The organism is Paenibacillus tuaregi, from assembly GCF_900086655.1.
Taxonomy (GTDB): domain Bacteria; phylum Bacillota; class Bacilli; order Paenibacillales; family Paenibacillaceae; genus Fontibacillus; species Fontibacillus tuaregi.
This window is the reverse complement of sequence record NZ_LT575476.1, coordinates 286,339-329,116: the sequence shown is the minus strand read 5'-3', so window position 1 is coordinate 329,116 and position 42,778 is coordinate 286,339. Positions and strand designations below refer to the sequence as shown.

Here is a 42,778-nt window from a genome sequence, read left to right as displayed (position 1 = left end):
TGCGGGCACGGGGGCAGCCCGCAGCCGCAGCCAGGCGGCGGGGCGGACGCATACCGTCGCCGCCTGGCTGTGCCAAGGTCCAGGCTGCATCGCCTGGACCCGGGTGTCGGCGAGGGATGAGCACCTCGCCGCGAAGCCCTGCCCCCTGTGCGGGAAGCCCATGCACAGGGGCAAGAAGGACGTGCCGGTGTAATTGTCCGGCACGTCCCGGCCCTGCGGGCAGCGGCAATCAGCACGCTGCCCAGGATGTCATGGTTCCGGGCGGGCGACACATCTGCGTACCGCTCCGGAATCGTTCACCGCTGCGCACTACGTGCTATCGCCTGAATCCGCCACGCTACGCACCACATGCCGTACCGCCCGGATCGATACACTGCGCTCCTGGTGCCCTCTCCCGAGCAGCTGGCATGCGGCCAAGCTATCGCTGCGTGGCACAGCTTGCGCTCTACCCTGCCAAGCAGGAAGAACCACAACAAGCCCCATGATGCAGAATGCTCTCCCTTGCATCATGGGGCTTGTTCAATTACTGCAAACTCCCGACTCCTCACAACATGTCCGGAGGTTCCCTTACACAAAATCCCGCAAGACTTACTTTACTTGTATATTCCTGCTAACGCCTGTTAACTTCAATTTCGGCCAACTCTGCTAACTCTAATCTAATTTCCAAAGCTTCTAACTTTAATTTTCTGCTAACCTTCTTACTTAAATAGGCTCTGAACTAGCCGCCGCGCGCACTTAGACTCAGTCCAAGCTTGTTAGAACGTCCGTTCACTGCTCATATTTCCTCAGCACAATCACAGCATTATGACCACCGAATCCGAACGAATTCGATAACCCGATTTGGAGGGATGCGGCACGCGCCGTGTTCGGCACGAAATCCAGATCATAGCCCTCGTCCGGCTGATCGAGGTTAATCGTGGGCGGGATAATACCTTCCCTCAGACTCTGAACAAGAGCAATCGCCTCCGCTCCCCCGGCGGCGCCGAACATGTGACCCAGCATGGATTTATTAGCCGTAACCGGAACCCTCAAAGCGCCTTCGCCAAGCAGCTTCTTAATCGCTACGGCCTCTGCCGCGTCCCCAACTTGAGTGCTTGTGGCATGTGCGCTGATCACGTCAATATCCTCTGTGGTAATTCCGGCCGAGCGAACTGCGCTCTTCATCGCGAGGTAGGCTCCGGTTCCCTCGGGGTGCGAAGCCACCATATGATACGCATCCGAACTGGCTCCATACCCGATGACTTCTCCGTAGATCTGCGCTCCCCTTCTGAGTGCGTGGGACAGGGATTCCAATACCAGGATACCTGCACCCTCACCCATGACAAAGCCGTCGCGGTCTTTGTCATAAGGCCGGCTGGCCTTCTCCGGCTCATCATTTCGCACAGAGAGAGATTTCGCGTTGCCGAATCCGGCTAATGCCAGCGGATTAACCGCAGCTTCCGTCCCTCCGGCAAAAATTATATCCGCCTCCCCGCATGCAATCACGCGGAAAGCCTCACCGATCGCCGTATTTCCAATTGAGCAGGCAGTTACCGGTGACAGGGACGGGCCCATGGAGCCGAGCCGGATACTGATCATGGCAGCGGCCATATTGGAGATCATCATAGGTACCAGAGTCGGGCTGACCCGTCCTGGCCCTCGCTCATTCAGAAGCTCCACATTGTTCACCAGCGTCTCAATTCCCCCGATTCCCGAGCCTACATACACACCGAGACGTTCCCGGTCAATCTCCTCCAGCTTAAGGCCGGAATGCTCCAGCGCCTGCTCCGCAGCCGCAAGTCCCAGCTGGCTGAAGCGATCCATTTTTCTCGCCTCCTTACGTCCCCAGCGTCCTTCCGGATCCAGCCCTCTGACCTGCCCTGCGATCTGTGTCTTATAGGCCGATACATCAAAGGAATCAATCCTGCTGATTCCAGACTGGCCTTCCTTAAGCCCAGACCAAAATGTGTTTAGATCATTGCCTAGCGGGGATAAAATCCCCATTCCTGTGATCACAACTCTTTCCATATACCCTCTCTCCTTTACGTTAAACCGTAACTTCCTACTTTAAAGTCGTCTTAGACCTCCGCGTCCATTGCTCTTCTTCCATGTAGCGGCCTCCTGTGATCTCTGCGTTATAGAGGCATGCAGCTCTTCCAGCTGATTGCCCGCATTCCTGTCTTTCACCGCAGCTCTCGTCACCCGGGCGCCAGCGGCTTCTAATGATCTATATCCACTTGCAGCGTAGTCTGCCGGTAGAGACTTTTCATTGAACTGCATGCCCGTCCTGAGCAGTCGTTCATGTTATTTATTTTATCCTTTGTTTATCCTATTACAAGTTTCTGTTTATCCTAGTATAATTAACACTACAATAATACAGAAAGGACGTCTGCCATGAAACCGGAAGCCCGTCTTGAAGCATTGTCCGAATTTCTCAAAACCCAGCGCTCCAAAATCCATCCCCATACCGTAGGGCTCCCGCCGGGCACACGGCGCAGAACCCCGGGGCTTAGAAGAGAAGAGGTTGCCGCTCTTGCCGGGGTCAGCACTACCTGGTACACGTGGCTGGAACAGGGGCGGGACATCAAAGTTTCCCCGTCTGTGCTGGACGCCATTGCCGGTGCACTTCAGCTCAACACCGATGAGCGGAAGTATCTATATGATCTGGCTTTAGAGTCAAGCATGCATACGAAGCCTGCGGATACCGGGGAAAATCCGGCCATCAGCCCGTCCCTGTCCCGGATTCTTCAGGAGCTGCGGTACTGCCCCACCATCATCTCGGACCGCAGATGTCACATTGTGGGCTGGAATGCGGCGGCCGCCCACGTATTTCTGGATTTCGAGATGATCCCCGAGCAGGAACGAAATATGATCAAGCTGCTCTTCACCAAAAAAGAGCTGCGGAGCCTTGCCGTGAACTGGGAACATTTCGTGCGTGGATTTCTGGCCATCTTCCGGGCCTACTATGGCCAGTATGTTGCGGACCCATGGTACTCGGATTTTGTCCAGGATATGACCCAGAACTATCCGGACTTCCGGGATTTATGGAATGAAAGCGCGGTGAGCACTGCTCCTGAAGTGCTGATCGAATTCCGCCACGCCAAGGTGGGCAAGATGCTGTTTGATCTGACCTCCCTTCAGGTCCAGGGTCATGCGGATCTCCGATGCAGTGTATATACTCCTGTCCAAAGCTCGAAGACGGAAGCCAAGCTGGCGCGGCTGATGGAGGGCACCAGCCAGGGCTGAAACGGGGGTTCCGGATTCAGCCTTTGGGGCGATCATCCTGATCATCGTCCTAATGATCTTCCTAATGATCTAAGGTTACCAAGACGGCAGTATTAAGTCTTAGGGGACTCCAACACGCGGCGAAGCAACATATGCTTATTCTCAACGCACTAGACTTGAAACAGAAACTATTGCTAATCCCTTATTACAAAAGAGCGGACCCGGTCTAATGAAAGCCCATGGTCCGCCCTTTTCTTATTATTTATTTGTAAATGTCACGAAAATACGTCCTACGGAGGATAACAGCTAAGAACTAGGCAGCATTTTTTCGTAAGTATTAAACATGCCATTCCCGCCCACGTAGGTATACCCGCAGCTCGGATAGAAGAGGTTCAAACTCTCATTGTGCGCTATACAGTCTAGACGTATTCTGTCTTTACCATCATAGGCGGCACCCGTCTCCACCCAAGCCAGGATACTTCGACCGAGGCCTGTCCCCGCATAGCTTCGGTTAACCATTAACCGATGGAGATAGATAGAGGTACCAGGATCTCCTTGATGATCAGGATTATTATAATCCTCGGCTGCCTCGGGACCCAGCTCCCACAATTCCCGGTCCCAAGCGCTTGGCTGCTGCTGAAGGAGCACCATTCCTGCCAGTTTCCCGTCCTCCCGGTTCCTGAACAGAATTACTTCTCCGCGGTCGATCGCAGCCGGAACATTGTGATCGTCATGGCCCTTTAGCAGCCCGCCCCATTGTGTGCTTCCCTTGCTATGAAGCCACCTCGCTGTAGCAAGCATTAGGCCCTGCACGGCTTCCGCGTCCCCTATTTCGGCAACGAAGGCCCTGATGTCAGAATTTAGATCGGCTTGCATAATGCGAATAGTCATGACAGCACCTCGTCTGAATAAATTGGTGCACCTATATTAGCAAGATGACGGAGAGGACGTCAAATCTTGTTCAATCAAACACTTGACACCTTTTGGTTAATTTTGTATATTAAATGCAAACATATGTACTTACACGGAAGCACCGGTAAGATTAGGCGAATCGCCTTTCTTGCCGGTGCTTTTTTGTGTATCCAGATGTTTTAGGAAGGAGCGTCATGGTTGTTAGCCGGTAACCAGGTTAAGTAATAGGTTATCTCCAACCTGCCGATCCAGCCCGCAAGCTCGCAGTTTTTAGCGTTTCACAAATCCAAGGAGGATGATGATGTAATGAACATGAACAAGAAAATTGCCGCAGTGGTTCTAACGGCCGTACTCACGGCGGCTGCTCCAGCCGCAGCCCTCGGGGCATCTCTTCAGCTGACCGATACGGTAAAGACAACGGTTGAGAAGACCGCAGCTTCCGCAGATGCGGCCCTAAAGAGCCGGATAACATCGGCGTATACGGAGCTCGGCACCCTGCTTTCCCAAGAAACTGCACTTGATAACACAATTAAAGGCGTGCACTTTGCCAGTGAGCAGGCTCTGGTAGCCGTTCGCAAGGAGATCAAACTTATCGATGCCAACAAGGTTGCGGAGCTGACATCAAAGGTACAGATGACCAAGGACAAATACAAGCCGTTATTTGTGCTCTATAGCTCGGTCAGCGGCACGAAGAAGGCGGGAGAGTTGAAGATTGCTGTGCAGCTTGCCCGGGAAGATATTCGCCTGAAGGAGAAGCAGCTGAAAGCGGCTAAGGACGAGAAGGCCCGCAAGATTAAGGGGGTCCGATCTACACTTTCCGCCATTACCGGCTTGAAGCTGCAGATTAAATCAGCTAAAGGCGCTGCGGATGTCCCTAAGAAGCGTCTGTCAGCGGAGTGGTCTGATTTCAAGCAGCTTGCAAAGAAAGGAGAAGCCAAGCGGGCCGCCGACTCCTTGGACAACCTTGTGTCGCTCACCCGGCGGATTCTAGAGCAGAAGAAGGGGATTCACGCCCTTGAGAACAAGATCAGCGGGGTTATAGCCACGGCCAAGCAGCAAATTTCCGCCGCTAAATAAGCGGAATTTGACCTGATAAAACAAAGAGACCGTCTCCCAAGCCATCCTAGATGGCGTTTAGGGACGGTCCCCATTCTATGGTAAACTTGGCCGGGCCGGGTTACCAAACTCATTTGCACAGCTGAATGGTCCTGCGCCTGTGCCCCTCTCGGGTTCCCTGAATGTATATAGGCTGAGGCTGGAACCCATTCCTAAAGGCGATCGCTGCCGCTTTATTGGGACCACTCATGCTTGCCGGCTTTAGAACGGCTTCATGCCCAGAGTATCCATCTTCTCGCCTATAACATTCAGTCCCATTCTGGCCGTGATGTCCCGGTAATGGCCTGCCCGGCGCTTGATCGGACTACCGTCCACCTCACCCAGGTTCGCTTCAAGTCCGTTAAGCACCATGACACTCACTCCGAATCCTGGAGGAACCAATCCCTTGGCGGTCTGCTCCTTGTCCGGTTTCCATTTGCCGACCATGACATCATGGGCTGATGGCTTCGGCGCTTGCGGGGTCAGCCAGAAGATTAGTGCAGTCATGAATCCGAGCTTGCCGTCCTCGGCAACCGATTCAGGGTTCTTCAACAGCACGTTTTTATCCCCGTAGATAATAGAGCTAATCAGACCATAATTGAAATTCCAGCTCATCATAATTGGACCGCGGCCATAATACCGCTTGCCCGCAACACCCGGATACAGCTTGGCACTTGCCGGGTCCACGAAGGCGGACATATTCGCCCCGGTTCTGCCAGCAATGTTCTGATTCCAGAACAAGCCCCATCTCAGCTCGCCTCCCGGAGAATCGGCGGCGCCCCCGCCAGTCTCATGAGACAGATTCGCCAGCAGGGCAGCCAAATCCCGCTTGCGGTCCCGATCGCTGCCTTCCTGCAGAAATGAGCCGAAATCCACAATTTCGGTTATGACCTTCTTTTTCAAGTTTGCCGATTTATTAAAATCATCGGTCCTTGCGACCAGGGTTTCCTTCTTAGTCTTCTTATCAAGACGGTAGATTTCCTGGACACCCGGGCTTCCCTCGCGATAGCTCACCTTGTATTTAATATTGGCCACCGCCGTAACCGCGCCGATCAAATTCTGATAGGCATAGTAGTCACCCTGGTTCGGATCGTTGTACTCTTTGCCTTCAGCAGCCTTGTGCCACTCGGGCGAGCCGAGCCTGTACGGGAAGAGCGCTTCGTATTCCTTCTCGGGAAGGACCGCCTTGACTGAGGCTATCGCGTTGTCCGGCAGGAATCTCGGATCAATCCCGTTCCACAGCTGTTTGATCTGCTTGTCATTCAGTACACGGCTCTGTCCAACCCCCATATCCCCCTTATTAAGGGGAGCGCTTTCAGATTTGGCTGCGGCAGCTGTCTTTGTGGAAGCAGCCGCTGCTGCAGCGGAATCAGGTGCCGCAAGGACTTCCAGCGGGGTTACCAACAAGGCCGCACCCAATGCAGCCGTTAATGTGCGCCCTACAATTTTTTCTGAAAAAGGAAGCTTCCATTCCCTCATGCACATTCTCCTTTGGCCAAGTTAATGGTAGGTATGAATCCATCTTAGGTGGACTATTCATGTATATCTAGGGATTCATCCATATATTCCATCTCATTATAGGGATTAGAATGGGATATTGTATGGTCGCACCCCACTACATAGGCTTAATTAAAGGACTCTCTAATTTATACTGGGAAAGTTATGGCATATTACAAGCGTTTGTCTTAACAGAAAGCATCTTCAAGAATACAAAAAAGCTGCCGGGATCTCCGGGCAGCTTGCTTCTATTCAGATGACATTCACCTTTTGCTTGTGACGGAACTCGGTAGGCGTCTGCCCATATTTCCTGCGGAACACCTGGGTAAAGTGACGCATGTCCTGATAACCGATGCGCTCTGCAATCTCTGCAAGACGGAGCTGCGGGTTGAGCAGAAGCTTCTTGGCCTGCTCCAGCCGAAGGGAAATGACGTAATCCTTATACCCTTGGCCTGTCTTCAGCTTGAACAGCTGGCTGAAATAGGCCGGGTTGAGATAAACCACAGAGGCCACCTTCTCCAAGGACAGCTCTTCACTGTAATGCTCTTTAATATACTCAAGGGCATCTTCGATCGACTTCTCCCCACTGCCCTTCACCGGCTGGGCGGATTGAGCTGCCGAAGCCTGCCTCATTTGCAGCACCAGCTCAGGGACCGCCTTGAAATCCTGAACAAGCGCGGACATGGCAATATGGAACGGCACCTTCAAGTAATGAGTCAAATGCCCTTTAATCAGACTCTTAAAGTCATCCAGGCGGTTCTCCTCATCCAAGGAGGCTAATCCCAGTAGGCAATCCCGATCATAGCTGATGACCAGCCCTCTGCCATGAGTGTCAATCAGCTCCGAAAGGACATTTTCCACAATAAAATGCTCCAGCGCAGGATTCATCTCCGTCAGCTCAAGCTGTACCATAATCAGATTAAACTCTGGATACTCCTGGATAAACGGACGAATATCCAGACTCCCTGTGTCCAAACCCGAAGCCAGTCTTCGGAAGACGCCTTCATGCAGAAGCTTCAGATTTCTGCGAAGCTTCTCCGCTTCACGGACCCGCTCGCTCTCCTGCCAAATCTCCTGCTTGAGACTCTCAATGAGCTCAATCAGACGCTTCTTGCCGATTGGCTTGAGCAGATAATCCCTTGCTCCCAGCCGGACAGCCTCTTGAGCGAAGGAGAATTCCGAATGTGCGGAGATCACCACCCATTTGACGAGCGGGTAACGGTGCTTGGATATTTTCATGAATTCAAGTCCATTCATGCCTGGCATCAGAATATCGGTCAGCACAATATCAATTCGCTGGCTTCCCATAATCTGTACAGCCTCCATCGTTGAAGCCGCGAGATGAACGTTATCCTCCGGACACATCTGCTCGATCGTCCGCTTAATCCCCTCCCGGATTGCGCGTTCGTCATCAGCGATCAGAATATTCATGCTCTTCTCCTCCTTGGCTGTGTGGCAGTGGGATGACAATGGTCACGGTGGTGCCCTCTCCGGGCATGCTGTAGATCCTCAGGCCGTACTCCTCCCCGAACATATGCTTCAGCCGCAAATGAAGATTCTGCAGCCCGATTCCTCCCGGCCCTTTCCCCGACGGGCGCCGCTCATCCAGAGAAGCAACCAGCTTAGTTAACGTCATCTGCTCCATCCCACAGCCATTATCGGCAATCATAATGCCCAAGTTCTTCCCATCCTGGCGGACCATCACGCGGAGAATCCCCTGCCTGCTCCCCAGAGATTCGAGCCCATGCTTCACCGCATTCTCGATAACCGGTTGAAGGGTCATCTTCGGAATCCGGATGTTCATCCAACGCTCATCTGCGTCCATCTCCACCTTCAGCCTGCCCTCCAGCCGGAACTGAATAATAGTCAAATAATGGCCGATTTGCTCGAATTCCTCCCGGAGCGTAACTTCGGCGCCCTCTTCCCAATGGCTGCTGTAACGGAACATATGGGAGAGGGACAAGACAATTTCGCCCAGCTCTTCATTGCCCTCCCCGTTCTCATCCAGCATCCAGTAGATCATATCCAGGGTGTTGTACAGAAAATGTGGATTCACCTGGGACTGCAGCGCGTGGATCTCCGCATTCTTCTCGCTGACAGAAGAAATCTTCACCCTCTCGATCAGCTCCTCAATCCGTTTCACCATCCGGTTGAACGAAGCGACCAGGATGTTGATTTCCTGATAAGATGTGACATTCAGTTCCCCTCGGAAGTTCCCCATTTCCACCTGTTTCATTTCACGAATCAACCGCTTCAGAGGGGAAGAGAACGTTTTGGACACAATGGAAGCAATGAGAGCGGATACAATAATAAGAATGGAGACCACAATGAACAGATACCGCTTCATCTGCATCAGTTCGACATTTAAATCCTTATCCGGCGTGATGCTGACAACCGACCAATCCGTAAAAGGCAGCCGGGAGGCAATCAACAGATGCCCCTCATCCTGCTGCACCTTCACTTTGCTCTTGTCTCCGAGCTCAGGAATCTTCACCTCAGGAGCCTGCTGCGGAGTGATTGTAGTCGGCACCATCCTTCCGTCCTGGGAAACGACATACACATTCGTGTGCTGTCCCAGCTTAAGATTATCCAGAGCCTCAAGGATCGGCTTTGGATTCGTCTCATACAGCACGATGCCGATACGCTTGTGCTCGTCGAGGTCAAAAATCTGCCGGCCGAAGGCAAATACCGGCCGGCTCTCATTCTGATCGATCAGCGAGTGCGGGAAGACGCCAAGCCAGACCATTTTACCGGAGGATTCCTGAATTTGCTTATACCACGTCTGTTCCTTATAATTCGGGTCTACCACATTAATATAGTTGCCATAGTTATATATCTTGCCTTTATCCGTAATTACATGGATACCCACCAGATCGTCCCGGGAATAAAAAATCGCCCCGATCATATTCGTGATCGACTGCTCTGTAATATATGCCATGGCCGGCTCCGTATAATTCTCATTCAGCTTGCGGACCATGTCGAAGTTGTTGCTCAGCGTCTTCGACAAGCTGTCATACCCCTTATACAGCAAATCGAATAATCCGACGGTCTGTGACACGTTCTTCTGAGCCAGGTCACTGATTTTGTCATGATACTGCTCGGTATTCCGGTTGTAATAGAGCAGGCTCACCACGAGCACAATGCCCGACATACAAAATAAAAACAGCAGGAACAACCTGTGGTTTATGGAATGAAAACCTCTTCGCAAGGATTATCCCCCTCCCCTCCAGATGTCCTGCTGCTCACCTGTCTCTATTATAGTAGGGCTGGGCGCACCCGACAATTCAATAATTTTATCCTTTGACCGCCCCAGCGACCATTCCTTTCGTAATACGCTCGGATAGGACGAAGTAGATCAGGATAACCGGCAGTGCCCCCATGATCAAGAATGCCCCGATATTTCCGTAATTGACAGAATACTGGCTCACGAACGTGTATACCCCGAATGGAAGGGTCTTCAGCTTCTCGGAGGAAATGAACGTCGCCGCCATAATATACTCATTCCAAATCGTAATAAAGGTCAGAATACAGACCGTCATCATCGGCGGAATTGAAATCGGAATAATGATGCTGCGGAAAATCCGGTATACACTGGCCCCATCCACAAAAGCGGACTCCTCGATTTCATGCGGTATGCCTTTCATAAATCCGCTGAGAATGAACACCGCAATCGGGGTGGAGAAGGCTATATATGGCAGAATCAGAGATAAGTGCGTGTTCAGAATGCCCACATTTTTGAAAATAATCATCAGCGGCAGCAGTGTGGCCTGCAGCGGAATCATCAGACCCATCATAAAGACCAGCAGCACCGCGTTGCCATAACGCCAACGGAACCGTGAGATCGCATAGGCTACCATGGCGCTAAGCAGAATCACGAAGAACATGGTTACACCGGTGACAAACACGCTGTTGCCCAGGTACTTCAAATAACTCCCCTGCTCATAGGCCTCTGTGTAGTTATTCCATTGAAGCGCTTTGGGTAAAGCGAAAAAGCTCCCGTTCATAATCTCCTCGTTGGTCTTCAGCGAGTACAGGACCAGCCAGAACAGCGGATACAGCTGGGTGACCACCGGAATCGCGAAAAGAAGATACACGAGGCCTTTTTTGACATATTTCATTTTCGTGCACTCCCTTTCTATCCGACTTTTTTCTCTATACGGCTGAAGATGAGGTTAATAACCAGGGTAAAGGTCAGACACACCAGCACCAGGAAGGTGGCAATTGCACTGCCATACCCGTATTTCATGGACAAGAACGAGCTGTTGTACATATGGGTGGAGATGACGTCTGTCGCATGTGCCGGTCCGCCACCCGTCATGACTACAATCAGGTCAAACGCCTGCAAGGAGCCGATGAACGCGAGAACTACCGATATTTTCAGAATCGGAACGATTAGCGGCAGGGTGATATAGCGGTCTGCCTTGAAGCCATCCGCTCCGTCGATCTTGGCAGCTTCATAAATCTCACTAGGCAGGTTCTGAATTCCCGTAAATTGAATAAGCAGGTGGTAGCCGAAGTACTGCCATAAGGATACAAAATACAGACAGAACATCGCGATATTCGGCTCGGTGAGCCAGTTATGCGTCCAGCTCTCCAGCCCCAGAGAGACCAGAACTCCGTTCAGCATCCCGCCCATCGAGGTTGGGTTATAAATGGTCTTCCACAGCTGCCCGATAATCACGACCGATAGAATAACCGGAGTAAAATAAATAGATACGAGCGTATTCCCCCTGCGGACATAACGGTTCAGCAGAATGGCCATAAGCAGACAGAATGGAATTTCGATAATAGATGCGGCCGCGTAGAGCAGAGTCCGCCGGACCGACGGCCAGAAGACCGGGTCATTGTAGAACATGTTAACAAAGTTCTTGAAGCCGACAAACTTCGCGTCTGCGATGCCGTCCCAGCTTAGGAGTCCCGTGTAGAACGAGACCAGGATTGGCACAAATACAATACACACGTAAAGAAGCAGACAAGGCAGCACGAAGACGGCTATAGTACGTCCGGGCACTTTTAACACATTCACGATTTTCGCCCCCTTTGGTGTAAAAATAATGCGAAGAAGCGCGGGGCCTCTTCGCATCGCTTAGGGATAATCCCTCTTATTTGTTCGCTTCGAATGCGGCCTGGTGCTCCTGTGCTACCTGGGCGGAGTCGGCTTTTTGTACGAACAGATTCTGGATGCTGCTCAAGTGAACCTGTGCAGTTGCCGGGTTCATCGTGTTATCAAAGGCCAGATCGCCGCCTTTGATGTTGTTGAAGAGGGAAGCCACTTCAATAGCAAGTTCGGAATAACCAGCGGCTTTAAGGTCGCCGTCCACCTTTTGACCAAGTCCTACGGCATTCTTAAGTTCAAACTGTTTCTTAGGCAGGTTAAGCGCGAAATAGTTGAGGAAATCCTTGGTCTCTTGCAAATGCTCGCTGTTGGCTGACACGGCAAACGCACTGCCTGGAGCCAGCATGAACTCGTTCAGATCACCCTTGCCATCCACGGTAGGGAACTGGAATGCGCCCACTTTACCAGCTACGGAAGAAGCATCAATGGCACCGGTCTCCCAAGTTCCGATCACCCACATTGCAGCCTTACCGGACTTAAAGATATTACCGCCTGCGTTAGCATCAATAGAAGTCGCGCCATCCGGGAATGCTCCGGCCTGGACAAGATCTTGGAAGCGGTCCACCGCAAGCTTAAACGCCGGATCGTCAAATTTCTTCTTACCGTCAACTACATCTTTCAGGAATCCAGGTCCGCCGTTCGTGCGGAGCAGGATGTTCATGAACAGGAAGGAACCCGTCCAGGAGTCTTTCTCTCCAATCGCAATCGGTGTGATTCCTTTAGCTTTAAGTGCTTTAACATCAGCCAACATTTCGTCAAATGTGGTTGGTACTTTGTCGATTCCCGCTTGCTTGAACAATTCTTTGTTGTAGTACACAACCTCGATGTTATTTCCATCCGGCAGGGCGTACACATTGCCGTCAAAGCTGTAGTAATCCAGCAGTCCGGGTTGATAGGTATCCTTCAGCCCATTCTTGTCGATCACATCATTCAGCGGAGCGAGCAGCTTCGCGTCCACGAACGGCTTCATCTGTGCCGCCGGATTCACGATGGTAATATCCGGAACTTCCTTGGATGCCGCCTGTGTCTTCAGCTTCATCTTCTGCTGGTCCGTATTTAGCGTATCCAGCTCGATTTTCACGTTCGGGTTAGCTTTCTGATATTCTTCTACGATAGCATGTGTCATTTTATAAGATGGGGTCGACGGGTCTGGTTGAATATTTTGGAAAGTGATAGTGACTTTCTTGTCGCTTGGTTTGTCTCCTCCTGAAGAAGCAGTCGTGTTGTCAGTACCAGAGTCAGTTTTAGCTCCGCCTCCACATGCGGCCAGGCTCAAAGTGAGTGCCCCTGCGAGAATCATGGAAAGCGTTCTTTTTAACGGCTTTTGTACCATTTTTTAGCCCCCTGTTTTTTTGAAGTATAAGCTAATTATTAGGGATTAGAGCGCTTCCAACAAGCTGTGAATTTAAGGAGTAAGGTTTGTTTTTTTTAGGTTTGTGAGGGAGCGCCTGGGAAGGTTCTTCCGGGAGCCGCTCCGGGGCGGATTGTCCTTACGATCGCTGTTATTCCCGGATTGTCGTGAATTAGATAGGTTGTTACAATCCGGAATAAAGGCGACCGCTCCGCTTCTCCAGGACCAATTCCACCCATTCGCTGGTGCGAGCTAGCTGACCCCTTTGATACAGAATAAAAAAATAAAACCTTGGGGGGCTGTAAGGGGGATGAGCTGAGGTAGGTTGAGATCCTTAACGGTAGACCGAAACCTTAGGATTATAATCTGAAAGCTAACCACGGTCTTGAGGACGTATATATTTCAGGTCCAAGTTATTACTATTCTGCAGTCTAATGACCTTGTGAGCATGTATTTGCAATTTGGCCTCTAACTGATCCCGGCGGTTATCCTCAAAGTCACGTGTCCATGCATACATCATTTTCAGCATCTTCAAATCCGGCTTATAGTGACACTCCTCAATCCCAAGATTCTGTTTAAGGAATCTTATCAAAATTCTAATTCTGCGCTTCCATAGAGGAGGATCAAGAAAGATAATGGTGTCTGCCATCTCATATAAACATTGATAGGATTTGCGATCCGTGCCTTCGAATATCCAAGCTCCACGTTGATCAATTTCCTGAATAACCTCAACCTGCTGTTCTGGTGTACGTTTGAAACGCTCTGTTGCTGACTGGTGATGAACAATACAATCCAGCTCATACCACGGAATCTTCAGTTCTTCCGATAATCGCTTGGCTAAGGTTGTTTTGCCGCTGGCAACAATCCCAACGATATAAATTTTCTTCATATGTCCTCCTTACTGAGCATGCTGGAGAATTCGGCAGATCAACCAAACAAAGGCCCGATTTCTTCACGAAACCGGGCCTTTGTTTGGTTGTCTATGCTTATTCATTTGTTGCTTTGAACTCTGCTGCGGTGCAGCTATATAAGATGAACTTTAGAATTAACTGATCTGAGCTTCGATCCCGAGTGATTCTGAAGAAGCGAAGCGTCCGCCTTTGTCTCCGAAATGCCCCTACTTGGATATCTAGTTCAAAGGATTTCGGAGACAACAGTGGTCGTAAGAACACTCGGCATCGCAGCACTCCCAAAAGGGTAACCTTCATAAGTTCATTTTATATAGGTGTTTTTAGAAATCCCGGCTTTTCTTCTTCGGGGACAGCATCAGGAAAGCTCCCGCAAGCACCAGCACAAAGGCCATCAGCGGTTGTCCCAATACCGTATGATTCAGCATGGAGCCAATCGAGAATACGGCAAAGAACAGAATTGAAATAACTGTCAGGATGTTAATCGGAATGAGCAGCCACTTGTTCCGGCCACCGAACCAGTAAAGCTCGAACAATCCAACGGCTGGAGCAAGGATAAAGCCCGGCCACATGGTTCCCCAGCTGTCAAACAAGGTAGCGATCTGACATACCAGCCCTACGGTGAACAGAATACCGCCCGGAACAAGCAGGCCCACACCCTTGCGTCCGGTCATAGTAAAGTACAGCCAATGCATCAGCAGGCCTAGCGGAATGATAAATAAGGTTGGCCAGAAATACTCAAAGATAGTCCCCGGCCCCATCGAACCTGACTTATTCAGGAACAAATAAGCTCCCAGAAGGATAAATACAGGTCCAAAAATCGTCTTGGTATTCATACGTTCACTCCTCGATCATTTAATCTCTATTGTCAAGGATAGCACGGCTGGAATTTTTTAACCTCCATCTAAAGGGAAGATTCATCCTGGACCAAGGTCTAGGATAACTTAAGTTACCGGTTCCGGTACTTAAGTTACGCTTGAGGTATTCCTGCAGCTGACCGAACTAGAGCCAAAAAGGTTATCCCGGGAAGCAAGCCCAGGATAACCTTTTTGTAAAGTGACTCCGTGTTTTATTGATTAGGAACCGTGATGCTGCCAGATGGGGCAGATAACGCATTTACCTTGGTGTTCTTGTCGATTGCTTTGGAGAGCACATACACCTTGTAGGTGCCTCCCTTCACACCCGTAACGTTCAAAGTTCCTGTTGTCCCGTTCACATCCTTCGCTTGCGTAACAGCCTTGTCTTCCACATTAGACGCGGTGACCTCGATGTCGCTCGCGACAAGCGCAATCGTATAGCTCGCAATGTTGGCATCTTTTGGATCTGCATAACTTACATCCAGCTCATTTGCACTCTTATATACTGCGGTCACTTTGGTGACTGCCGCCACCGGCTGCGCCGTAGGCTGGTCCTGCACCGTGAATTCCGCCGACGGCTCGGACAGAGCGTTAGGAATATCTGAGGAGTTGGACACGGCCAGCACATAAACTCTGTATTTTCCAGCCGAGATTGGGCTGCCTTGAGTGCTGCTATATGTCAGCGGGATCCTCAATTCTCCATCACTGCTCTTGGTGAAGTACACGTTATTATTAGCCTCATTCAAATTGAAGCCAGATGATGAAGGAACCACAAACACCCGGTACTCCTTAACAATAGACGGTGTCGCGGATGGTCCGAAGCGGACAAGAACCCCTGCTGCCTTGCCGGTACCGTCCAGGTACACCTCGCCAGTCACTCCAGTCGCTGGAGCAACCCTAGAGTTATCGGCCAAAGTAATTGGGGCTGATCCCGGGGACAGCGCGCTGGCTCCTGACCCCACGGACAGGACAAATACCCGGTACTTCATTCCGTTACGGATGGTATTGCCATCTGTATCCTTGGTTCCGGAAGTCAGATCCTTGGTCACGGCTCCCCCCGTTTTGGCCACGGAAGTATAATAACTGCTTGCAACCGCTTCGGATTTCGTAAAATTACCGGCATATTGATCTTTGACTACATAAATCCGGTATTCCGAAATGCCGCTCTCATCGGCTGCTCTATCGAAGGTTACTCTCAGGTCGCGTCCGTCACCGTTATCCTTAATATCGGCTGCGGATACGTTCGATACTGCTCCTACACTGCCTGTGTTGGTCAGAGTAATAACAGATGAGGCCGCCGACAGGGCGTTGCTGCCCGAGTAATATCCACCACCCACGGACAGGACGAAGATCCGGTAAGCTACCCCGTTCTGAATGAGGTTGCCGTTCGTGTCCCGTGTGCTTGCGCTGAGAACCTGACTGAGATTATAACCGGTCTTGCTGACCACGTTATAGTAGCTGTTCGCCACCGCATCCGACAGCCGGAAGCTGCCCGCGTATGCGTTATTCACCACATAGACACGGTAATGGGCGATCGTGGACTCATCGCTGACCCGGTTGAACGTCACCTTCAGATCAGAGCCATTGTTGTTGTTGCCTACATCACTGGCGCTCACACCAGTCACCGCGCTTACGTTGTTCTTGTCAGATAGCGTAATTGCCGGAGAATAACTGGACAGCGCATTGGTGCCGGAATAACTGCCGCTTCCCACCGATAGGACAAACACACGGTAGCTTATTCCGTTGCGAATCGCGTAACCGTCAACATCCCGTGCATCGCTTGGGAGCACCTGATTGATGTTGTAGCCGGTTTTGCTAACATAGGTATAGTTGGCACTGGATACCCGGTTCGCATCGTACAGATCGAAGTTCCCGGCGTTATTGTTTCTGACGACAAGAATACGATAATGGCTGATATTGGACTCATTGCTCGCCCGGGTGAAAGCTACTCTTAAATCACGGCCGTCGTTATAATCATTAACATCATCCACACTGACATTGGTAACCGCATTGATGTTAGAGTTATTCCACAGCGTCAGGGCAGAAGACACGGAAGAAATCGTATTCGAATAACCGTTAGCTCCCACGGCTACCACGAAGAAGCGGTAGGTCGTCCCGGTCGTAATAAGGTAGCCATTCACATCTCTGGAACCCGAGTTCAGTGTCTGGCTGATGTTGTAACCGTTCTTGCTGATAGATGTGTAATTGCTGCTGGACAAAGCGTCCGCAGTGGACAACGTGAAGCTTGAGGCGTTCTGATCCCGGACTGCATAGACCCGGTAACCGCTAATGCGGGATTCATCTGACACCTTGTTGAAGCTGATCTTCACATCACGTCCATCGCCGTAGTCACTAACATCATTTACAGCTGTGATGTATGGCACGGTTACCGTACCGCTGCCCAGCGTAATCGCAGGCGATCCTGCAGACAACTGGCTTGGCGATACACTTGTATTGCTGCTTACTGCAAGCACATAAATCGTGTATGATACCCCATTCCGGATCAGTTCGCCGGAGGTGTCTCTGGCCGATGAGCTCAGAGTCGTTGTCAGCGTGGAAGCACCTGTTTTGTTCACCGTTGTATAGTTCGAGGAAGACATTCCGTTGGCAGTGGACAGGTTGAAACTGCCCGCATTCTGGGTCTTGACCACAAATACGCGGTAATTTGCAATATTGGATTCATTTTGTGCCTTCGTGAAGCTCACCGTTAAATCACGGCCGTCACCATAATCAGCGGTGTCCGTACCTTTGACACCTGAAGCAGAAGTACCTGCTCCCAGAGTCACAGCCGGAGACGCATTCGACAAGGCGAATTGGCCCTGCTTCCCGGCAGCCAAAACATAGACATTATACGACACTCCTGAGCGAAGCAGCTCACCGTCAGTATCCCTTGTCTGTGCGGTCAAATTCACCGACCGGTCCGAGCCCTGAATTCCTACAAAGGTGTAGTTGGATGAGGATGCCTGCTTTGCGGCGTTCTCATCGAACCAGCGTGCCTTGTCAGACTTCACCACGAGGACACGGTAGTGGCTTACCAGCGACTCATTTGAGGGCTTCGAGAAGCTTACATTGAGATCCCGGCCGTCGCCATATTGGCTGACAATCTGAGGTGTTACATAGGTTACCGGACTAATCGTAGATGGGTCATCTACCGGAGGCTGATCCCCGTTCGTAATGTACACGCTGCGCGCGGAGCTCTTCCAATCCACCTTGGCGCCCAGAGCCGTGCTGACAAATCTGACCGGAACCAGAGTGCGGCCTTTGACTGTTTGGGCCGGGACATCCAGTGTCACCTTCTGGTTATTGATCGTTGCTGTCTTAGACCCGATTTTCAATGTGACTGTGGTGTTGCCCTTCTCAGCTCTAACAACTCCCGTCTTACTGTTCCAATCTACCGAAGCGTCAAGCGCTTCAAAAATAGCCCGCAGCGGAAGCAGCACTCGTCCCTGCTTCTCGATCGGAGCCTGGTCTGTGGACAGCCTGATCCCATCCATATAAATACGGATTGGTGAAGCTGCACCTTGGGCCTGCGTCTGCCATGCAAATGAAGAAAGCATAGCCATGATTGACAGCAGGGAAATCACTTTTTTCATAATATCCTCCTCTATCCACCTTAGTATAGAATTAGCTCCATAAGCGTCCTCACCCAGCCAGCCAAAATGGCAAAAACTAGCCAGGAAATCAGCCTAGGAAGACACTCTACGCTGTATAGATTTTCCTGTTCGAATATTTGGACGCAGATGGTGTGGGAAAAGTTTCCTTGACCAGCAAAATATTTTTGCCCCTGGCCATCAACACAAATTTCCGACTCTCTTCTTCCCGTTAATACAATTTTTTCCTGGCAAATTCTAACTGAATTACTGATAATAGCAATGTACATCTGATGGAATTTTGTACATAATTTATTTCAGAATTTGGAGGATATTACAGCAATGAAGATGAGCAAATTCACCCGGTGGCTGATGGCTGCCCCCCTAATCTCGGCTTTGGCCTTCCCTACGATCAGCGCCGCAGCCCCGCAAAAGGCCGTTTCGGACGTATGCACATTTGAAGTGCCAACCTATGACCTGGTTGTTTCCAAGGATGCCAAGAAGAACAGTACCTCGATTGCATATACCTGCCAGACAGGTATTCTATCCATCGATGTATCAAGTAAAGCTGAAGATTCCTCTGTCGTTAAAACGGAGGACGGCTTTGGACATATTGATGTCACCGCTCTTAAACCCGGCAGCACGGACGTCCTGGTATCCGTGTACGGATACGGTGAGCCTGCGCGGATCAAGTTCAATGTAGCCGCTGAGTCAGATCAGGGTACAGAGACTCCGGAAACTCCAGCGGTTCAGGAAGACCCAGCGATTCAGCAGCTCCAAGACTATATTGGTCAGATGAAGAAGCTGGTGAACTATGAGAACACAGCCGTCAACACTTATAACAAGTATCAGTATGTAAGCAGCAAGAACCGGAAAGAGGCTTATTACGCTTTTGCCAACACAATTGTTCCGAATTACACGAAGTTTGTTGCTGGTATCAAAGCAATGAAGACCCCGAATGCAGATCTGAAACGCATCAACGCGCTGTACATCAAGGGATCTTCCTACCAATTAGAGGCGCTGACTTTGATGAAAAAGGCTTTGTATAACACCAAAATAGACAGCAAGCTATACAAACAGGCTAACGCCAAGCTGGCAGAAGGAAGAAAGCTAATCTCCCAATTCAGCTCAGAATTTGAGAAATATACGAACAAGCTCTTGCAATAAGTTTGAAGCAAAAGAAGAAGGAGCAGCCCAAAAGTCATTTGACCCAGGGAGGCTCCTTTGTCTGTTCTAAGAACGCTGCGTTAAAGAAGATTTCCTCGAATCGCTGTTGCTTCCGATGTTAGCGGATATATCCCACCTCCCCCTCAGAAGCATCTCCTACCGGGTAAGGGAAGTAGCAGCCTCCACCTAAAGCAAGCTTAGGCTGCCCGCTTCAAATTCAGCAGAATCACTCCTGCAATAATAAGCAGGATGCCCCCAACCGTGTACCAATTCACGGCTTCTTTCCATATCACGATGCCAATTATAGCTGTAGCTGCTGTCCCAACCCCGGACCAGATGGCGTAAGCGACCCCTAGAGGGATGGATTGTAGAGACAGGGACAACAGATAGAAGGCGGCCCCAAAAAACACTAAAGTCCCCAGAGAGGGAAGCAGCTTCGTAAATCCGGCCGATGCCTTCAGCAGAGAGGTCCCCGCAAGCTCACTGAGTATAGCCCCTGCCAGAAACAGATAGGTTTTCATTCCATGTCCTCCTTACTTTTATCATTAGAACCCGGTGCATGGATTCCGTTCAGCAGCAAATCCACAAGCTCCGCTAAGGTTTCTTGAACGCCCCTTTGTCTGCCGCCCTCGCTGTCCATGATCTGGTACATGCCTCCGACATATGCCTGAATGAACAATTCTGGATTAAACCGGCGGAACTCTCCGCTCTCCATCCCTTCCTGGAACAATCGGCGGATATTATCCCAGCCCTGGTTCAAATATTCATCCAAGGTTGCCCATCCGGCCGGATATTTCCTCCTGAGCTCATCCAATACTCCCACTTGGGTAAAAGAAAAACCCTGCGGAAGCACAATCAGCAGCTCTCTCAGCCGCTTGGATAGCGGCATGTCATGGTTGTCCAGCAGTCTCTGCTCCTCGGACCTCATATCTTCAATGGACTGCTCCACCAGATACCCAATAATAGCTTCCTTCGATTCAAAATGCTGATACAGAGTTTTGCTGCTGATCCCAAGGCTTGCAGTCAGATCCCGGATGGAGAAATGCAGTCCGCGCCGGGCAATCTCCCGTGCAGCCGCTTGGGCAATCTGATTTTTCATATTCTTATTCTCCTCTCCCCGTAAGAATGAACCTCCTTGATCCCCCTGCTGCAGATCAACCCCGGGAGAAACACCAGAGGATAGATCATCAGGAACAGATTTGGCAGCCACCACAGAAGGTCGTAGTCCCCCCGTATTCCCCAGAAAGCGACAGCCTGAAGACCCGAGCAGAATGTTAAGCTTAAAGATATCACCGCAAGCATCCTGCTTGCCGCCTGATTCACACTTCTATTGAGATAATACATACTAAGCAGACCCGTAAGAGATATGAATAAATCCAGAGGCAAAAATGATAGATTCCAAGACACCATCAATTCGTCCTGATAGTCCTTGTACTTGTACTCTTCAGGAATCACCCCAAACAGTACAACCATCCAATAAACGATAAACCCTACATCTGTAAACCACATCAAATACTTTAAATATCTGTTCATCACAACCCCCAGAGCCTGTTAATTGATTATTCGGAAATCAAAGAAAACATTTTGTTTTATTTGTTTTCTACATTATCAAACCTGACCTGAAGAAGTCAAATCTTCGCGTCTTCAGGGGGACGATTCCAATATGGAAATAGAGGGATGTACAAAAGAGAAGCTCAGATCCGTTTAGAATCTGGGCTTCTTTTTTGACTCTTTATTTTCTTCCATAATCGGCCTTAATCTCGCCCCATACCTGGGTCTCCCACTTCAGAAGCTTATTCTCGTAGTTGTTGGACTTAAGCCAGGCTACTGCACGGTCCACCAGCTCCCATATCTCCCGGGTCGACTCGTTCCTTGCCAGCGTCGTTGCCACCTTTTTCTCCCGGACCCACTTCAGAGCCGTTCTGGAATCACTGTACACGGTCATCTTGCTGCCCCTCTGTTTCAAATAGGCGAGCGAATGAACGATGGCCAGGAATTCCCCCAGGTTATTCGTCCCGTTAGGAATCGGTCCCCGCTCAAAGATTACTTCACCTGTCCGGGTGCTAACCCCCCGGTATTCAATAGGTCCCGGATTGCCCTTGGTTCCCACATCTACAGAAATGCTATCATAGTCAATTTCCGCCTTAACCGCACTGGAGCTGCTGCCTGAAGCCTTCGCCTTCTGGCCACCCCCGCTCCGGCCTCCCGCCGCAGACGTGCCCGACTTGCCCCAATGCTTCTTCCAGCCGTCCCGGAAAGCCTGTTCTGCTTCGGATTTGGAAGGGTAAGACTTGTACTTGGCATCCTTATAGGCTTCCACCTGAGCTTTGCACTCCGCCCAAGTCGCGTAAACTCCAGGAGCTGCACCCTCCCATACCACATAATATTTTTGACCCGCCATAATGTCCCCCTCTTGCAATTTGCATCTTTCCGTTATGTCCAAGCCCAGAAGAAACCGTCCCGGTCCCAGGCGACCCGTCCGCCGTGCTGTTTGCGGAACGCCTTCTTCACTTCCTTGGCCAAGGATACGTTCCCATTCTCATTCCTAAATACATACTGCTCGCCAAAATGGCTCCTCACATATTCGATGGCTTCCTCCTGACGCAGAATGCCCCGGTGCCGGATTTCTTGGATCATCCATTCCGCTATTTGCTGCTCTGAAGACTCCATGGTTTATAGCTCCTTACTTTCTCATGTCATTAAGAAATGTGCTGAACATTGAATTCATATATATTGCATGGTATCTGATTTGGGGACATCAATCAATGGCTGGGCTGGTGTCATTTCAGGGCATTTGTGAATAGGCTGAATCATCAATATTATTGGAGGTTCTTACGTATGATGAGAAACTTGAGCACCGATTCGTATGTCCGGCAGCCTTATCCCTACTATCCGTACCCCTATAAATACAATTACCCGCCGTTCTATCCTTACCCATACCCTTACTATCCTTACCCTGTTTATCCGCCTTACTTCGGTTATCCCTACCCTTTCCCTTATTATGGAGGATATTTCGGGAACTACTCTGGACACGGAGACGGACACCACCACGGACATGGAAGATGGCAGGAGCCAAGGGATTTTGAATTGAATTTCCAATCCAAAGCTAAATATGGCGGCAAATACGGCCTGGATGCTCATGCGGATGCCCAAGTAGGTGGAGGCCAAGACCTTACCTTTGACGCCGCTGGCAATCTGGGCGGAGAGCATGGCATCGGCATGCAGACCGCCGGGCACTTGGGCACCCAGGGAGCGGGCTTTCAGGCCGGTGGGCATGTTGGCGGAGACAATTACGGAGCCAAAGGCCACGCCGACGCCAGCCTGAACCTGGCCCAGGGGCTTCAGGTGGATGCCGGGGCCAGTGTAGGCGGCCAGCACGGCGTTGGCGTGCAGGGCGACGGCTATGTCGGCGCCAAAGGCATTGGCGCCCACGCCCAAGGCCAGATTGGCGGCGAGAATTACGGAGCCAAGGCGCACGCCGGGGCTGATCTCAGCCTGAAGCAGGGATTTGGCTTCGATGCCGGAGCCAATGTCGGAGGTAAGAGCGGCTTCGGTGCAGGCGCCAGCGGGCATATCGGCCTCGGCAAGGGCGTGGGATATCAGGTCGGCGGGAAGGTCGGCGGCCAGCACGGGGTCGGTATCCACAGCGATGCCCATCTTGGCGGCGGCAAGGGCGTAGGCTTTGACATTGGGGGCAACCTGGGTACCCACAACGGCCATGTAGGCGTTCAATTCGGCGGCGACAAGGACAAAGAGGACGAATAACTGCCTCACATCATTAAGTTGAGCTATGGATTTACAAATAGCTTCTCCGGAATCATTTCACAACTTGTCCAGGGGTAATTCCCAAGTACAACTTATAAGCGTATTCTCCACATGCAAAAAGGACCGGGTGACTCCCGGTCCTTTCCTTTTCTTTCGGTTATTTCAGGCCTCCAACTTTTCCGTCACCGGCCAGGCCCTTAAGCAGCGGCTCCCAGGTCAGGCCTTCTCCACATATTTTTTTGCGCTGATCAGAGATGTTTTGCAGGGAGGCATTGCGTTGAGCTTCCAGAGCGCGGACTGTTTTCAGGTACAGATCCTGAATTTTGTTCTCCGAAGAACTAGCTGTGTTGGCAATTTGTTGTTTATAGCGCGCAATGTCCTTGGCAATCTTCGCGGTAAGCTCTTTATACAGCTTGCTGATCTGCTGCTGGGCTTTGGTTTTGCTGATCTTCCCGCGTGAGTAAGCATAAATAGGGCTTGTAATATAACTTGTGCTGGAGTTCTTCATCAATGCATACATCGGACTGCTGATATAACTGTCAGATACCGTCTTGTTCAGCGCATAGGCTGGACTGCTTAACAGATTAGGACTGATCGCCCTTTTATAATCCCCCATATAGCTGCTGAGAGAATTCTCATTGATTGCCCGGGCGAAGGTGCCCATCGTACTGCTTAGTGAATTCCGGTTGGCCTCCCGGGTATAGATTCCCATAGGGCTGCTGAGTGAGTTCGGATTGATATTGCGGGCATACTCATTCAGCTCCGATCTGAGATCCCGATTATCACCATAGCGCTTCTGCAAGTCTGCCAAATCGGCTTCCAGCTTTTCATTCCACTTGTTCTGGTCTTCCAGAACAATTCGCTCCAGTTCAGCCAATCTATCGTTCTGGGTCTTCAAATATGTATTGTACGTTTGCGTTTGCTGATCCATATAGTTGTTATAGGCAGCGACCGTCTTTTTATTATACGCCTTATAATTGCTCCAGACCTGGTTGATCCATTTGCTGTCTGCAGCCTGAACCGGGCCTGCTGGCATGAAGATTACCATCATAAGCAGCAAGCATAAGCCTAACAGCATTCCTTTTCGTAAAAAACTCCCCTCGCACTTGTGCATTCCCTTCATACTTCATTGCCCTCCATCCGTCTTTTATGTCAATCAGAGGTATTTTATCCAATGACTTGGTAAGTTCCAATAGTCCGTAAAGTCTACAGTCCCTTCGAACTAATTATTCTTCCTTTTACAACTATTACTGTAATTTAATTTCAGTTCCTCATATTGTTCTATTTGTTTCTTTTACATCCTTCTATCATTATAAATTTACATCCGCTTTACCCTAACTTATTGAAATGTAAGCGTATAGCTTCTTTTCGGCAACTCATAATCAACCTTCGTTCAATAATTTTGCATTTGGCTTAAAAAAGTACACAAAACCCATATCTCTTTTGTAAAATCTCGATTAATATAGGGAGTGCATTAACAGAATTACAGAATCTTACTTACGAGAGGGATGAAGAATTTCGTGAAGAAGGGGTTAAAGAAACAACTCGGTAAAGTCGTTACATCTTCCTTGGCTCTAAGCCTGCTCGTGCTGCCGCTTCACAGCGTGCCCGCATCCGCAGACACGGCGTCCGCAAGCTCCCCGCTGAAACTGAGAATCATGGAGACTACGGACGTTCACACCAACCTGATGTCCTATGACTACTACAAAAGCGCGGATGCGCCTACCGTAGGGTTGGCCCGGGTTGCCACACTGGTGAAGGAAGCCCGCAAGGAGGTTCCTAACACCCTGCTGGTTGATAATGGCGACCTGATTCAGGGAACACCGCTGGGTACATATGAGGCTCTTGTGAGCCCGGTTAAGCCGGATGAGACACATGCCGTATATAAAGCGATGAACCTGATGGGCTACGATGTGGCCACCATGGGAAATCACGAGTTCAACTACGGCCTGGACTTCCTCGATCAAATCGTCAAGAAAGCCAGCTTCCCGTACATTAATGCAAACGTATACAAGGATGACAAAGACAACAATCCTGATAACGATGTAAACCGCTTTAAGCCTTACGAGATTCTGACAAAGACCTATAAGGATGAAGCTGGCCAAACCCAGACGCTGAAGATCGGCGTACTTGGCCTGGTGACTCCACAGATCACAGAATGGGACAAGGCAAACCTTGAAGGCAAGGTAATTACGAAGGATATCGTGGCTACAGCTGAGAAGTTTGTTCCTGAGATGAGAAAAGCGGGCGCGGATATCGTCATCGCCATGGCTCATACCGGCTTTAATGCGAATGCCAAAGCTAACGTTAAGGACGAGGACGTTGTTCTTCCGCTAAGCAAGGTTACCGGAATCGATGCCATCACCTTCTCACACACCCATAAGGTATTCCCGACGGCCACAGACAAGTCGCTGGATGCCCTGTTCAAGGACTCCTCCGGCAAAGTCCTGCCTGCAGTGGACAACGTTAAGGGAACCATTAACGGTGTACCTGCGGTGCAAGCCGGATACGGCGGCAGCAATCTCGGTATTATCGATTTGACGCTGGAGAAGAAAGACGGGGTATGGAAAGTTGCCGCCTCCCAATCTTCAACCAAAGCGATCTACGATGCCGCGAACAAGAAATCCCTGGCCGAGCCGGACCCTGCTGTAGTTGAAGCAGTCAAAGCTGAGCACGAAGCTACGATTGCTTATGCCAACAGTCCGATCGGAACAGCCACTGCACCGATCCACAGCTATTTTGCCCTGGTTCAGGATGATCCTTCTGTACAGATTGTTACCAATGCACAGAGAGATTACGTTGCCGATTATGTGAAAAAGAACCTGCCTGAATATGCGAAGACGCCGATTCTGTCTGTAGGTGCTCCATTTAAAGCGGGACGCAACGGTCCGGAAGAATATACGGATATCGCTAAAGGCCCTCTGGCAATCAAGAGTGCCGGTGACCTGTATCTATATGACAATACGCTGAAAGCGATTCTGGTAAAGGGCTCCGTCGTTAAGGAATGGCTGGAAATGTCCGCAGGCAAGTTCAATCAGATTGATCCTGCCAAGAAAGAGGAACAGCCGCTTCTGAACCCAAGCTTCCAGGTGTACAATTTCGATGTGATTGACGGTGTTACTTATCAGGTGGACGTTACTAAGCCTGCCAAATATAACATTGACGGAACTGTAGCTAATGCGAACAGCAGCCGGATCGTCAACCTGCAATACCAAGGCAAACCGGTTGATCCGAACCAGGACTTCATCGTGGTGACGAACAACTATCGCGCAAGCGGCGGCGGGAACTTCCCTGGCGTTAAAGGCAGCAAGTATGTCATTGACAGCCCGGATGAGAACCGTCAAATTCTGATGGATTACATCACTGCGAACAAAAACATCAATCCAACAGCAGATAACAACTGGTCCATTGCTCCTGTACAAGGAGATTTGAATGTCACATTCACTTCTTCCCCTAAAGCCGAGCAGTATGCCAAGCTGACCAACAATATTCAGTACACAGGCAAGCTGGACGAGAAAGGCTTTGGCGTCTATAAGCTTGACCTGAGCAAAGCCGTTGCCCCAGTAACAACACCTGAGCAGCCTGGTACTTCCACACCTGCTCCTGGCACAGACGTGCCTGCGGCGCCTGGCTTCAAAGACGTTCCTGCAGACCACTGGGCCCACAGCTATATCAGCGACCTGGTTGCGAAGAAGATTGCCACTGGCAAAACGGCGGCTTCCTTCGATCCGAACGCGCCAATCACACGCGCTGAGTTTGCAAGCCTGCTGGTGAAGGCTCTGGACCTGAAAGCCAAAGGCAAATCTGTGTTCAAGGACGTATCCGATAAGAGCTGGTTCGCTGGAGCCGTTATCGCCGCTTATGAGAACGGCATTATCAACGGAACCAGCAAGACCACCTTTGAGCCGAACAAGCCGGTAACACGTGAAGAGATGGCTGTTATGGCCAAGCATGCAATGGATGTTAAGGCTGGCGAGAAGCTGAAGGCCGCTGCTGAAGCGAAATTCGCAGACAGCGCCAAGCTCAGCGCTTGGTCTAAGGCTGAAATTAACCTGATTGTGGATCGCGGAATCATGAACGGGCGCGGCGGCAACAAATTTGAACCTGCAGCCTCCTCCAGCCGTGCGGAAGCAGCCAAAGTTGTGGATATGATCATCACGAACATTTCCGTACAGCTGCTCGGAATCAATGATTTCCATGGACAGCTCGATTACAAGAAAGACCTTAAAGATGCCTCGGGCAAAGTAACTGCCACTGTAGGCGGTGCCGACTATCTGGCTGCTTATCTGAAGCAGTATAAAGCCAAGAACCCGAACACCCTTCTGGTTCATGCAGGCGATGCTGTAGGGGCAAGCTCCCCGATTTCCGCCCTGCTGCAGGACGAACCAACGATTGATTTTCTGAACCGCCTTGGCTTTGCTGTAGGCACCGTGGGCAATCATGAGTTCGACAAAGGACCTGCGGAAGCTCTCCGCCTGATTCACGGGGGCAAGAACCCGAAGGACGGCCATGACTTCGCGGGAGCCAGCTTCCCTTATGTGGTGGCGAACGTACTGGATGAGAACGGCAAGCCGTTCCTGCCTGCTTACACCGTTAAGGAAGTAGGCGGTGTAAAGATCGGATTCATCGGTGTGGTTACCAATATCACACCTTCTATCGTGAGCCCGGCTGGTATTAAAGGCCTTACCTTTACCGATCAGACCACAGCCGTCAACAAAGCTGTAGCTGAGCTTAAGGCTCAAGGCATCCGGTCTATCGTAATTCTGGCCCACGACCCATTCGCAGGGTCCAAGGATGCCCCAACCGGTGAAGTTGTAGACCTCGCGAACACGGTAGACGATGAAGTTGACGTGATTCTGGGCGGCCATGACCATGGCGGTCTGAATGTCGTGGTAGACAACAAGCTAATCGTGGAGTCCTACTCTTACGGGGTGGCCTTCTCCGATTTTGACCTGGAAATTGACCGTGCTACGCACAACATTGTGAGCAAGAAAGCTACCATTGTGGATACCAAACATGAAGGAATCACACCGGATGCGGAAATCACCAAGATGGTTGCTGACTATCAAGCGAAGAACGCTCCGGTCCTGAATGCACCTGTCGGCAAGACAGCTGCAGCTATCACCCGTACTACAAGTACGGCTGGTGAATCCGCACTGGGCAACCTGATTGCCGACAGCATGCGCGAGACCATGAAGGCCGACTTCGGTTTCATGAACTCCGGCGGCATCCGCAACGATCTGCCGCAGGGAACCATCACCTATGGCAACATGTTCGGCATTGAGCCATTCGGCAACGTGCTGGTGAAGCTGACGCTGACGGGGGCCCAAATCAAAGAGCTGCTGAATCAGCAATGGGGAGCGCCTAAGACCCGCATCGGGCAAGTCTCCGGCCTCACTTACAAATACGATGACAGCAAGCCGGATGGCTCCAAGATCGTCGAAGTGAAGAAAGCCGATGGAACACCACTCGAAGACACCAAGAACTATACGATTGTTGTTAATGACTTTATGGCTTCCGGCGGAGACGGATACACTACCCTGACTAAAGGAACCAACCGTGAAGTTGGGCCAGTGGATCTGGATGCGTTTGTTGATTATGTGAAAACTAAATTTGCAGGCAAAGACATTGACGCAAAGATTGAGAATCGGATCGTCAAAGTGAACTAATTCAATTCCTTATAGTGAAGAACCCCCTCCGGGAGACCGGCAGGGGGTTCTTGTCTTGATCATAGGTCAATCTGAAGCACAATAAACAATCAGCCCGAGCATTACAATAATCGCCAAATGAGAAAAATACCTGCACCGCAATCTTAAGGATAGTTTAAGAAGTACGAAAAGGTGTTTACAAGAATGGAGTACGAGAGTATGATAATCATCGGTTTTCAATTTCCATATATTCGCTGAAATCTTACAAGATGCGGGGGAACCGTTCTAACGGATTGAATCGATCCGGGGGGTGAATCCTATTACAAGGTAGGGCTACTCAAGGGCCCGAATCCGACAGCTAACTCCGTAAGCGTTATTTGAGAAGGAAGGTGGATTCAACCATGACCAGAATATTTAAAACCTGAGTATGTATGATTAGACTTGTGGACATTGTATAGTTCGTAAAGCACTTGGGTTTATGTCTTAATTTTTACCATACTGGTGGTGGAGAGAATGTCTTTAAAAAGATTTTTAATCGGGCGTCCCCTGAAATCAACAGAACTGGGCGAGCAAAAACTAAACAAAACCAAAGCTCTGGCCATTCTGTCCTCTGACGCCTTGTCCTCCGTTGCCTATGGGCCGGAGCAAATCCTGCTTGTCCTAATTACAATAAGTGCGGCAGCCTTCTGGTATTCAATACCGATTGCCGTAGGTGTGCTGGTTCTGTTAACCGCACTAATTTTATCTTACCGTCAAATTATTTTTGCTTATCCGCACGGCGGGGGAGCCTATGTGGTATCCAAGGAAAACCTTGGAACGAACTATGGTCTAATAGCCGGCGGTTCACTGCTGGTGGATTACATTCTGACCGTAGCCGTGAGTGTGTCCGCAGGAACAGATGCGATCACCTCCGCTTTTCCCAGCCTGCATCCTTATACGGTAATTATTGCGATTATTTTTGTATTATTCATCACGACCTTGAACTTGAGAGGGGTCACGGAGTCGGCCTCAATTCTGGCCTACCCTGTATACTTGTTTGTTCTAGCTCTGTTCATTCTAATCGGGGTCGGCATATTTAACATCCTGACAGGCCATGTGCCAGCTGAGCTGCACGCTCCAATCGGAACCCCTGTCGCTGGCATCAGCTTATTCTTGCTGCTGCGGGCTTTTGCATCAGGTAGTTCTGCGCTTACGGGGGTTGAGGCGATTTCGAACGCCATCCCGAACTTTAAAGATCCGGCGCCGAACAACGCCTCCAAGACGCTGCTGGCTATGGGAACCCTGCTTGCTGTGCTGTTTTCGGGAATTGTATTCCTGGCTTATTATTACGGGGTAGCCCCTAAAGCTCAAGTCACGGTAGTTTCCCAAATCGCGGAAATGACATTTGGCCGCAATTTCATGTACTTTTTTATCCAAGGAACTACGGCTCTGATTCTTATTCTGGCCGCCAACACGGGGTATTCCGCATTCCCGCTGCTGGCTGTAAACCTGGCCAAAGACAAATTCATTCCAAGAATGTTCACGGTACGAGGAGACAGGCTGGGGTATTCCAACGGAATTATCATGCTGGGAGTCTGCTCCATTATCCTGATTGTCGTATTTAAAGGACAGACTGAGCACCTGATTCCACTGTATGCGGTCGGGGTATTTATTCCATTTACCCTATCCCAGACCGGAATGATGCTGAAATGGCTGCGCACCAAGCCCCAAGGCTGGGTACCGAAATTTATCATCAATACGATCGGGGCTTTGATCAGTCTCACCGTATCGCTCATGTTCTTTCTGACCAAATTCAATCAGGTATGGCCGGTATTGATCTTCCTGCCGCTGATTATTCTGTTCTTCTACCGGATCCGGAAGCACTATGAAGCGGTAGGAGACCAGCTGAGATTAACCACCTGCGAGCGGGCTGTGCCAATTGAAGGCAATGTGATTATTGTACCTGTTGCAGGGATTACCCATGTAGTGGAGAACTCGCTGAACTATGCGAAGTCACTATCCCCTCATCAGATTATTGCAGTCTATGTACCTTTCGAACGGCATGACGAGGATGAATTCGAAGCCAAATGGGAGAAATGGCAGCCGGACGTACGCCTTGTTACCCTCTACTCTCCTTACCGGAGCATTATTCATCCGCTGCTCAAGTTCGTGGATACCGTGCAGCGAAAGGCCAGTGAATCGAATTATCAGGTTACTGTGGTAATCCCCCAATTCATTCCGAAGAAGGGATGGCATAATATTCTCCATAACCAATCCGGCCTGATGATTCGCACCAAGCTGCTCTACAGCAAGAAGGTCATTGTTACCACGGTTCCTTACCGTCTGAAAAAATAATCCACTCTCCACTGCGTCCCTAGGGACTTAGGGAGTTGGATAGAAGTGAAGGCCCTCTTCCTGGGCTTCGTAACGGTGATTTACGCACCTAGGAAAAGGGCTTTGCCCAATCCTCATGCATGTTTAAGGCATCCAAGCATAAAGATCGCCGGGCCACACACCGCGCACTAAGGTGACGTGTGCAGCTTTCCCGGGAACACCAAAAAGGCACCCTGAGTAAAGGGTGTCTTTTTGGTATGAAGCATGGGGGATCTATGTTGGGGAATCTGATTGGAAGCTCTTCTTATGGGTCTAACCTGTTGTTCCTAGCCCTTGATTGAGCCGGCTACCATACCTTTCATAATCTGCTCCTGAAGAATCAGATAGATAACAATGGTCGGGATTACAGCGATCGCCATCGCCCCCATGGTAAGGGCATAATCTGTACCGAAGCCATCCGAGAATAGAGACAGACTCAGCGGCAGCGTCTTCAGGCTTTGGGAATTGATAAATACCAGGGCGAACGAGAAGTCGTTCCAGAATCTTAAGAAAGCCAAGATCGAGATCGTTGCAATAATTGGAGTACTGAGCGGAAGAATCATTCTTCCGAAGATTCCCCACCATCCTGTGCCGTCAATCATGGCAGCTTCTTCAATTTCACGCGGAATGGAAGCCATGTACGCCATCGCCAGGAATATCGCAATCGGAAGCTCAAAGGCTGTATACGGCAGAATCAGCGCACCATACGTATCCAGCAATCCGATCTTCTTCATCATCAGGAACAGCGGCACCAATGTGCTGTGAATCGGGATCAGCAGGCCGGCCAGAAACAGTGCGACAACTACCTTTTTGAATCTGAAATTGAATCGGGCCAGCGCATAAGCAGCCAGTAGCCCAAGAATAATGGTCAGGGCCACAGCCAATATGGTGACAATCGCAGAGTTCATCATCGCTCTACCCATATGTCCGAGATCCCAGGCGCGGGTGATGTTCTCCTTCATCCATACAAGCGGAAGGCCATAAGGACGCTTGAAGAAGTCCTCGTTCGTTTTAAAGGCACTGATAAACAGCCAGTACAGCGGGTACAGCGTCAGTATGGCATAGATCAGCAGGGGAAGCCTGACAAGTCCGGCAAGCGCTCTGCGCCAAAAATTTTGGGTAATCGGGGTCTTCAGGGCGGTTCCCGTGTTTCCGGCAGCCGCGGAATTTCCGGTTGTCTCTAGTTTCACGTCCCTCCCTCCTTCTGTTAGCTTGCTTTTCTTCGGGTAACGATGTAGTTAATTCCGATCAATAGGGCACTAATAATCATAATCATCGTGGATACCGCGGAACCGTAACCGTAGCGGTAAACCTTAAATGTGTTGTTGTACATGTATGTCGCAAGCAGTTCTGTCGATTGGGCCGGGCCTCCCCCGGTCATCACGATAACGTGATCGAAGGCCTTAAGGCTCCCCGAAATACAAAGTACCATGGTAACCACAACCGTCCCCCATACCATTGGCAGGGTTACATGAAGCAGCTTCTTCCAGCGCACAGCTCCGTCAATCTTGGCCGCATCGTCAATTTCTGGTGAAATATTCTGAAGAGCCGCGATGAAGATCACCAGATATGGACCAATGTTGGCCCAGTTGATCGGAATCGAGATCGCATACATATTCACCTTCGGATCGGAGAGCCAGGGGCGGGCCCAGGAGCCAAGTCCGATGTGCTCCAGGATGTAATTAAGGATACCGAACTGGGGATTATAGATATATCCCCAGATCAGTCCGACAACTACAGTCGAGAGAACCATCGGCATGAAGACAGCCGAGCGTACAAGCCGGGTGAAGAACGTATTCTTAAGCAGCACGAGCGCCAGCAGAAGTGCGATGGGAATCTGTCCTAGGATCGAAGAGACAACCAGGATCAGGTTGTTCTTAAGCGCTCTCCAAAAAATTGGGTCCTCTAAAATCACCTTATAGTTGTTTATCCCTATAAATTTGGCTGCACCGAGTCCTTTCCAATCATACAGGCCATAATATGCGGACCAGAAGATTGGCACGATTACAAAGACCAGAAACAGCAGCAGCGCCGGGAGCAGGGCAATTGCTATAAAACCTTTACTTCGTATAGCCGTTGGCATGGCCAGCCTCAGCCTCCTTCCTTAATGCAGCGGCTTTTACGCCCTTCTATGGTGTGGCAGATCTCGCTTGCGCATCCTGAAGCTTCTGGGCAACTGCATCGACCGAGCCGCCCATCATAATTTCCTGAAGACCGTTATTGATAGCCTCCCCAGCATCTGCAGACAGGTAGGCATCGTAGACTGGTGTGATTTTGGATTTCTTCACAAGCTCAAACGCTTTGTAATACAGGGAGCTAACTTTGGATTTATCCACTTGGGTATCAAACATAACCATGGAGTTGCTTTCAGCAATTGCCTTCTGTGCATCGGGTCCGCATATTGCATAGATCAGCTTTAGTGCGGCTTCCTTCGTTGCGCCAGTCGTACGTTTGCTTAGGGCAAGACCACCGCCTGCGCCGCCGGAAATCGTGCCTGCTTCACCCTTGCCATCTGGGATCGATGGAAGTGTAGTTACCTCAATGTTCTTCATCTGCTCTTCACTGGAAGATGCCGCAAGGTTCGTCAGAGTCCATGCTCCGCTGATCATCATAGCCGCATTGCCTTGAATGAAGTACTGCTCGGCTTGGGTATTATCAATACTGTTGGCGCCTTCTTGGAAGGCCTTGTTGTCCACCAATTGCTTGAAGTATCCAAGTGCTTTAATGAACTCAGGGTCCGTGAATTTGGCTCCCTTCTGGGCAACCGCATTCTTGAACCACTCTGTACCCGTGACGCGGTCAGCCAGAGAGCCCAGAATCGTGGACTGTGCAACCCATGTCGCTTTGTTACCGAGCGCGATCGGAGTTACTTTGTTCTCATTAAACACCTTAATGGCGGTCATCATTTCATCCCAGGTTATAGGGACTTTCACTTTATGCTTGTCAAAGAGCGACTTATTGTAATAGAGGATTGAAGTTGCGGACATCGAGATAGGGGCAGAATAAATCTGGTTTGGCTCAAAAGAGTACGGTTCAAAAGCGCCCGGAAGGAACTGGTTCTTCCAATCCGCGTTCTTGTTTACCAGCTCTGTAATCGGCTGCAGCAAGCCCGCCTTGTGCAGCTCGGACGATTGGCTGCCCGCATAGACGAAGAATACATCCGGCAGTTCGTTGGCAGCCGCCACAGTACTTAGGCGCTGACGGTAGCCGTCCACTGGAATGGCTTGAGCATCAAGCTCAACATTCGGGTTGTCCTTGGCGAATTGGTCAATCAGACTTCTTACGGTTTTGGCTCTGAGGTCATCGCCAGCGAAGTTGTGCCAGATGGTCAGCTTCACCTTTCCATCCTTGGACGCTTCGCCCTCAGCATTCTTGGTGCTGCTGCTCTCCCCGCAAGCAGTCAGGAACATGGCCATCATTAGCAGGGCAAGACCCAATGTACGAATTTTCTTCATTCGTCATCCTCCTCAATATATCTAGGGCTAGTTAGGAATGCGCTTCCATTTGTGTTGTAAGCGGTTAAATGGATTAATACAAGTATAAGAGAGGAGGAATTTCGTCCATAGGGGAGATAATTCAGACTATAGAGGGACAAAATTCAGCTTTTGCCCCTAAATTCCGAAGGAGTCTGGCCCGTAAACTTCTTGAAGAGCCGGTTAAAATATTTAATGTCCTCATATCCGATCTGATTGGCCACTTCACTGATTTTAGCCGGTGTCTCACTAAGCATGGTCATGGCGCGGCGCATTTTGGCTTGCGTTACAAACTCAATATAATTCTGGCCAGTCTCACGCTTGAACATTTCACTGAAGTAATTCGGATTCATGTGCACATGCTTGGCTACCTGAGCCAAGGACAAGCTCTGATCCAAATGCTCATGAATATAGGAGATCGCCCGCTGGACGCTGCTTGTTCCCGAGAACATCCGGCTGTACTGCTCCATGATCACCTCGCAGTGACGTAACAGTACCTGCTCGGGATGGCTCGCTAACTTTCCCCGGTCCGACTCCTCGCGATAGGGAAGAGGGTTCGGATAGCCGATCGACTGTGCTGCCCGCTCCAGCCAGCGGTAGCCCGCCACTAGCAACGACTGAAGATAGGCCTGGACCGAGCTTGGCGTCGCCTCGCTATCCCCCTTCACCCGGGTCAAAATATCTGTGATTCCGCGCCGAAGGCCATCCCGGTCCCCGGATTTAAGCAGGGAGGCAAGCGCTGCTTCTTCCTCCATCGTACATACGATGCGCAGACCCTTGCGGTCTTTAATGTCTTCATAACGTACGATAGGCTCCTCACTTAGGAGCCATACATAAGATGAGGCTTGAACAGCCGTCTCTAGTGCCCCCTTCAGCTCATCCGTATCCTTCGCTGGACTTCCGCAGGCTGCAAAGATCCGGCAGCCAAGCATGTCCTCCGCCCGACGCAGCGCAGACTGTACCCGGTGCCATCCTGTATGCCCGGCTTCTTCCCGAACCAGGAAGAGCAGAGAGCCGGCCCAGTGCAGCCATTCGCCGGGGAGCTGCTCGGCCAGGTTCTCTCCGATTGCACTGTAGAGCTTATCCTCCACGACTGTACTCATCTGGTCTCCGACCTCGGCCACAGATATCATCCAGATCCGGAGCACATCCTGGCCTGCGGTCAGCCGGAGCTGCGGGTATCTGCTCCACAGCTCCAGGGCTGCGGCCTCATCTGGGGATGCGGCAGAGGCCAGCAGCCGCCGCAGGAAGCTGCGGTTCAGCACCTTCATCTGCTCCTTGCCCATCCTGTCCTTCAGCCGCCGCTGTTCAATGCGGTTCTTGGCATGTGCAGCAGCCCGCAGAATCTCGTCAGGCGGGCTGGTCTTCAGCAGGTAATCGGTCACTCCTTCCCGCAGGGCCTGCTGGGCATAGACGAAATCATCAAAGCCCGAAATCACGATGACCTCGGTCTCAGGGAATTCCTTCTTCACTTCCGAGGCCATATCAAGTCCGCTCTTTCCGGTCATCCGGATATCGGTAAATATAATCTCAGGCCGCTCCTCAGGAATGCGCGCCAGTGCCTCCTCAGCTGAAGCCGCAGGTGCAAGTATGGTGTATCCGTGATCTTCCCAGCGGATGACCGTACTTAGTCCAGTGCGGATAATCACCTCATCATCAACAATCAATACCTTCATCCGATTCTCCCCTTCCATGTATGCTGCCTGGTTGTAAATAAAATCACCTGATCTGCTCTCTCTATCTGATCCGGGCTCAAAGCTCTTAGTTCGGCTGCTCAGCTCGGTGTAACGTCCTGGGAAGGAATCGTGAAAGAAATCCGGGTCCCTTCCCCCTCCGTACTCTCCATATGAAGGCCGGCTTCTTTGCCGTAGTGGAGGACAAGCCGATTATGCACATTACGCGCCCCATAACCTCCTGATGACGGCTTCTCCCGGTCCTGAACCGGAGAACCGGTCAGTTGGCTCCGCAGCGACTGCAGCCGCTCGTCTGGCATGCCAACTCCATCGTCCGCAACCGTGAAATGAAGGGAATCCTCATCTGTCTGCCTGATTTCAATTTTGATTGTCCCAATTCCATCTCTCTTCAATATGCCGTGAAGCATCGCGTTCTCAACCAGTGGCTGGAGCAGCAGCTTCAGCATATACCGGTCCTGAATCCCGGGGTCGGACAGCACCTCGAATCTTATTTTGTCCGGATAGCGGATGGACTGAATGTTCACATAGTTCTGCACATGCAGAATCTCCTGTTGCACCGGACAATATTCCTGCCCGCTGTTCAAGCTGAACCGGAGAAAATTACTTAAAGAGCCAACCATGTCAGCAATCTTGTGATCCTGGTTCATCAGCGCCAGCCAGTGGATAGAAGACAGCGTATTATATAAAAAGTGAGGGTTAATCTGAATCTGAAGCGCCTGCATGTCGGCTTCCTTCTTGAGTGACTCATTCAGCTTGACCTCATCGGTCAGCTTGACAATCCGGGAGCTCAGCCGGTTATAACTGATGATGAGCTGGCCTACCTCGTCAATGGATTTAACCGGGATAGCTGGCAGCGGCTCGTCCGGGCTTGCCTTCTTGAGAAATTTCGTGAGTGTGGACAGTGGATTCGTAATTCTCTGGATCAGGAAGAGTACAAGCGCGATGACAAACAGAATCGCAACGGTAACCGCGATAGCCGTCAGGGTAAGAAAATAATGATTCTGTGACCGGTATTCTTGGGAAGGAATGATCCCTACGAGCTTCCAGTTCACACCGGACATCTTTTTATATAGAATAGTCTTCTTGTCTGAGCCTGTTCCGTAATCCAGATACCCGCTTGCACCTCCTAGAGGTTTCAAGTCAGGGTAATACCCGGTTATAGGGTGATTAATCCCCATATCTGATGGGCCTGCGATAATCCGGTCCTTCTCGTCAAGAAGAAGCACAAACCCGTTCTTCTCCAGCACGGCCTGCTGGATCTGTCTGGCGATCACCGCCTGGTTCAGGTTAATCTGAACCTTGCCGATTTGTTTGTACTTATCCAGGCTCCGGATCGGTCTCGCCAGAGTAATCACCTGACTTACGCCGTCAGAAGTCCACTGCCGGTGAACATCCGACCACCACTTGGGATGGTCTTTATAATAATCCGGGACTGTCTCGGTAATATCCTTGAATTCAGACCGGATCAGGGATTTCTGTGAGATTGACCTTTTCTCCCCCATTGAATCAATGATAATGTTCGCCACATAGGGCTTAGAAAATGCCAGATTGGTCAAAAAGCTGATTATCGTGGTCTGCTGCCGCAGATCATAGACCTGGGACTTTAGGTAATCTTGAACTCCGCTGTGTCCAATCAGAAAGAGCGACATATTCTCCGCATCCTTAACCATAGTATCCAGGTATGCCTCAAGCTGGCGGAGCGTGTTCATCCCCGTGATGATCGCCTTCTCTTCAGTCAGTCCCTCAGCCATTTTGTACGAGAAAAAGCCAAGGGACATCAAAGGTACGAGTGTTGCGATAATAATAAGCAGAGACAGCTTCCTCTTCAACGATCTCCCGAGCCAATTCTCCATTCTCCCACCTCTGATCAGTTGCCTTTATTCAAAGAAAACTCCGTGCGTCCAGCCAAGTCATGCCCTCTATAACCAGTTGAACAAAAGGCCCGACTAGTAAGCGCTTGCACAAAATTCTATGAAAACATAACAGCTTCGTCTGGCCCAACTTATAGGCTATCGTATCATACTTTTGAAAATCCGGTACAGCCTTCTCCGGGCCGCAAGTCAGGTGATAATTACCATACAATCAATGATCCCCTCTTGATCTAGGCAAAAATAAAAGAGACTTCTAGACGAAGCCCCTTCTTCACTAAACCTATAATCCTTATTCGCTTGCCATTCATTCCATGTTCAGACCCAGCGCCAAACTCTGGCCCTGCTCTTTAATGACTTTCGCGGGATATTCATACACCTGCGGGTCCTGCTCACAGACCCGAATCCACGCATCCACGCATTCCTCGTCAAAATGGGTGCCCCGGTTCTCCACAATCATTCTCATCGCCTCTTCATGGGTCCAAGCCTTCCGGTAAGCCCGCGTCGAGGTCAGCGCATCATACACATCTGCCACGGCAACGATCCGGGCCAGCAGCGGAATCTCATGTCCCTTCAGCTGGTCTGGATATCCGGTTCCGTCCCACTTCTCGTGATGCGAACGAATAATATCCAGCTCTTCCTTCATGAAGCCGAGCATCCGGCACATGTCATAACCTTTAACTGGGTGAAGCTCAATAATCTCCCGTTCCTCCGGGGTCAGCCGGCCGGGCTTGTTAAGGATCTCATCGGGAATATGGATTTTGCCGACATCGTGAATGATTGACCCCTGTGACACCACACGGAGCTGTTCGGGAGACAGCTTCATCTCCTCGGCAAGCTTCATTGCATACATCGTAACCCGGAAGTTATGCCCAGCTGTATAGGTGTCCTTCTCTTCCGTAGCATGAATGAGAGCCCGTACACTCGGGGACAGGCAGCTTGTGATCCGTTCCAACGGATCCGTTGTGAACAATCCCTTAAACGCCATGCTCCAGGAACCGTTGGCCGCATACTGCCGGATCAGCCCGATCATCATGACGATCATGGAAGCCAGCAGCAGGAAATGGTACAGCCACCAGCTCATTCTCCAGGTCTCACCGGACACCATAATATACTGGGCGAGAATCAGCCAGCAGCAGCTGTATATAATGGCCATCTGAAGAGGGAACCGGGAATACCGGTAGGATTGAAAGTAACGGTATATGGTAATCAGATTGAGCAGCCCAACCAGAACAGTAACCGACCATTTGACCGACTTCTGATCCAGGGGGATGAAGTCCAGCCAATGCGGGTTCATCAAACACACCACACCGAGTGATATGATCAAAATCAGCCAGATGGGAATCAATCTTCCCCGAAGACCAGACAGCTTGGTGATCACAGCAGAGTCTGAAGACATCGATGACAGCCACAGCCAGAAAGTTGCCAGCAGCGTGCTGGCCTGGGCCGCTACCCCGGATAAATGTGCCGCATGAATCATCAGATTAGGCGTGGCCAACCCATGTACGGTGAACATTTCCGCCAAAGAGATGAACGCAAGGGCCAGAAAGCTCACTTTAATATTTCTTACACGATGACCGGCGATCCCGACTGCGATGGCAACTAGAGTGGCCAGCAGGGCTACCGAGGTAACAATATAGAAATGCCCCTCCGGTGCTATCAATTCCATGTCCCAGAGAGCGTGCGCCTTTAAATACTCAAAGAGCACAAAAGGCACAAATACAGACAGCGCCGGACCGAGAATATCACGCTTTCTCATCCAAAAGTCCCCTTTGATTCCGTAGGTAGGTAATTAGTCTCATGTTCTCCCAGTGTATCACAAATCTATGTGAAATGAACAAAGAAATAGTTGTGGAGACACGCATTATTCATGTCCACGCTCATGAGAATATCATCACAGGTGAGAAACATATCAATCCCGACAAATGGAGTCCGCTTATTTACAACTTCAGACATTACTTTGGTCTTGGCCCGTCCTTGGGTAAGTCCTTCCGGGCAGGAAAATAACTACATCCAGCCCTCTATCTCTTCGGCTGCCGCCTGATCCTAAGGGCCAGACAAAAACAAACAAACCTGATCTCCTCCCCTTCCCGGGTAAGATCAGGTTTGTCTGGAACCTGCGAATTGTGATCGAGCCTTACTAAGCATAGTATTCTTGAAGCAGGGCCCGTGTCTCTTCGACGCCGTTGTCTTCAGCTGTTAACATACCCTTCTCGGCCCAACATTCTATGCATTTTTCTTCACAATCACACATATGGGCGTCTTCGCAGGTGTAGCAGAACTGAAGCAAGTTTCTTGTCATAACTTCGGGGTTGACTGTTCTCATCTGAATCACTCCTTATCTTCTTTACGAGTTAAATATATCACAGGCCACCGAACAACATTGTGATTTATTTCACAATATGAGGTAAATCACAATTATTTTTTACTCACCAGCGAATCTCAGAGAGAAGACCCAGCAGCTCGCCCTTCTCCGCCTGGCTAAGCGGCCACTCCGAGGTGATCTCCTGCCTAATCCGTTCCATATTCGTATAGCCCTTGGCTAATCCGTTAAGCCGGGCCGCAAGTGTGGAGTTCAACAGCTCATGCCGATCCGGATACAGCATCCCCAGCTTCGCTACCGCGCTCGGATAGCGGTGAAGATAGTACTTCTGATGCCGGTCTTCAGCCAGGTGCCAGCTTATGCAGGATGCAACCTCCGTCTCCGGCCTGGCCCTGCCAGACTCCACGATCTCTTTAGCTACCCGGTCTGCTGCCGTCTTCTGGGATTCATTCATGCAGAGCACCAGGGACATGTACTGCCGTCCCTTATAATCATTAATATTCACGGGATTATGATGCTGCCAGAATACACGCAATATTTCCTCAAAAGTGATCCGGGCCGGATCATAATCGAACTGCACCGTCTCAGAATGGTCTCCCATGTTACGATAGGTGGGATCAGGCGTGGTTCCTCCCGCATATCCCACACGAGTCCGGATGACTCCCGGAAGATGGCCGAACAAAGCCTCCGGGCTCCAAAAGCAGCCCATACCGAGAGTCGCTGTCTCAATCTGCGGCGGATTAATCGTGGCATGGACTTTGACGTCCTCATCTTTGATCTTCCATTCCCGCTTATTCACGCCTAACAACCTCCTATGTAGAGCTCCTATTGCGTATTCCGCTTCACTGGACCGTCCGTCACTACAGCTATTCTACCCAATTTTACCACAAAACAAAGGCACCTTAATCAAGGCGCCTTTGTCCCGCATAGAGGGGTATGCTGATGGAGGGGGTTGGTATTGAGTTCAAAATACTAAGGAAGCGTGACTAAGAAAGGCTTCACGGTCTTCGCGAATGTGTAACTATTCGATCCATCCCAGTTGATGGACCATGTCATGGCTCCGCGGATATCCGGATATTTGGCTACAGGCTTGTAGCTTCCGCAGCCGCTGCCTGTTGCCAGGCATCCAAGCGCATTGTTCACAACAGAGGCGGACACATAACCGCCGCCTGCCGCAGAGGAGGTTGCCGGTACGCCAATACCCAATTGGGAAGGTGCAACCCACTGCAGGGTCAGGTCAGACAGAGCTGTCAGGAAGTCAATCGTGCCTTGGGAGTAACACTTGCCGTCACGTCCAAGCATACAGCCGGAGTTATAGTACTGCACGTTAATAACAGTTGTAATATCCTTCAGGTTTTTATACAGCTGCATATACGAGGTGTTCTCGCTCTGCATGTCAATCGTTTGTGGAGCCATAGTCAAAATAAAGCTGGAACCGACCTTCTGCTGAAGCTGACGAACCGCCGTGGTCAGATTCGCCACGTTCATCCCGTTCTCCAGATCGATATCAATGCCGTCCAGATTATATTTTGTAATAAGGCCGTACATGCTGTCCACAAAGTTGGCTACGTTCGGGGAGGCACTGTTCAGATTGATGTTCCCCTTCTCGCCACCTACCGAAATGATTACTTTCTTGCCTTTGGCCTTCTTGGCTTTGATATCATTAATCAGATCCTGGTCTGTGTAACCGCCAAGTGCGTTAGACAGGGAGGAATCCACGTTAAATGTAACGCCGCCCGGTTTGGTCAGGTCCATTTCCGCAAAAGACAGCACAATAATATCGTACTCATCCGGCACATTAGCCACCTTCACGTTTGCTGCCCCGTTTATAAAGTTCTGCCAGTAGCCGGTCACGACATGCTTCGGCAGCGAGCTGTTACCACCGGTGCCCGGGGTTGTTACCGATACCGAGGAGCTTGGCGCAGAGGCGTTACCTGCGGCATCCTTGGCCACAACCT

Annotated in this window: 35 protein-coding genes, 1 pseudogene and 1 riboswitch (1 of these 37 cut by a window edge); of the genes and pseudogenes, 8 read left to right on the top strand and 28 right to left on the bottom strand. The window is 50.5% G+C overall.

The genetic code is table 11. The features are described 5' to 3' along the window. Positions 1–67 precede the first annotated feature (67 nt). Entirely contained in the window at positions 68–193 is a 126-nt protein-coding gene (locus BN6628_RS26915; protein ID WP_392397656.1) for a hypothetical protein, read from the top strand. Between the two features lie 116 nt (positions 194–309). Here BN6628_RS26915 and BN6628_RS26005 read toward each other — a convergent pair whose 3' ends face one another. The 3 genes from BN6628_RS26005 to BN6628_RS01835 all read right to left on the bottom strand — a co-directional run bounded on the left by BN6628_RS26005 (position 310) and on the right by BN6628_RS01835 (position 2,259). Beyond that, complete coding sequence (locus tag BN6628_RS26005; protein WP_157692449.1) at positions 310–483, bottom strand: hypothetical protein; 174 nt, start codon at positions 481–483, stop codon at positions 310–312. Positions 484–768: 285 nt separating this feature from the next. Next, complete coding sequence (fabF, locus tag BN6628_RS01840) at positions 769–2,007, bottom strand: beta-ketoacyl-ACP synthase II (protein WP_068613442.1); 1,239 nt, start codon at positions 2,005–2,007, stop codon at positions 769–771. A 39-nt stretch (positions 2,008–2,046) separates the two neighbouring features. Continuing rightward, entirely contained in the window at positions 2,047–2,259 is a 213-nt protein-coding gene (locus BN6628_RS01835) for a hypothetical protein (RefSeq protein WP_068613437.1), read from the bottom strand. Positions 2,260–2,373: 114 nt separating this feature from the next. Between BN6628_RS01835 and BN6628_RS01830 the strand changes: the two genes are divergently transcribed. Continuing rightward, a complete protein-coding gene (locus tag BN6628_RS01830) occupies positions 2,374–3,225 on the top strand; it encodes a helix-turn-helix transcriptional regulator (protein WP_068613435.1) in 852 nt (283 codons plus the stop codon). A 285-nt stretch (positions 3,226–3,510) separates the two neighbouring features. Here the strand turns inward: BN6628_RS01830 and BN6628_RS01825 are convergent, their stop codons facing one another. Further along, a complete protein-coding gene (locus tag BN6628_RS01825; protein ID WP_068613434.1) occupies positions 3,511–4,095 on the bottom strand; it encodes a GNAT family N-acetyltransferase in 585 nt (194 codons plus the stop codon). A 327-nt stretch (positions 4,096–4,422) separates the two neighbouring features. On the opposite strand from BN6628_RS01825, the gene BN6628_RS01820 reads away from it, so the two are divergent. After that, positions 4,423–5,193 carry a hypothetical protein gene (locus tag BN6628_RS01820; RefSeq protein WP_068613433.1) on the top strand — a complete coding sequence of 257 codons (771 nt, stop codon included), beginning with the start codon at positions 4,423–4,425 and terminating at the stop codon, positions 5,191–5,193. Between the two features lie 240 nt (positions 5,194–5,433). Here the strand turns inward: BN6628_RS01820 and BN6628_RS01815 are convergent, their stop codons facing one another. From BN6628_RS01815 to BN6628_RS01775, 9 genes are all read right to left on the bottom strand, one after another. After that, entirely contained in the window at positions 5,434–6,690 is a 1,257-nt protein-coding gene (locus tag BN6628_RS01815; RefSeq protein ID WP_068613432.1) for a chitinase, read from the bottom strand. A 270-nt stretch (positions 6,691–6,960) separates the two neighbouring features. After that, positions 6,961–8,139, bottom strand: a complete 1,179-nt coding sequence (locus tag BN6628_RS01810) for a response regulator (RefSeq protein WP_068613431.1) — start codon at positions 8,137–8,139, stop codon at positions 6,961–6,963. Continuing rightward, on the bottom strand, positions 8,120–9,916 hold the full coding sequence (locus tag BN6628_RS01805) for a cache domain-containing sensor histidine kinase (RefSeq protein ID WP_068613429.1): 1,797 nt from the start codon (positions 9,914–9,916) through the stop codon (positions 8,120–8,122). Before BN6628_RS01805 ends, BN6628_RS01810 begins: the two co-directional genes overlap by 20 nt. 85 nt (positions 9,917–10,001) lie before the next feature. Further along, complete coding sequence (locus tag BN6628_RS01800) at positions 10,002–10,826, bottom strand: carbohydrate ABC transporter permease (protein ID WP_068613428.1); 825 nt, start codon at positions 10,824–10,826, stop codon at positions 10,002–10,004. A gap of 17 nt (positions 10,827–10,843) precedes the next feature. Beyond that, positions 10,844–11,734 carry a carbohydrate ABC transporter permease gene (locus BN6628_RS01795; protein ID WP_068613427.1) on the bottom strand — a complete coding sequence of 297 codons (891 nt, stop codon included), beginning with the start codon at positions 11,732–11,734 and terminating at the stop codon, positions 10,844–10,846. Between the two features lie 76 nt (positions 11,735–11,810). Beyond that, the gene (locus BN6628_RS01790) at positions 11,811–13,157 is read right to left on the bottom strand and encodes an extracellular solute-binding protein (RefSeq protein ID WP_068613425.1); all 1,347 of its coding nucleotides are present in this window, start codon (positions 13,155–13,157) and stop codon (positions 11,811–11,813) included. A gap of 391 nt (positions 13,158–13,548) precedes the next feature. Then, a complete protein-coding gene (locus BN6628_RS01785; protein ID WP_068613423.1) occupies positions 13,549–14,064 on the bottom strand; it encodes a P-loop NTPase family protein in 516 nt (171 codons plus the stop codon). A 342-nt stretch (positions 14,065–14,406) separates the two neighbouring features. Further along, entirely contained in the window at positions 14,407–14,919 is a 513-nt protein-coding gene (locus BN6628_RS01780) for a hypothetical protein (protein WP_068613420.1), read from the bottom strand. Positions 14,920–15,152: 233 nt separating this feature from the next. After that, a complete protein-coding gene (locus BN6628_RS01775; protein ID WP_235847553.1) occupies positions 15,153–18,533 on the bottom strand; it encodes a copper amine oxidase N-terminal domain-containing protein in 3,381 nt (1,126 codons plus the stop codon). A gap of 339 nt (positions 18,534–18,872) precedes the next feature. Between BN6628_RS01775 and BN6628_RS01770 the strand changes: the two genes are divergently transcribed. Further along, positions 18,873–19,697: a hypothetical protein gene (locus BN6628_RS01770; protein ID WP_068613416.1), complete on the top strand. Its 825-nt coding sequence runs from the start codon at positions 18,873–18,875 to the stop codon at positions 19,695–19,697. Between the two features lie 197 nt (positions 19,698–19,894). On the opposite strand, the gene BN6628_RS01765 is transcribed toward BN6628_RS01770, so the two are convergent. From BN6628_RS01765 to BN6628_RS01745, 5 genes are all read right to left on the bottom strand, one after another. After that, entirely contained in the window at positions 19,895–20,218 is a 324-nt protein-coding gene (locus BN6628_RS01765) for a DMT family transporter (RefSeq protein ID WP_068613413.1), read from the bottom strand. Next, complete coding sequence (locus tag BN6628_RS01760; protein WP_068613410.1) at positions 20,215–20,796, bottom strand: TetR/AcrR family transcriptional regulator; 582 nt, start codon at positions 20,794–20,796, stop codon at positions 20,215–20,217. The genes BN6628_RS01765 and BN6628_RS01760 overlap by 4 nt, the downstream gene beginning before the upstream one ends. After that, complete coding sequence (locus BN6628_RS01755; RefSeq protein WP_068613407.1) at positions 20,793–21,230, bottom strand: DUF5360 family protein; 438 nt, start codon at positions 21,228–21,230, stop codon at positions 20,793–20,795. The genes BN6628_RS01760 and BN6628_RS01755 overlap by 4 nt, the downstream gene beginning before the upstream one ends. Before the next feature lie 199 nt (positions 21,231–21,429). Continuing rightward, positions 21,430–22,098 carry a ribonuclease H gene (gene rnhA, locus BN6628_RS01750; RefSeq protein ID WP_068613404.1) on the bottom strand — a complete coding sequence of 223 codons (669 nt, stop codon included), beginning with the start codon at positions 22,096–22,098 and terminating at the stop codon, positions 21,430–21,432. A 32-nt stretch (positions 22,099–22,130) separates the two neighbouring features. Next, the gene (locus tag BN6628_RS01745) at positions 22,131–22,367 is read right to left on the bottom strand and encodes a DUF6953 family protein (protein WP_068613401.1); all 237 of its coding nucleotides are present in this window, start codon (positions 22,365–22,367) and stop codon (positions 22,131–22,133) included. Between the two features lie 168 nt (positions 22,368–22,535). Between BN6628_RS01745 and BN6628_RS26360 the strand changes: the two genes are divergently transcribed. Next, on the top strand, positions 22,536–23,462 hold the full coding sequence (locus tag BN6628_RS26360) for a hypothetical protein (protein WP_068613398.1): 927 nt from the start codon (positions 22,536–22,538) through the stop codon (positions 23,460–23,462). A 157-nt stretch (positions 23,463–23,619) separates the two neighbouring features. Here BN6628_RS26360 and BN6628_RS01735 read toward each other — a convergent pair whose 3' ends face one another. Then, complete coding sequence (locus BN6628_RS01735) at positions 23,620–24,585, bottom strand: hypothetical protein (RefSeq protein ID WP_082926747.1); 966 nt, start codon at positions 24,583–24,585, stop codon at positions 23,620–23,622. 397 nt (positions 24,586–24,982) lie between these two features. Between BN6628_RS01735 and BN6628_RS01730 the strand changes: the two genes are divergently transcribed. Together BN6628_RS01730 and BN6628_RS01725 are read left to right on the top strand one after the other, a co-directional pair. After that, entirely contained in the window at positions 24,983–29,131 is a 4,149-nt protein-coding gene (locus tag BN6628_RS01730; protein WP_262363139.1) for a bifunctional 2',3'-cyclic-nucleotide 2'-phosphodiesterase/3'-nucleotidase, read from the top strand. Between the two features lie 221 nt (positions 29,132–29,352). Continuing rightward, positions 29,353–29,499, top strand: a riboswitch (cyclic di-AMP (ydaO/yuaA leader). A gap of 124 nt (positions 29,500–29,623) precedes the next feature. After that, a complete protein-coding gene (locus BN6628_RS01725) occupies positions 29,624–31,444 on the top strand; it encodes an APC family permease (protein WP_068613392.1) in 1,821 nt (606 codons plus the stop codon). Between the two features lie 305 nt (positions 31,445–31,749). Here the strand turns inward: BN6628_RS01725 and BN6628_RS01720 are convergent, their stop codons facing one another. The 6 genes from BN6628_RS01720 to BN6628_RS01690 all read right to left on the bottom strand — a co-directional run bounded on the left by BN6628_RS01720 (position 31,750) and on the right by BN6628_RS01690 (position 40,256). Beyond that, positions 31,750–32,652: a carbohydrate ABC transporter permease gene (locus BN6628_RS01720; protein WP_068613376.1), complete on the bottom strand. Its 903-nt coding sequence runs from the start codon at positions 32,650–32,652 to the stop codon at positions 31,750–31,752. A gap of 17 nt (positions 32,653–32,669) precedes the next feature. Continuing rightward, entirely contained in the window at positions 32,670–33,545 is an 876-nt protein-coding gene (locus tag BN6628_RS01715; protein WP_068613374.1) for a carbohydrate ABC transporter permease, read from the bottom strand. A 46-nt stretch (positions 33,546–33,591) separates the two neighbouring features. Then, positions 33,592–34,917 (bottom strand): extracellular solute-binding protein, encoded by a 1,326-nt coding sequence (locus BN6628_RS01710; RefSeq protein ID WP_068613372.1) that lies wholly within the window; start codon positions 34,915–34,917, stop codon positions 33,592–33,594. A 143-nt stretch (positions 34,918–35,060) separates the two neighbouring features. Beyond that, entirely contained in the window at positions 35,061–36,611 is a 1,551-nt protein-coding gene (locus tag BN6628_RS01705) for a response regulator transcription factor (protein ID WP_068613370.1), read from the bottom strand. A 98-nt stretch (positions 36,612–36,709) separates the two neighbouring features. Beyond that, positions 36,710–38,482, bottom strand: a complete 1,773-nt coding sequence (locus BN6628_RS01700) for a cache domain-containing sensor histidine kinase (protein WP_068613367.1) — start codon at positions 38,480–38,482, stop codon at positions 36,710–36,712. Between the two features lie 322 nt (positions 38,483–38,804). Beyond that, complete coding sequence (locus BN6628_RS01690; RefSeq protein WP_068613360.1) at positions 38,805–40,256, bottom strand: HD-GYP domain-containing protein; 1,452 nt, start codon at positions 40,254–40,256, stop codon at positions 38,805–38,807. Positions 40,257–40,345: 89 nt separating this feature from the next. On the opposite strand from BN6628_RS01690, the pseudogene BN6628_RS26500 reads away from it, so the two are divergent. After that, positions 40,346–40,504: pseudogene (locus tag BN6628_RS26500) on the top strand (flavin reductase family protein); the annotation flags it as partial. 133 nt (positions 40,505–40,637) lie between these two features. Here BN6628_RS26500 and BN6628_RS01685 read toward each other — a convergent pair. The 3 genes from BN6628_RS01685 to BN6628_RS01675 all read right to left on the bottom strand — a co-directional run. After that, the gene (locus BN6628_RS01685) at positions 40,638–40,823 is read right to left on the bottom strand and encodes a hypothetical protein (protein WP_068613357.1); all 186 of its coding nucleotides are present in this window, start codon (positions 40,821–40,823) and stop codon (positions 40,638–40,640) included. Positions 40,824–40,926: 103 nt separating this feature from the next. Continuing rightward, positions 40,927–41,619 (bottom strand): peptide-methionine (S)-S-oxide reductase MsrA, encoded by a 693-nt coding sequence (locus BN6628_RS01680; protein ID WP_235847552.1) that lies wholly within the window; start codon positions 41,617–41,619, stop codon positions 40,927–40,929. Between the two features lie 173 nt (positions 41,620–41,792). Further along, positions 41,793–42,778, bottom strand: partial view of a fibronectin type III domain-containing protein gene (locus BN6628_RS01675; RefSeq protein WP_068613354.1) — the 3' portion only. The gene runs 751 nt beyond the window's last position; 986 of the gene's 1,737 nt are visible here — the last part of the coding sequence; its start codon lies beyond the right edge, outside the window; the stop codon is at positions 41,793–41,795.

Bases quoted from the DNA above. Each gene is read 5' to 3' on its own strand.
- BN6628_RS01700 (WP_068613367.1), bottom strand. From the start codon at position 38,482: ATGGAGAATTGGCTCGGGAGATCGTTGAAGAGGAAGCTGTCTCTGCTT.
- BN6628_RS01705 (WP_068613370.1), bottom strand. From the start codon at position 36,611: ATGAAGGTATTGATTGTTGATGATGAGGTGATTATCCGCACTGGACTA.
- BN6628_RS26360 (WP_068613398.1), top strand. From the start codon at position 22,536: ATGATGAGAAACTTGAGCACCGATTCGTATGTCCGGCAGCCTTATCCC.
- BN6628_RS01710 (WP_068613372.1), bottom strand. From the start codon at position 34,917: ATGAAGAAAATTCGTACATTGGGTCTTGCCCTGCTAATGATGGCCATG.
- rnhA (WP_068613404.1), bottom strand. From the start codon at position 22,098: ATGGCGGGTCAAAAATATTATGTGGTATGGGAGGGTGCAGCTCCTGGA.
- BN6628_RS01820 (WP_068613433.1), top strand. From the start codon at position 4,423: ATGAACATGAACAAGAAAATTGCCGCAGTGGTTCTAACGGCCGTACTC.
- BN6628_RS01760 (WP_068613410.1), bottom strand. From the start codon at position 20,796: ATGAAAAATCAGATTGCCCAAGCGGCTGCACGGGAGATTGCCCGGCGC.
- BN6628_RS01835 (WP_068613437.1), bottom strand. From the start codon at position 2,259: ATGCAGTTCAATGAAAAGTCTCTACCGGCAGACTACGCTGCAAGTGGA.
- BN6628_RS01800 (WP_068613428.1), bottom strand. From the start codon at position 10,826: ATGAAATATGTCAAAAAAGGCCTCGTGTATCTTCTTTTCGCGATTCCG.
- BN6628_RS26005 (WP_157692449.1), bottom strand. From the start codon at position 483: ATGGGGCTTGTTGTGGTTCTTCCTGCTTGGCAGGGTAGAGCGCAAGCT.
- BN6628_RS01790 (WP_068613425.1), bottom strand. From the start codon at position 13,157: ATGGTACAAAAGCCGTTAAAAAGAACGCTTTCCATGATTCTCGCAGGG.
- BN6628_RS01735 (WP_082926747.1), bottom strand. From the start codon at position 24,585: ATGAAGGGAATGCACAAGTGCGAGGGGAGTTTTTTACGAAAAGGAATG.
- BN6628_RS01765 (WP_068613413.1), bottom strand. From the start codon at position 20,218: ATGAAAACCTATCTGTTTCTGGCAGGGGCTATACTCAGTGAGCTTGCG.
- BN6628_RS01780 (WP_068613420.1), bottom strand. From the start codon at position 14,919: ATGAATACCAAGACGATTTTTGGACCTGTATTTATCCTTCTGGGAGCT.
- BN6628_RS01715 (WP_068613374.1), bottom strand. From the start codon at position 33,545: ATGCCAACGGCTATACGAAGTAAAGGTTTTATAGCAATTGCCCTGCTC.
- BN6628_RS01785 (WP_068613423.1), bottom strand. From the start codon at position 14,064: ATGAAGAAAATTTATATCGTTGGGATTGTTGCCAGCGGCAAAACAACC.
- BN6628_RS01775 (WP_235847553.1), bottom strand. From the start codon at position 18,533: ATGAAAAAAGTGATTTCCCTGCTGTCAATCATGGCTATGCTTTCTTCA.
- BN6628_RS01830 (WP_068613435.1), top strand. From the start codon at position 2,374: ATGAAACCGGAAGCCCGTCTTGAAGCATTGTCCGAATTTCTCAAAACC.
- BN6628_RS01755 (WP_068613407.1), bottom strand. From the start codon at position 21,230: ATGAACAGATATTTAAAGTATTTGATGTGGTTTACAGATGTAGGGTTT.
- BN6628_RS01770 (WP_068613416.1), top strand. From the start codon at position 18,873: ATGAAGATGAGCAAATTCACCCGGTGGCTGATGGCTGCCCCCCTAATC.
- BN6628_RS01690 (WP_068613360.1), bottom strand. From the start codon at position 40,256: ATGAGAAAGCGTGATATTCTCGGTCCGGCGCTGTCTGTATTTGTGCCT.
- BN6628_RS01810 (WP_068613431.1), bottom strand. From the start codon at position 8,139: ATGAATATTCTGATCGCTGATGACGAACGCGCAATCCGGGAGGGGATT.
- BN6628_RS01745 (WP_068613401.1), bottom strand. From the start codon at position 22,367: ATGGAGTCTTCAGAGCAGCAAATAGCGGAATGGATGATCCAAGAAATC.
- BN6628_RS01685 (WP_068613357.1), bottom strand. From the start codon at position 40,823: ATGAGAACAGTCAACCCCGAAGTTATGACAAGAAACTTGCTTCAGTTC.
- BN6628_RS01825 (WP_068613434.1), bottom strand. From the start codon at position 4,095: ATGACTATTCGCATTATGCAAGCCGATCTAAATTCTGACATCAGGGCC.
- fabF (WP_068613442.1), bottom strand. From the start codon at position 2,007: ATGGAAAGAGTTGTGATCACAGGAATGGGGATTTTATCCCCGCTAGGC.
- BN6628_RS01815 (WP_068613432.1), bottom strand. From the start codon at position 6,690: ATGAGGGAATGGAAGCTTCCTTTTTCAGAAAAAATTGTAGGGCGCACA.
- BN6628_RS01725 (WP_068613392.1), top strand. From the start codon at position 29,624: ATGTCTTTAAAAAGATTTTTAATCGGGCGTCCCCTGAAATCAACAGAA.